The sequence below is a fragment of the Streptomyces corchorusii genome, from assembly GCF_001514055.1.
GTDB classification, from domain to species: domain Bacteria; phylum Actinomycetota; class Actinomycetes; order Streptomycetales; family Streptomycetaceae; genus Streptomyces; species Streptomyces olivaceoviridis.
In genome coordinates this window covers 43,365-100,339 of sequence record NZ_KQ948362.1, presented here as the reverse complement: position 1 = coordinate 100,339, position 56,975 = coordinate 43,365, and the positions used below count along the sequence as shown (strand labels likewise).

The 56,975-nt window shown below is 71.0% G+C and carries 46 protein-coding genes and 7 pseudogenes (1 of these 53 only partly in view); 30 read left to right on the top strand and 23 right to left on the bottom strand.

Going from position 1 to position 56,975, the window contains the following annotated elements; all coding sequences use genetic code 11:
• Positions 1 to 789 carry the 5' portion of a hypothetical protein gene (locus AQJ11_RS29125; protein ID WP_059265136.1) on the bottom strand. Its footprint begins 135 nt before the window's first position, so only the first 789 of its 924 coding nucleotides appear in the window; its start codon is at positions 787 to 789; its stop codon lies off the left edge, out of view.
• Entirely contained in the window at positions 786 to 1,223 is a 438-nt protein-coding gene (locus AQJ11_RS29120) for an ATP synthase subunit B family protein (RefSeq protein WP_244218388.1), read from the bottom strand. Before AQJ11_RS29120 ends, AQJ11_RS29125 begins: the two co-directional genes overlap by 4 nt.
• Before the next feature lie 167 nt (positions 1,224 to 1,390).
• Between AQJ11_RS29120 and AQJ11_RS29115 the strand changes: the two genes are divergently transcribed.
• The 3 genes from AQJ11_RS29115 (at position 1,391) to AQJ11_RS29110 (ending at position 3,934) form a co-directional block, all read left to right on the top strand.
• On the top strand, positions 1,391 to 2,266 hold the full coding sequence (locus tag AQJ11_RS29115; protein WP_058084399.1) for a CBS domain-containing protein: 876 nt from the start codon (positions 1,391 to 1,393) through the stop codon (positions 2,264 to 2,266).
• A gap of 238 nt (positions 2,267 to 2,504) precedes the next feature.
• The gene (locus tag AQJ11_RS46510) at positions 2,505 to 3,035 is read left to right on the top strand and encodes a universal stress protein (RefSeq protein ID WP_244218387.1); all 531 of its coding nucleotides are present in this window, start codon (positions 2,505 to 2,507) and stop codon (positions 3,033 to 3,035) included.
• Positions 3,032 to 3,934 carry a universal stress protein gene (locus AQJ11_RS29110; protein ID WP_208616639.1) on the top strand — a complete coding sequence of 301 codons (903 nt, stop codon included), beginning with the start codon at positions 3,032 to 3,034 and terminating at the stop codon, positions 3,932 to 3,934. The genes AQJ11_RS46510 and AQJ11_RS29110 overlap by 4 nt, the downstream gene beginning before the upstream one ends.
• A gap of 159 nt (positions 3,935 to 4,093) precedes the next feature.
• Here AQJ11_RS29110 and AQJ11_RS29105 read toward each other — a convergent pair whose 3' ends face one another.
• The 4 genes from AQJ11_RS29105 to ppdK form a co-directional block, all read right to left on the bottom strand.
• A complete protein-coding gene (locus AQJ11_RS29105; protein WP_203349196.1) occupies positions 4,094 to 5,269 on the bottom strand; it encodes a site-2 protease family protein in 1,176 nt (391 codons plus the stop codon).
• Between the two features lie 98 nt (positions 5,270 to 5,367).
• A complete protein-coding gene (locus AQJ11_RS29100) occupies positions 5,368 to 5,922 on the bottom strand; it encodes an Rv1733c family protein (protein ID WP_058084396.1) in 555 nt (184 codons plus the stop codon).
• A 259-nt stretch (positions 5,923 to 6,181) separates the two neighbouring features.
• Complete coding sequence (locus AQJ11_RS29095; RefSeq protein WP_014677344.1) at positions 6,182 to 6,640, bottom strand: pyridoxamine 5'-phosphate oxidase family protein; 459 nt, start codon at positions 6,638 to 6,640, stop codon at positions 6,182 to 6,184.
• 60 nt (positions 6,641 to 6,700) lie between these two features.
• Entirely contained in the window at positions 6,701 to 9,388 is a 2,688-nt protein-coding gene (gene ppdK, locus AQJ11_RS29090; protein ID WP_059265135.1) for a pyruvate, phosphate dikinase, read from the bottom strand.
• 212 nt (positions 9,389 to 9,600) lie between these two features.
• On the opposite strand from ppdK, the gene AQJ11_RS29085 reads away from it, so the two are divergent.
• Together AQJ11_RS29085 and AQJ11_RS52475 are read left to right on the top strand one after the other, a co-directional pair.
• Entirely contained in the window at positions 9,601 to 11,319 is a 1,719-nt protein-coding gene (locus AQJ11_RS29085) for a sensor histidine kinase (protein WP_059265134.1), read from the top strand.
• A gap of 119 nt (positions 11,320 to 11,438) precedes the next feature.
• On the top strand, positions 11,439 to 11,789 hold the full coding sequence (locus tag AQJ11_RS52475; RefSeq protein ID WP_341846296.1) for a CBS domain-containing protein: 351 nt from the start codon (positions 11,439 to 11,441) through the stop codon (positions 11,787 to 11,789).
• A gap of 109 nt (positions 11,790 to 11,898) precedes the next feature.
• Here AQJ11_RS52475 and AQJ11_RS52165 read toward each other — a convergent pair whose 3' ends face one another.
• The 5 genes from AQJ11_RS52165 to AQJ11_RS29060 all read right to left on the bottom strand — a co-directional run bounded on the left by AQJ11_RS52165 (position 11,899) and on the right by AQJ11_RS29060 (position 19,178).
• The gene (locus AQJ11_RS52165) at positions 11,899 to 12,024 is read right to left on the bottom strand and encodes a hypothetical protein (protein ID WP_279616956.1); all 126 of its coding nucleotides are present in this window, start codon (positions 12,022 to 12,024) and stop codon (positions 11,899 to 11,901) included.
• Positions 12,025 to 12,420: 396 nt separating this feature from the next.
• Complete coding sequence (locus AQJ11_RS29075; protein WP_059265132.1) at positions 12,421 to 13,068, bottom strand: CBS domain-containing protein; 648 nt, start codon at positions 13,066 to 13,068, stop codon at positions 12,421 to 12,423.
• A gap of 39 nt (positions 13,069 to 13,107) precedes the next feature.
• Positions 13,108 to 13,566 (bottom strand): Crp/Fnr family transcriptional regulator, encoded by a 459-nt coding sequence (locus AQJ11_RS29070; protein ID WP_015493459.1) that lies wholly within the window; start codon positions 13,564 to 13,566, stop codon positions 13,108 to 13,110.
• 457 nt (positions 13,567 to 14,023) lie between these two features.
• On the bottom strand, positions 14,024 to 16,711 hold the full coding sequence (locus AQJ11_RS29065) for a bifunctional acetate--CoA ligase family protein/GNAT family N-acetyltransferase (RefSeq protein WP_208616638.1): 2,688 nt from the start codon (positions 16,709 to 16,711) through the stop codon (positions 14,024 to 14,026).
• Positions 16,712 to 16,847: 136 nt separating this feature from the next.
• A complete protein-coding gene (locus AQJ11_RS29060; protein ID WP_059265130.1) occupies positions 16,848 to 19,178 on the bottom strand; it encodes a heavy metal translocating P-type ATPase in 2,331 nt (776 codons plus the stop codon).
• 314 nt (positions 19,179 to 19,492) lie between these two features.
• Here AQJ11_RS29060 and AQJ11_RS29055 point away from each other — a divergent pair, with 314 nt between their 5' ends.
• Positions 19,493 to 19,780, top strand: coding sequence for an SHOCT domain-containing protein (locus AQJ11_RS29055; protein WP_059265129.1), 288 nt, complete (start codon positions 19,493 to 19,495; stop codon positions 19,778 to 19,780).
• A 475-nt stretch (positions 19,781 to 20,255) separates the two neighbouring features.
• Here AQJ11_RS29055 and AQJ11_RS50435 read toward each other — a convergent pair.
• Positions 20,256 to 20,570: pseudogene (locus tag AQJ11_RS50435) on the bottom strand (transposase); the annotation flags it as partial.
• Between the two features lie 561 nt (positions 20,571 to 21,131).
• Between AQJ11_RS50435 and AQJ11_RS29050 the strand changes: the two are divergent.
• The 3 genes and pseudogenes from AQJ11_RS29050 to AQJ11_RS51335 form a co-directional block, all read left to right on the top strand.
• Positions 21,132 to 21,887, top strand: a complete 756-nt coding sequence (locus AQJ11_RS29050; RefSeq protein WP_244218386.1) for a hypothetical protein — start codon at positions 21,132 to 21,134, stop codon at positions 21,885 to 21,887.
• A gap of 141 nt (positions 21,888 to 22,028) precedes the next feature.
• Positions 22,029 to 22,252, top strand: a pseudogene (locus tag AQJ11_RS51340) (helix-turn-helix domain-containing protein); the annotation flags it as partial.
• A pseudogene (locus tag AQJ11_RS51335) lies at positions 22,246 to 22,374 on the top strand (transposase family protein); the annotation flags it as partial. The pseudogenes AQJ11_RS51340 and AQJ11_RS51335, both read left to right, overlap by 7 nt.
• Before the next feature lie 237 nt (positions 22,375 to 22,611).
• Here the strand turns inward: AQJ11_RS51335 and AQJ11_RS29045 are convergent.
• Positions 22,612 to 23,346 carry a hypothetical protein gene (locus AQJ11_RS29045; RefSeq protein ID WP_059265127.1) on the bottom strand — a complete coding sequence of 245 codons (735 nt, stop codon included), beginning with the start codon at positions 23,344 to 23,346 and terminating at the stop codon, positions 22,612 to 22,614.
• A gap of 151 nt (positions 23,347 to 23,497) precedes the next feature.
• Between AQJ11_RS29045 and AQJ11_RS51330 the strand changes: the two are divergent.
• Positions 23,498 to 23,626 (top strand): annotated as a pseudogene (locus AQJ11_RS51330) (neutral zinc metalloprotease); the annotation flags it as partial.
• A 265-nt stretch (positions 23,627 to 23,891) separates the two neighbouring features.
• Here AQJ11_RS51330 and AQJ11_RS29035 read toward each other — a convergent pair.
• Positions 23,892 to 24,350, bottom strand: coding sequence for a S8/S53 family peptidase (locus AQJ11_RS29035; protein ID WP_059265126.1), 459 nt, complete (start codon positions 24,348 to 24,350; stop codon positions 23,892 to 23,894).
• 960 nt (positions 24,351 to 25,310) lie between these two features.
• Here AQJ11_RS29035 and AQJ11_RS29030 point away from each other — a divergent pair.
• The 3 genes from AQJ11_RS29030 (at position 25,311) to AQJ11_RS49980 (ending at position 27,185) form a co-directional block, all read left to right on the top strand.
• Complete coding sequence (locus AQJ11_RS29030; protein WP_058084385.1) at positions 25,311 to 25,862, top strand: hypothetical protein; 552 nt, start codon at positions 25,311 to 25,313, stop codon at positions 25,860 to 25,862.
• Between the two features lie 264 nt (positions 25,863 to 26,126).
• Positions 26,127 to 26,600, top strand: a complete 474-nt coding sequence (locus AQJ11_RS29025) for a hypothetical protein (RefSeq protein WP_059265125.1) — start codon at positions 26,127 to 26,129, stop codon at positions 26,598 to 26,600.
• A 408-nt stretch (positions 26,601 to 27,008) separates the two neighbouring features.
• Entirely contained in the window at positions 27,009 to 27,185 is a 177-nt protein-coding gene (locus AQJ11_RS49980; RefSeq protein WP_167360882.1) for a hypothetical protein, read from the top strand.
• A gap of 123 nt (positions 27,186 to 27,308) precedes the next feature.
• On the opposite strand, the gene AQJ11_RS29020 is transcribed toward AQJ11_RS49980, so the two are convergent.
• The 4 genes and pseudogenes from AQJ11_RS29020 to AQJ11_RS50425 form a co-directional block, all read right to left on the bottom strand.
• Entirely contained in the window at positions 27,309 to 28,529 is a 1,221-nt protein-coding gene (locus tag AQJ11_RS29020) for a cytochrome P450 (RefSeq protein WP_059265124.1), read from the bottom strand.
• Between the two features lie 35 nt (positions 28,530 to 28,564).
• The gene (locus AQJ11_RS29015; RefSeq protein ID WP_059265123.1) at positions 28,565 to 29,932 is read right to left on the bottom strand and encodes an NAD(P)/FAD-dependent oxidoreductase; all 1,368 of its coding nucleotides are present in this window, start codon (positions 29,930 to 29,932) and stop codon (positions 28,565 to 28,567) included.
• A complete protein-coding gene (locus AQJ11_RS46475; protein WP_107120899.1) occupies positions 29,929 to 30,156 on the bottom strand; it encodes a ferredoxin in 228 nt (75 codons plus the stop codon). The genes AQJ11_RS29015 and AQJ11_RS46475 overlap by 4 nt, the downstream gene beginning before the upstream one ends.
• A gap of 413 nt (positions 30,157 to 30,569) precedes the next feature.
• Positions 30,570 to 31,000 (bottom strand): annotated as a pseudogene (locus AQJ11_RS50425) (helix-turn-helix domain-containing protein); the annotation flags it as partial.
• On the opposite strand from AQJ11_RS50425, the pseudogene AQJ11_RS52775 reads away from it, so the two are divergent.
• Positions 30,973 to 31,098: pseudogene (locus tag AQJ11_RS52775) on the top strand (IS630 family transposase); the annotation flags it as partial. The pseudogenes AQJ11_RS50425 and AQJ11_RS52775 sit on opposite strands and share 28 nt — an antisense overlap.
• Before the next feature lie 5 nt (positions 31,099 to 31,103).
• Here AQJ11_RS52775 and AQJ11_RS29005 read toward each other — a convergent pair.
• Positions 31,104 to 31,553, bottom strand: coding sequence for a MarR family winged helix-turn-helix transcriptional regulator (locus AQJ11_RS29005; protein ID WP_244218385.1), 450 nt, complete (start codon positions 31,551 to 31,553; stop codon positions 31,104 to 31,106).
• Between the two features lie 43 nt (positions 31,554 to 31,596).
• Here AQJ11_RS29005 and AQJ11_RS29000 point away from each other — a divergent pair, with 43 nt between their 5' ends.
• The 10 genes and pseudogenes from AQJ11_RS29000 to AQJ11_RS46460 form a co-directional block, all read left to right on the top strand.
• Positions 31,597 to 32,160, top strand: a complete 564-nt coding sequence (locus AQJ11_RS29000) for an SDR family NAD(P)-dependent oxidoreductase (protein WP_059265122.1) — start codon at positions 31,597 to 31,599, stop codon at positions 32,158 to 32,160.
• 404 nt (positions 32,161 to 32,564) lie between these two features.
• Positions 32,565 to 33,434 carry an SDR family NAD(P)-dependent oxidoreductase gene (locus AQJ11_RS28995; RefSeq protein WP_063807702.1) on the top strand — a complete coding sequence of 290 codons (870 nt, stop codon included), beginning with the start codon at positions 32,565 to 32,567 and terminating at the stop codon, positions 33,432 to 33,434.
• A 172-nt stretch (positions 33,435 to 33,606) separates the two neighbouring features.
• Positions 33,607 to 35,862 carry an MMPL family transporter gene (locus AQJ11_RS28990; protein WP_059265121.1) on the top strand — a complete coding sequence of 752 codons (2,256 nt, stop codon included), beginning with the start codon at positions 33,607 to 33,609 and terminating at the stop codon, positions 35,860 to 35,862.
• A gap of 189 nt (positions 35,863 to 36,051) precedes the next feature.
• A complete protein-coding gene (locus AQJ11_RS28985; RefSeq protein ID WP_059265120.1) occupies positions 36,052 to 37,350 on the top strand; it encodes a sensor histidine kinase in 1,299 nt (432 codons plus the stop codon).
• Entirely contained in the window at positions 37,347 to 38,024 is a 678-nt protein-coding gene (locus AQJ11_RS28980) for a response regulator (protein WP_058084379.1), read from the top strand. The genes AQJ11_RS28985 and AQJ11_RS28980 overlap by 4 nt, the downstream gene beginning before the upstream one ends.
• 239 nt (positions 38,025 to 38,263) lie before the next feature.
• The gene (locus tag AQJ11_RS28975; RefSeq protein WP_058084378.1) at positions 38,264 to 38,461 is read left to right on the top strand and encodes a ferredoxin; all 198 of its coding nucleotides are present in this window, start codon (positions 38,264 to 38,266) and stop codon (positions 38,459 to 38,461) included.
• Positions 38,458 to 39,663: an NAD(P)/FAD-dependent oxidoreductase gene (locus AQJ11_RS28970; protein WP_208616637.1), complete on the top strand. Its 1,206-nt coding sequence runs from the start codon at positions 38,458 to 38,460 to the stop codon at positions 39,661 to 39,663. The genes AQJ11_RS28975 and AQJ11_RS28970 overlap by 4 nt, the downstream gene beginning before the upstream one ends.
• An 11-nt stretch (positions 39,664 to 39,674) precedes the next feature.
• Entirely contained in the window at positions 39,675 to 40,901 is a 1,227-nt protein-coding gene (locus AQJ11_RS28965; RefSeq protein WP_059265271.1) for a cytochrome P450, read from the top strand.
• A 258-nt stretch (positions 40,902 to 41,159) separates the two neighbouring features.
• Positions 41,160 to 42,434, top strand: coding sequence for a metallophosphoesterase (locus AQJ11_RS28960; RefSeq protein WP_059265119.1), 1,275 nt, complete (start codon positions 41,160 to 41,162; stop codon positions 42,432 to 42,434).
• 847 nt (positions 42,435 to 43,281) lie between these two features.
• A pseudogene (locus AQJ11_RS46460) lies at positions 43,282 to 43,393 on the top strand (IS5/IS1182 family transposase); the annotation flags it as partial.
• Between the two features lie 52 nt (positions 43,394 to 43,445).
• Here AQJ11_RS46460 and AQJ11_RS28955 read toward each other — a convergent pair.
• The gene (locus AQJ11_RS28955; protein WP_079082465.1) at positions 43,446 to 44,144 is read right to left on the bottom strand and encodes a response regulator; all 699 of its coding nucleotides are present in this window, start codon (positions 44,142 to 44,144) and stop codon (positions 43,446 to 43,448) included.
• Positions 44,145 to 44,149: 5 nt separating this feature from the next.
• Entirely contained in the window at positions 44,150 to 45,412 is a 1,263-nt protein-coding gene (locus AQJ11_RS28950) for a sensor histidine kinase (RefSeq protein WP_059265118.1), read from the bottom strand.
• Between the two features lie 257 nt (positions 45,413 to 45,669).
• Here AQJ11_RS28950 and AQJ11_RS28945 point away from each other — a divergent pair, with 257 nt between their 5' ends.
• Together AQJ11_RS28945 and AQJ11_RS51325 are read left to right on the top strand one after the other, a co-directional pair.
• Positions 45,670 to 47,859, top strand: a complete 2,190-nt coding sequence (locus tag AQJ11_RS28945) for an MMPL family transporter (protein ID WP_059265270.1) — start codon at positions 45,670 to 45,672, stop codon at positions 47,857 to 47,859.
• Between the two features lie 372 nt (positions 47,860 to 48,231).
• On the top strand, positions 48,232 to 49,224 hold the full coding sequence (locus AQJ11_RS51325; protein ID WP_244218384.1) for a hypothetical protein: 993 nt from the start codon (positions 48,232 to 48,234) through the stop codon (positions 49,222 to 49,224).
• Between the two features lie 157 nt (positions 49,225 to 49,381).
• Here AQJ11_RS51325 and AQJ11_RS28935 read toward each other — a convergent pair whose 3' ends face one another.
• On the bottom strand, positions 49,382 to 49,741 hold the full coding sequence (locus tag AQJ11_RS28935; protein WP_059265117.1) for a hypothetical protein: 360 nt from the start codon (positions 49,739 to 49,741) through the stop codon (positions 49,382 to 49,384).
• 220 nt (positions 49,742 to 49,961) lie between these two features.
• Between AQJ11_RS28935 and AQJ11_RS28930 the strand changes: the two genes are divergently transcribed.
• The 3 genes from AQJ11_RS28930 (at position 49,962) to AQJ11_RS28920 (ending at position 54,303) form a co-directional block, all read left to right on the top strand.
• Positions 49,962 to 52,778: an AfsR/SARP family transcriptional regulator gene (locus AQJ11_RS28930; RefSeq protein ID WP_107120890.1), complete on the top strand. Its 2,817-nt coding sequence runs from the start codon at positions 49,962 to 49,964 to the stop codon at positions 52,776 to 52,778.
• A gap of 19 nt (positions 52,779 to 52,797) precedes the next feature.
• Entirely contained in the window at positions 52,798 to 53,001 is a 204-nt protein-coding gene (locus AQJ11_RS49340) for a hypothetical protein (RefSeq protein WP_159061700.1), read from the top strand.
• Between the two features lie 891 nt (positions 53,002 to 53,892).
• Positions 53,893 to 54,303, top strand: a complete 411-nt coding sequence (locus AQJ11_RS28920) for a VOC family protein (protein ID WP_059265115.1) — start codon at positions 53,893 to 53,895, stop codon at positions 54,301 to 54,303.
• A gap of 116 nt (positions 54,304 to 54,419) precedes the next feature.
• Here AQJ11_RS28920 and AQJ11_RS52770 read toward each other — a convergent pair whose 3' ends face one another.
• Entirely contained in the window at positions 54,420 to 55,253 is an 834-nt protein-coding gene (locus tag AQJ11_RS52770; RefSeq protein ID WP_398780926.1) for a helicase associated domain-containing protein, read from the bottom strand.
• 1,316 nt (positions 55,254 to 56,569) lie between these two features.
• Here AQJ11_RS52770 and AQJ11_RS49335 point away from each other — a divergent pair.
• A complete protein-coding gene (locus AQJ11_RS49335) occupies positions 56,570 to 56,857 on the top strand; it encodes a hypothetical protein (RefSeq protein ID WP_059265113.1) in 288 nt (95 codons plus the stop codon).
• Positions 56,858 to 56,975 lie beyond the last annotated feature (118 nt).

Here is a 56,975-nt window from a genome sequence, read left to right as displayed (position 1 = left end):
ACGCAGCAGCGCCGCGCCGTCAGCCTGCACCGTCCGCCACCAACGGGCCTCCGCCCGCCACAGCTCACCCGGCTCGTCGACGTCCTTCAGGGCCCAACCCGCCGACGAGGGCAGACGCCCACGGAACTCCTCGTACGTGGTGGCGATCGTCGCCCGCCATCCGAGCAGCCGCGCCGCATCGCGCAGCACCGGCTCCGGAAGAGAGCGGTGATGTACGAACACCTCACGGGCCGCCAGCAGGACAGCGCGTCCCCGGGCCCAGCGGCGCGCGGGCTGTACGGCGACAGCGGTGCGGCGCACGGCGGCCATCCGCATGCCGGTGACCAGGGCCCACGGCGTGTCGCCGCCCGGGTCGCCCCAAGGGGAGGCGGTGAGCGCGGCCCGTGTCTCAGCGGGTGTCCCGGCGCGTTGCAGATTTCGCCAGGCGGTCTCCAGCGCCCCGAGCCGATAGGGAGCCTCGGCGCGGCGGCCGTCCGGTGCGTGCAGCCGGGAGGCAACGTTGGCGATCTCGAACCCGGCGGCGAGCGGGACCAGCAGGCGGGCACCGCCCCGGGGCAGCCAGCCGGCCAGTACCCGCAGGTGCCACAGCAGGGTGGCGGACACCGCCCGCTGGGCCTCGCGCAAGTCCGCGGCCGTCCGTGTGTATCTCGCGTAGGGCGTGGTCGCCAGGCGTCGCAGGGCGTCATCGAGCGTCGGACCACGTGCGATCTCCCGTACCCCGGCGGTGCCCGGATACCGGCCGACGAGGGCCTTCGCCCGTACCGTCGCGGCGACCCACCCGGCACTCATGGCTCTTCCCGCTCCCCGCCCGCCAGGCGCAGGGCATCGGCCACGGCGAGATCCACCAGGCGGGGCATACGCGACACGGCGTGCTCGCGGATCACCGAGGCAGTACGGTCTCCGGCGGCACGGAGGGCGGCCGCCTGTTGCTGCGCCTCCCGCAGGAGGGGTTCCGCAGCCTGCCGGCGAACCTCGCGGGCGCGCTCCCGCGCGGCCTCCACGAGGCGTGCCGCCTCTCGCGCCGCGTTCTGCCGCAGCGCCTCGGCCTCCTGCTCAGCAGTGGCCCGGATCTGCGCCGCCTCCTGCTGAACGTCTGCCAGCCGGGCGAGGGCGGGCTCCAGTTCCGCGGCGCGTTCCGCCGTACGGTCGGCGGGCACGCCGGTGGCGGACGCTCCCGGCGTGCCTACCGGACGGAACCGCTCCAGGAAGTCCCGCAAGCTCATCGGCGGCCTCCTGCCGGTCGGCTGCCCCTCCAGTCTCACCGTTGCCGTTCCGGCCCGCACCGGGTAGGGCCGTCGCGCCGTTCCACCAGGGCCGTTCGGCTCTTGGCACGGGCCGCGAGGGCGAAAGACTGGGACGGTAGGCAACTCGACGGAGTCAGGAGGCCGTCGTGAACGAGCACGAGAACTTCTCCACGGAGGCCGAAGCCCGGCGGAATGCGCCCTCCCGCCCCTGGAGTTCCGGCGAGACGGCACGTCAGGACACGCTGCTGCGCTACCTGGGTGCCGTGGCCACGGCCGCCGCCAAGCACGCGGGTACGGAAGCGCAGGCCCCGACGACTCCGCCGAGCGGTACCCGGCCCGTACCTCCGTCCGCCCCGCTCCCGCCGCGCTCCGCGTCCGAACCGGCACTGCCCCGGGTGCGGGACGTGATGGACGTGCCCGCCGCCTCCCTGCGCGAAGACCTGCCGTACCGCGACATCGCCCGCTCGCTGGCGCGCGAGCACGTCGGCGCACTCCCGGTGGTGGACGCCGAGGACCATGTGGTCGGCGTCGTCTCGGAATCCGACCTGCTGGCGAAGGTCGCTTTCGAGGCGTCCGGTCACCGGCCCGGCCCCATCGGCAGGCTGCGTGAGCGCCGGATCCATGGCAAGGCTCGTGGCGATTCGGCCGCCGACCTGATGACAAGTCCCGCGATCACCGTGCTCCCCGGCGCGACGGTCGCCGAGGCGGGCTGGCTCGCCGCGCTGTCCCGGTTGAAGCGGATGCCTGTCACCGACCGCGATGGCCGCCTGGTGGGCGTTGTGCGCCGTGATGCGCTGCTTCAGTCGCTCATCAGGGACGACGCCGGTATCCGGACGGAGGTCGAGGCAACGGTCGCGGCCTGCTGCCCGCCGGGGGACCGGGAGAACGTGGAGGTCGCCGTGCACGACGGCATCGTGGAGCTGACCGGGCGGATGCCCCCGGCTGCTCTGGCCCGGCTGGTGGCGGAGGTGGAGGAGATCTCCGACGTGGTCGAGGTGAAGAACCTGCTCACCGCCGCCTGACCCCGGCCGGCCGGCTCCGCGCTGGTCCCTGTGGGAGGCGAGGGGTCCTGACCTCCTCTGGCGCCATGATGCGCTCGGCCCCGGCGAGCACGGCGGCGGCCCGGACCGTGACCGCGGGGGGGACATCAAGCTCCCTGCGGTGGGGGCGGCGGGCCTCGAAGGACCGTGTGGCCCCTGATACGGCCGGCGCCGCAGCGCCACGCTGAAAGCGGAACCCTCTCACCCGGAGGCGGAGACCATGTCCGGGACCGTCACCGTCGGCCTCGACGACTCGCCCGAAAGCAGGGCCGCAGCCGAGTGGGCGGTTCGCGAAGCGCTGCTGCGTGCTCCGCCCTCGAAGACCGTGCATGTCCAGGAGCCGACGCCCCGGTACGCCACTCGGACCCCGTTGCTGGACCTCGGGCGTTACCAGCACCGGGCAGAGCAGTTGACACACGAGGCCGCGGAAGGGATCCGGCTGCGCCACCCGGGCACCGAGGTGATCACCGAGCAACTCACGGGAACCGTGGCCGACGTCCTCTGTGAGGCGGCGGGCTACGTCGGACTACTGGTGCCGGGCTCGCGGGCCCTCGGTGGACCGCGAGGGTTCATGGTCGGCTCGGTGGGTCTCGGGATCGTGTCCCTGGTGGCCGTCGGCCGGCGGATCCGCACCGGCTCCCCTCGGTGCTCACATCGGCCATGTCACGCACGCGGCCCTGCACCACATCACCGCCCCCGTCGCGGTCGTCGCGCACAGCTGAGCCGCCGCCCCGAGAAGGAGAACCCATGAAGGCACCAGCCGCACGGGCCTTCGGAGAGCCCGTGGACCTCCCGGTCGTCGTCGGTGTCGACGGCTCCGAGCCGAGCATGAGAGCAGCGGAGTGGGCTGCCGACGAGGCGGCCCTGCGCGGGGCGTCACTCCGCCTGGTGTACGCCTCGCTCTGGGAGCGCTACGAGGGCGTGTCCCTTGCCCACGATCTCGGTAAGCCCTCGGAGGAGGTGATGGCCGAGGACATCGTGGGGACCGCCGAACGGCGCGCCCGTCGCCGGCAGCCAGGCGTGAAGGTCACCACCGAGGTGCTGCCCGAGGAAGCCGGGTACGGCCTGGTCCGGGAGAGCCACAGCGCCCTCGTCATGGTCCTGGGCTGCCGGGGCCGCAGCGGTGTGGCCGAGGTACTGCTCGGCTCCGTGAGCGTCGCGGTGGCCGGCCACGCGCACTGCCCGCTGATCGTCGTGCGCGGCAGCCACGACAACCGCTCCGGTGCGCGAGGCCGCATCGTCCTGGGGGTGGGCGAGAAGCGGGCGGGCTCGGCCGCCGTACGTTTCGCGGTCGAGGAGGCCCTGCTGCGCGGGGTCCCGCTGGAGGCTGTGCGGGCCTGGCGCCGACCGCTGCACGAGCCCCGTGCGCATCCCCTGCTCGTCGGGGAACCGGCCCACTTCCAGGAGCAGCAGGCTGCGGAACTGGTGGAGGAGGCGCTACGGGACACCCCGGCCGGCCTGCGGGTGCAGCGCCGTACGATCGAGGGCTTCGCCCGCGACGCCCTGCTGGCGGTGTCCCGCGAAGCCGACCTGCTGGTCGTCGGCGCCCGGCGCCGCCAAGGTCACTTCGGCCTCCGACTCGGCCGCGTCGCCCACGGGGTCCTCCATCACGCGGCCTGCCCGGTGGCCGTGGTACCGGAGCGCGTCTGAGCCCGGCCCGCGCCGGCGGGGGCAGCGCCACTGTCCGCCGGCACCACGATCGCACGGCGGCCGGGGGAGCCGGCTACGCCGCCCCGGACGCCGCTGCCACGGGCCGGGACTGTCTCGAATGGCTCTCCCGCCGTCCGTCCGGGGCCGAGGTCGTGTCCGTCATGACGCCCCCTTGGTCAGGTGTGGGCCGGTGCTCCGCGGCAGGGGCTGCGCGGGCTCGGCCGGCCAGGCCAGGGCCCGGGTGATGTCGGCGACGGTGAGGATGCCGACGAGGCGTCCCTCGTCCAGGACCACTGCACGGCGGACGGGGCTCGCCTCCAGCCGGGGCAACAGATCGAGCACCGGCTCGTCGGGCGCGGCGATGACGACGTCGCCCAGCGGACGCATCGCCTCGCGTACCGTCGTGCTCGCACGCGCCTGGGCCGGTGTCATCTCCACACGCCGTACGGTGAGCAGACCGGTCACCGAGCCATCCGCCGCCAGTACCGGGAAGGCCGAGTGGCGGTAGTGGCCGAACGGCCCCTGGGCCACGAAGTCGGCGAGTGTCGCCGCGTCCGGAACCGTGACCGGGTTCGGGGTCATGACGCGGCGGACCGGGATTCCGCCCAGCACGCTCCGCATCTCCGCCTGGCGGGCCTCGGCGGTCGCCGCGCTGATGAGGAACCAGCCGATCAGCGCGGGCCACAGGCCGGACAGGTTGTGCCCGAACAGCACGGCCGCGAAGCCGGTCAGCACCATGAACCAGCCCAGCGCCCGGCCCGCCGCAGAGGCGCCGCGGGTGGCCCGCAGCCGGTCGCCCGTGCGATGCCACAGGTACGCCCGCAGCAGCCGTCCTCCGTCGAGCGGGGCGGCGGGCAGCGCGTTGAAGACGCCCAGCAGGATGTTGATCGCGGACAGCCAGGCGACCGCCTCGACCACGAGCCCGGACGCGTGCAAGGCGTCCAGCCCGGCGGCGACGCCCGCCAGGGCGCCACCGGCCAGCAGACTGGTGAGCGGGCCCACGGCGGCGATGCGCAGCTCCGCAGCCGGTGTCGCGGCCTCGCTGTGCAGGCGCGCCGCGCCGCCCAGCATCCACAGGGTGATGCCGTCGACCTGCACGCCGTTGCGTCGGGCGACCACGGCGTGCGCCAGCTCGTGCGCCAGCAGCGAGACGAGGAAGACCACTGCGGCCAGCAGGGCCAGCGCCCAGTACTGCACGGCGGAGTAGCCCGGATGGGAGGCGGGGAATTCACCGCGCGCGAGAGCGACCGTCACCAGGACGACGATGACCAGGACGCTCCAGTTCAGGCCGACCCGCACGCCGGCGATCCGACCGAGGGACAGCGTCTCGTTCATGAACCTCGCCTCCAGCTTGTGTCCCCGGGGCCAAGTGCCCACTCGGCGGGTGCCGGGAGAGCCGGCTCCCGGGGTACGGTTCAGCTCGTCTTCGGGCCTCACTGCGCTCCCAGCAGTTCCCACTCCTGGTCCCAGCGGGCCATGCGACGCCGGTCGAGCCGGGCTCGTGCGAAAGCACCCGCACCGAAGACCGGAGCCGCGACGGCCAGGGCGGCCGCGGCACCGAAGAGAGCGGCCTCGACGTGCCCCTCGGTAGGGCCCGTCGGCTGCGAGAGCGCGAGCCGGCCCTGGTCGTCCTGCCACACGGTCACCGAGGCTCCGGCCTCCAGGCCACTGTCGACCAGTGTCTGCCCACTACGGGGGGTGCCGTCGGGAGCTGCCCAGCGCACGGAGCCCCGGACACGGCCGTCGGTCTGCCGGTCCGTGGTGGCGCCGTGTGGCGCGTCGGTGACCAGCACCGCTCGAACGGCGTGCCTGTGGGCGCGCTGCTCCGCGAACTCGTGCTCGGCGCTCCGGGCCGTCACCAGTCCGGCGACGGCGCCGGCGACGGCGACCATCACCCAGACAGCCAGGACGATCCAGGCCTCGACGACGTCCTCGTGCCGCCGCAGCGGATTGCTCCGCCACCGCCACAGCCGCTTCGTGGTGCTCATGACGGAACACCTCCTCGTCGTGGTGTCTCCTTCGACGGTGGCTCCGGCGCGGTCCTGCCGATAGGGGCCGACGGGGCTCCGCGGAAGGCCGCCCGGACCCCGATCACACGCTGGCAGGGGCCATTGGTCCCTATCGGGCTCTTGAGATGACGGCCGAAAGCCGCCGTAGACGTGGAAGTGACGTGGGTCCGCCCGTCGCGGGCGACGTGCCCGAAACGGCGCGACACCCGTACCGCCCCCGCCGTGTGGGTGACTGCCGTCAGCCGGTCGTCTTCGCCCCGCCGCCCGTCTCGGTGAGGAGCACACCGATGACCAGCTCGGGGCGGATGCGCACCGCCTGGTCCATGGGTTCCATCGGCACCCAGGGCTCCAGCAGGCCACGGACGCGCTCCAGTTCGACCGGGTCGGTGACCAGGTGGGCGTACCCGGTGACGACCACGCTCCAGCCGAGGTGGGTGTCCGGGTCGATGACATCGGCCTCGTACGCGACGACGACACCCGTGCTCTCGGTTTCCCGCGCGTGAGACGTGAGCGCGGCACCCTCGTGGGTGCGGATGACGATGTCCCCGTCGTCCAGGACGTGGTTGACCGGGCGGACGGTGGGGAGAGCCTGCCGGGTGAAGACGATCCTTCCCAGCGACACGCTGCCCAGCAACCGCAGCGCCTCGGCGTGGTCGAGGTCGATGCGCCTATGTGCTCGCATCTCGCGGGCCGGCATGACGCGCCTTCCTTCCGCTGCCGGTCGGGTCCATGCCGATGAGGGATCCGTGCACTCCCGTCACCTGCTCTCACTCGTGTCCACGTCCGCCAGGGCCGCACGGCCCGCCTCAAGACGGGCCACCGGGACCCGGAACGGCGAGCACGAGACGTAGTCCAGACCGACCTCATGGAAGAAGCGGATCGACTCCGGATCGCCACCGTGCTCGCCACAGACGCCGGTCTCCAGGTCCGTGCGGGCCGCACGACCTTCCTCGACGGCGATCCGGATCAGCCGGCCCACCCCCTCCCGGTCGAGCGTCTCGAACGGTGAGGCGGTGAAGACGCCCTTGTCCAAGTAGGCCGAGAAGAACGCGGCCTCCACGTCGTCTCTGGAGAAACCCCACGTGGTCTGGGTGAGGTCGTTGGTGCCGAAGGAGAAGAACTCTGCCTCCTCGGCGATGCGGCCGGCGGTGAGCGCCGCACGGGGCAGTTCGATCATCGTGCCGACAGGACAGTGGACGGGGGTGGCGGTCTCCTCACCCACCTCGGCCAGCACCCGGGCCACCTCCTCGCGGGCGAGTCGCAGTTCCTCGACGGCGCCGACCAGCGGCACCATGATCTCCGCTCGCGGAGAGCCACCCGCTCGGGTGCGCTCGACGACCGCCTCGGCGATCGCCCGGACCTGCATCGCGACCAGGCCGGGAACCACCAGGCCGAGCCGCACGCCACGCAGGCCCAGCATCGGGTTCTCCTCGTGCATCCGGTTCACCGCGGCGAGCAACTCCGCGTCACGTACGTCCGGTTGCCGACCCACGGCCTCGACGGCCGCGATACGGACGGCCAGGTCGGTGCGGTCGGGCAGGAACTCGTGCAGGGGTGGGTCGAGCAGCCGGACGGTGACCGGGAAGCCGTCCATCGCCTCCAGGATGCCCGTGAAGTCACGTCGCTGGAGCGGCAGCAGAGCCGCCAGCGCGCGGTCGCGGTCGGCATCGGTACGGGCGAGGATCATCTCCTCGACCAGCTTGCGCCGCTCGCCGAGGAACATGTGCTCGGTGCGGCACAGCCCGATCCCCTGTGCCCCGAATGCCCGGGCCCGGGCAGCGTCTTCGGGGGTGTCGGCGTTGGCCCGCACCTCCAAGCGCCGGACCGAGTCGGCGTGGTCCAGCGCCCGGGCCACCGCGCAGACCAGGCTGTCGGCCTGCTCACCGCTCTCCAGGTAGCGCATGGTCGCCGACGGAGCCGACGGTACCGCCCCGAGGTACACGTCACCGGTGGAGCCGTCCACCGAGATGACGGTGCCCTCCTCGACGACCGTGCCGTCACGGGCGGTGAAACGCCGGGCCTGTGCGTCGACGGTGATGTCCTGCGCCCCGCACACGCATACCTTGCCCATGCCCCGGGCGACGACGGCCGCGTGGCTGGTCTTGCCACCGCGGCCGGTCAGCACCGCCTGTGCGGCCACCATCCCGGGCAGGTCGCCGGGTGTCGTCTCCTCGCGGACGAGCACGACCCGCTCGTCGGCCGCGGCCCGCCGTACGGCCTCCGCGGAGTCGAAGACGGCCGCGCCCACCGCGGCGCCCGGCGAGGCCGGCACGCCGCGGGCAAGGGTGTCACCTGTGGCGGTGGTGTCGAAGCGCGGGAACATCAGCCGGACCAGCCCGTCACCGCTCACCCGCGCCAGGCCCTCGTCCGGGCTGATGAGACCTTCCTGCACCAGTTCGGTGGCGATGGCGAAGGCGGCCTCGGCGGTGCGCTTGCCCACCCGGGTCTGCAGCATCCACAGCGTTCCGCGTTCGATGGTGAACTCGATGTCGCACAGGTCGCGGTAATGCCGCTCCAGGGTTTGCGCATGGTCGCGCAGCTGTCGGTGGGAGCGGGGGTCCAGCCGTTCCAGCTCGGCCAGCGGCACGGCGTCCCGCACGCCCGACACGACGTCCTCGCCCTGCGCGTTCGGCAGGTAGTCGCCGTACAGGCCGGGGCGCCCGGTGGCCGGGTCGCGGGTGAAGGCGACGCCGCTGCCCGAGTCGGGGCCGAGGTTGCCGAACACCATGCGCTGCACGGTGACGGCCGTGCCGAGGTCGTCCGGGATGTGCTCGCGCCGCCGGTACAGCACGGCGCGTTCGGCGTTCCAGGACCGGAACACGGCGAGGATCGCCTGCCGGAGCTGCTCGGCGGGGGACTGGGGGAAGTCGCGGCCGGTCTCGTCCCGGATCAGGCTCTTGTACGTCCCCACCAGCCATGCGAGGTCGCTCGCGTCGAGATGGAGATCGTCGGGGGCCTTGCAGGCGTCCTTCAGCAGGGTCATGGCCTCGTCGAACAGGGCCGGATCGACTCCCATCACCGTGCTGCCGTACATCTGGACGAGCCGGCGGTAGGAGTCCCAGGCGAAGCGCTCGTTGCCGGACACCTTGGCCAGGCGGAGCACGGAGTCGTCGTTGAGGCCGATGTCGAGAACCGTCTCCATCATTCCGGGCATCGAGAAGCGCGCCCCGGAGCGGACGGAGACCAGCAGCGGGTCGTCCCCCTGCCCCAGCAGCCGCCCGGCACCCGTCTCCAGCGCCGAAAGGTGCCGGGAGACCTCCGCCGACATCCCCTCCGGTTCCTCGCCGGTGGCCAGGAACGCACGGCAGGCTTCGGTGGAGACGATGAACCCCGGCGGTACCGGCAGCCCCAGCCGGGCCATCTCGGCCAGGTTCGCGCCCTTGCCGCCGAGCAGGCCGGCCAGGTCACGGCCACCGTCCTGGAAGTCGTACACATAGCGGGCCATGACGCCACTCCTCGGCTCTGTGCTCTCGCTCCCTCCCAGCCTGGGAGGGAGCGGCGCGCCGGGGCAGGTGCCCTCCGTCCCACGCGGTGGGCCGACCGGCCCTGAGAGCCGAGAGGGCGGCCGGGTTCGCCGGCGGTAGACCGTCTCCGGCCGTCGGTCCCGCCTTGGTGCGTCCACCGGCAGAGGCTGGTTGACTGGCATGGAGGAGCGTCATGGCAAGCGCAGAAGAGCCTCGGGTACGACTGCCCCAGCTCAAACTCGACGAGCTGCTGGAGGAGCTGCGGGCCCGGATCGACGCGGCTCGCGGCATCCGGGACCGGGTGCACAGCCTGCTGGAGGCGGTGCTGACCGTAGGCCGCGAACTCGACCTTGAGCAGGCACTGCACTCCATCGTGGAGGCCGCCGCCGCGCTGGTCGACGCCGAATACGCGGCCCTCGGCGTCATCGGACCGGACGGCAGCTCCCTCTCGGCCTTCCTCACCGTCGGGGTGACCGAGGAGCAGATCGCCGAGATCGGTCCCTTCCCCGAGGGGCACGGCATCCTCGGGGAGGTGATCCGGCACCCTGAGCCCCTCCGGCTGGAGAAGATCTCCCAGCACCCGGCCTCGTACGGCTTCCCGGCCCACCACCCTCCGATGAACACCTTCCTGGGCGTTCCCATCCGGGTCCGTGACCAGGTCTTCGGCAACCTGTACCTGACCGAGAAGCGGGGCGGGGGGCAGTTCGACGAGGAGGACGAGTCGGTGCTGTCCACGCTGGCCGTGGCGGCCGGGGTGGCGATCGACAACGCCCGGCTGTACGAGGAGTCCCGGCTGCGCGAGCGCTGGCTGCGCGCGAACGCCGAGATCACCTACAGCCTGATGTCCGGCAGCGCACGCGCCGAGGTCCTGAAACTGATCGCCGAACGGGCGCGCGAGATCATGGGGTCGGCCCTGGCGGCTGTGGCGCTGCCCATGGAGGCCACCGAGTCCCTCGCCGTGGAGATCGCCGTCGGTATGGACGCGCAGGCACACCGGGGGCTGGTGCTGCCCCTGTCCTCGACTCTCATGGGCCTTGCCTTCTCCGCTGCCGCACCGGTCACCAGCGACGACGTGTGCCAGGACGAGCGGATCTCCCCGGAGCCGCCGCGCTTCCACGGGCTCGGGCCCGCCGTGGCCGTCCCCATCGGCACCGGGGAAGGCGGCGTGCGCGGTGTGGTGCTGGTGGCCCGCGAGGCCGGCGCGCCGGTGTTCTCGGGCCAGGAGACCGAGAAGCTACAGGGCTTCGCCGCGCAGGCCGCGATCGCGATGGAACTGGCCGAGCGCCGCAAGGACGCCGAGCAGATCGCGGTGCTCCAGGACCGTGACCGGATCGCCCGGGACCTGCACGACCTGGCCATCCAGCGGCTCTTCGCGACGGGCATGACGCTGCAGAGCGCGGGCCGTTTCATCGAGCATCCCGAGGCCGCCGAGCGGGTGCTGCGGGCCGTGGACGACCTGGACGAGACCATCAAGATCATCAGGTCGGCCATCTTCGGGCTGCGGTCCCGCGAGGGTGCCGCCGGTGCGGGGCTGCGGGCCCGGATCGTGCGCCTGGTCGACGGGGAAACCCCCGTACTGGGATTCCCGCCCAGTGTGCGCATGGAGGGCCTCGTCGACACGGATGTGCCGTACGAGATCGCCGACCACATCGTGGCAGTCCTGTCCGAGGCTCTCACCAACATCGCCCGCCATGCCCGCGCCGAACGGGCCCAGATCGTCGTGACGACCGATGGCCGGGAGGTGTCCCTCACGGTCTCGGACAACGGTGTGGGCATTCCGCCCGACGGCCGACGCAGCGGGCTGCGCAACATGGCCGAGCGTGCCGAACAGCTGGGCGGGCACTTGGACGTCTCCAGCGCCGACGGGGGCGGTGCCACACTGTGCTGGCGGGTACCCCTGCCCGGCACGTAGGACAACGGGCACCTCTCTCGCGGCGGGCTGGGGGCGGGCCGGGCCGGTGTCGGCGGACCTCATGACCACGGACCCAGTCGGCCATGTGCCGTGATCGCTCGGTGACCGCCGGTGATCCGATGGCCACTCCGGCTGTCGGTGTGACGCCCGAGGCGACCTGCGCCCGCGCCGCGCGCGTCATGGCTCGCAGAGGAGTCGAGCGCCTGCCGGTGATCGGTCCTGACGGCGCTCTGCACGGCATCGTCAGCCGGTCCGACCTGCTGAAGGTCTTCCCGCGGGACGACCAGGACATCGCCGAGGACGTCCGGTACGAGGCCGTCGCACTGCTCTTCGGCACACGTTGGACGCGGACTGGCGCTCAGCGGTCCGCCCCGCCGTTCCGGACCACCACCCGGATCTGCCGGACCCGTGACGGTCGGCCCCTGCCTGACGGAGGCCGGCCGCATGCCGACGGAGGAACGGACCGCTGACACGGACACCCCCCACGACCGTGACATGGGTGAGGCTGTGGCGCTGGCGGCACAACCCGCTCAAAGCGACACCGGGACGGGTCGAGACCTGGATCGTGCTCGCCCACGGTCACACCACCGACGAGGCGGCGAAGACCCCGCCCGGCGGCAGCGGAGACGACGACGGCCGGGTGTGGGCCGCAGTGCGCTGGACGGACGCGGACGGCAGGGCGCGCATCGGCCAGGCGAAGGTCATCCCGGGCTCCCCGCGGGCAGCGGGCTCACCGTGTGGACCGACTGCACCGGCCGGATCGTCTCCCCGCCCCCAGCGCGACGGGCGCGACGCCGCGCAGGCGGTGATGACCGTCGCCCTCGCGGCTCCGCCGGCCGGTGCGACGGTCTGGGCCGGCGGCCGGCGGAGCCGTATGCGGCTCCTGCGGCGGCGCCCGGCCGAGTGCGACAGGAGTGGGAGCAGGCCGGACCCGAGCGGCGGAACCGGAGCGGGGGCAGAGGCTGATCAGCAACGGCTGGCAGGGGGAGGCAAGGCAGTGGCAGTCACAGGGCAACGGCCGGGACCCCGCGGCCGATCGAGCTGGGCGGTCGGACGCGTCGACGGCGTCGGCGAACACCGAACAGGTGCGCGCTGAAGGCGTCACCCGGCGGCGGTGAGCCGGCAGTCCACGCCCACGACGCCTTCCACGCCTTGGACGAGGCGCGCGGCAAGGGGTATCCGTGCGGCGTCCTCGACGCGTCCCGTCAGGGTCGCGACGCCGTCGCTGACGACGATGTGCACGGGCTCGACCGGGGCGGGGAAGAGGACGTCGACGATGTCGCGGCGGATCTCGTCCGCCAGGTCGTTGTCGGGTCGCAGGAACACCTTCAGCAGGTCCCCGCGGCTGACCACGCCTTCGAGGACGCCCTCGGCATTGACCACGGGCAGTCGTTTGACCTGGCGCAAGGCCATGATCCGTGCCGCCTCGGCGAGCGTGGCGTCCCCGTGGACGGTGACGGCCGGGGTGCTCATCAGCTCCTCGGCGGACATCGCCCCGGCCTTGTCGAGGTCGGTCAGGTGGCGCATCGGGGTGAACCGGTCCGGGTTGCTGTCCCGGAGCGCTTCCTTCGGTAGCAGGTCGGCCTCGGAGACCACCCCGATCACCCGGCCGTCGCCCTCCAGCACGGGCAGGGCGCTGACCTTCCACTCCTCCATGCGTTCGACGATGTCCTTGAACCGGGCCTTGCGGCTCACCGCGACGACGGCCCGCGTCATCACATCACTCACCCGGTGCGGGCTGCTCTCCATGCCTTCCTCCCGAAGCCGTTCGCCGGAGCGGGCGGGCGGTCACAACAGGTCACCGCTGCCGTAGGGGGCGTACAGGTCGAGCAGCCGGACCCGGGTGGCGTGCAGTCGCTGGGCGACCACACGTCCCACCCACCCCGCTACGGCCCGTCCGAACGCGGGATCCGCGGCGCACATCCCCCGCACGGCCTCGGCGTCGAACTCCCAGGCACGCACCGGGGTCATCGCCTCGGCGCCCAGGTGCCAGAGGTACGGCGGGAAGTGCCAGGACCAGCCGACCAGCTCACCGTGACCGAGCGACTCGACGACGGCCGGCCGGCGACCGGGCACGTGCAGGTCGAGGGCGACGGTGCCGGTGCGGACGATCCAGAAACGGCCGGCGTGCCGGCCTTCCTCGAACAGGCGGGTGCCGGCCTCGAAGGAGACCTCACGCGCGAGGCTCATCAGCCGTTCGCGGTGCACGGGCTCAAGCGCTGTACTCATGGTGGTTGCGGAGGTCATCGCACCGGCTCCCTTCCTGGGCCGTCGTTCCCAGCGTGCGCGCCCTCGGCGGCCGGTACCACAGGCCGCCCGGACCCGGCCGTAGGCCCTTCGGCTCATACCGCGCGGGGCATCGCCGGGCCAGTGCCCGTGCACGCCGAAGCGAGCTGGTGCCGCAGACCCGAATGGGCCGCCCTGGACCCCTGTCCCTATCCGGCGCGGCTGATCCGGCTGTGGGACCACACGGACCTGACCGTCGTCCCGCAGGCCGCGTGTACCCGACCGGGGAACGCCGGCCACATCGCGAGGCCGTCGAGGTGGCCTGGGAGGTGAACCGGCTGCCTGGTCACCTGGTGGCGTACGCCGTCGAAGCCGCCGACAGCCTGTCCAGGACTTGTCACAACCGGCGCGGCCAGTCGCCCGCCACCTCCTTACGCGGCCGGTCCGGCGGGCTGTCCGCGCCTCGGTCGTGGCCCGGTCAGCGCAGTCGGCGCAGGTACGGGTCGTGGGGCCTGCGCGGGACCACCCGTACGCGAGTGTCGAGGGCGGTGACGCCGTGTGCCCCGGCCAGCACGGGGTTGAGGTCGGCCTCCGCCAGCTGGGGAAGGTCCGCAGCCATCCGGGAGAGGCGGTGCAGGAGTTGCTCCAGGGCGCCGAGGTCGGCGGGAGGGCTGCCGGCATAGCCGAACAGCAGGGGAGAGCAGCGTGGGGAGGTGAGCAGGTCGTGCACGTCCAGGTCGGTCAGCGGCGCGAGCCGGGCGGCGTGGTCGGCGAGCAGTTCGGTCGCCGTACCGCCGAGGCCGAACACGACGAGGGGTCCGAAGACCTCGTCCTGGACGACTCCGGCGAACAGTTCGGTGCCGCGCTCTGCGAGCGGCTGGACGACGACTCCGGTCATCCGGTCGCCGAACCGGGTGACCAGATCGCGGTGGGCGCCCCTGACCTGTGCGGCGTTCTGGAGGTCCAGGTGGAGGGCGTGGTGCTCGCTCTTGTGTACCAGACCCGGCCAGTAGGCCTTCATGACCACGCGTCCGTCCGGCCCGGCGAGCCGTTCGGCCGCCGCGACCGCCTCGTTCTCGTCCCGGGCCCATGCCCAAGGGATCTGCCGGATGCCGTAGCAGCCCAGGAGCACGGCCGTGGTCCGAGGGTCGAGCCAGCCGCCCTCTGGCCGGGCCTCCAGGTAGGCGTTGGCCAAGTCCCTCGCCCGCATGGTCTCCACGTCCGGCAACTCCGGTACGGCCCCCTGGGGTCGGGCGAGCCAGTCGGCGCGGGCTGCGGCGTGGGCCAGGGCGCGGGCCGCGTCCTCGGCGTCGGAGTACGCGGGCACGGTGGACCTGCCGGCGGTGGGCAGCAGCCCGACGCGGGCCGCCTGCGCGGGGAGCACCGCGACGACGGGGCGGGCGAGCGGGCCGGGGGCCGAGGTCAGGGCGCGTACCAGGTCTTCTCCGGTGGCCGTGGCGACCGCCGTGGGGACCAGGCTCACGAGGACGGAGTCGACAGCGCCGTGCCGGGCCAGAAGACCTATGCAGGCCTGCAGTCGCTCCTCGCCGACGGCCGCGGTGACGTCCACGGGGTTGGTCGCGGTGGCGCCGTCGGGCAGCAGGGTGCGGAGCTCGTCCACCACGTCGGCGGCGAGTGGCGGGATCACGAGTCCCGCGTCCACGCACGCGTCGGCGGCCAGGACGCCGGCCCCGCCCGCGTTGCTGACGACGGCGACCTTCGTACCGCGGGGCAGCGGCTGGGCGTGCAAGAGGGCGGCGGTGTCGAGGAGTTCGCCGATGGTGCGGGTGGCGGTGATGCCTGCCTGGGTGAACAGGGCCTGCCGGGTCATGGTCGGAGTCGCCGCCGCCGCGGTGTGCGAGGCCGCGGCCCGCCGTCCGGCCTCCGACCGGCCCGCGTCCACGGTCAGCACCGGCATCGCTCGGGCGACCCGGCGGGCGGTGCGCGAGAAGGCGCGGGGGTTGCCGAAGGACTCCAGGTGCAGCAGCGCCAGGTCGGTGTGCCCGTCGCTCTCCCACCACTGGAGCATGTCGTTGCCGCTGACGTCGTACTTGTCGCCGAGCGAGACGAAGGTCGACACGCCGATGCCGAGCCGGGCCAGCCCGTCCAGCAGCGCGATGCCGACTCCGCCGGACTGCACCGCGACCCCGGCGGTGCCTGGTCCGGGATGCCGTGCGGCGAAGGTGGCGTCCAGGTGGACGTCTCCCTCGGTGTTGGCCAGGCCCAGGCAGTTCGGGCCGACCAGCCGCATGCCGTGGCGTCGGCACGCGTCCATCAGTGCGCTGCTCTCGTGTGTGTCGAGGCCCGCGGACACCACGAGCAGGGCGCGCACGCCGGCCCTCCCGCACTCTTCGGCCACCTCGGCAACGGCTGCCGCCGGTACGGCGATCACGGCCAGGTCCGGCACCTGCGGCAGCTCGGCGACGGACCGGCAGGCGTGCACCCCGGCAATCGCGGCGGCCTCCGGATGCACGACGGACAGCCGCCCGGCGTAGGAACCGTTCCGGATGTTCCGCAGGATGGCGCGCCCGACCGACCCAGACCTGCGGCCCGCGCCGATCACCGCGACCGCCCGGGGCCGCAGCAGCGGTTCCAGGCTGATGATGCCGGCGACCCGGCCGCGGGCCTCGACCGCGCTCAAGTAGGTCTCGTCCTCGGTGAGTTCGACCGTGCAGTGCACCTCAGGTCCGTTGAAGTGGCGCGTGACGCGCAGCCCCAGGTCGTGGAAGACCTTCAGCACGTCGTGATTCTCGGCCAGGGCGTCGGCGCTGAACGCGGTGACGCCCGCCGTACGCGCGGCGTCCGCGAGGTGTTCCAGCAGGAGGGTGCCCACACCACGGTTGTGCCAGCCGTCGGCCACGGCCACCGAGATCTCCGCCGTGCTGCCGCCCGGCAGCACCTCGTACTCGGCCAGCCCCACCAGCCGCCCTTCATACTCGGCGGCCAGCACGCGGTATCCGGGGCGGTCGCCCTCGGCCACCCGCTCGGCGGCCTGCCGGGCGGAGGCCGGGCTGACGGAGAAGAACCGCATCCGCAGGTTCTGTGGTGACATCGCCTCGTACAGCCGCTGCACCTCCGCACGATCGGCCGGCCCCGCCTGCCGTATGCGGACCGTGGTTCCGTCGGCCAGCAGGGCATGCACCGGGGCTTCCTGGATGCCGGTCATCACGAACTCTCCCTCCGGAGGACCCCGCGTTCAGCGTCCGGCGGCGGGGGCCCGGTGGCACAGGGGCTGACCGGGCACCGCACGGGCCGAACGGCCCTCCGGGGCGCAGCGCTCCGACACGCACCTCTGGCGGATCTCACTGGGCCAGCGAGAAGTAGCTCTCCTCCTCCTGCGTGAAGTGCAGGCGGAGGACGGTGTGCAGCCCGTACAGGCAGGAACGCAGGTCGTCGAGCTGGCCTGGGGACAGGCCGCCTTCGGCGCGGGCCAGTTGCAGATGGGTGGCGATGCGGCGGGCGAGGCGTTCGATCTCGGTGTGGGCCCGGCTCATGGTGGCCGTGACCTCCGGGCCGCCGAGAGCGGGGGCGAGGGCGGGGTAGAGCTCGTGCTCCTCGGCGTACTCGTGAGGCAGGAGCCGATCGGTGAGCAGCTGGTGCGCCTCCTCGACGGCCGCAAGAGCCTGCGGGCCGGGGCCGTCGGAGAGGCGGTCAGCCGCGCTGTGCACCGCCTCGAGCACATCCTGAAGGTCGTTGTGTTCCGAGGCGAAGCGTTGGATGAGCGCCTCGGCGGCGGGGGCCAGCGCCGGCTGTGCGGCCTGGTCCGTGCGCAGCGCGCGCAGGGCGTTCAGGATGACCGCCACGTCGATGGCCTCCTGGAGGAGGGCGCCGCCGGCGGGTGGTAGCAGGCCGACGGCGGCTGCGGCCATCGCGGCCAGGGACATCGCCATCCCGCCCAGGGCACTCTGCACGGCGATTCGCCGGGCCCGTACGGCGATGAACACGGCGTCGGCGAGCCGGTCCACGCGATCGGTGGTCAGCACGATGTCAGCGGCTTCCGAGGAGGCGGTGGAGCCGCGGGCACCCATCGCCACACCGACGTCCGCGGCGGCCAGCGCGGGGGCGTCGTTCACACCGTCGCCCACCATGACGGTGACCGCGCGTTCGCGTTCGGCCCGTACGACGGCGACCTTGCCGACCGGGTCGAGCCCTGCGCGGACGTCGTCCAGACCGAGGACGGCGCCCACCTCGGCCGCCGGCTCCGCACGGTCGCCCGTCAGCATCATCAGCCGCTCGATGCCCGCGGCCCGTAGGTGGCGAAGGGCGCGCGGGGCATCGGGGCGGAGGGGATCCCGGAGCAGCACCGCACCTACCTGACATCCGTCCACGGTCAGCCAGGCGACGGCCGCGCCGTCGAGAAGCGCCCGGTTGTCCGCCGCCCTCGCCCAGGCCGGGCGGGCGCCGGACGCGTCGACGCGGCCGACGGACACCCGGTGTCCGTCCACGGTGCCTGAGGCACCCCGGCCGGGCTTCTCCGTGACATCGGACGGCACCGCCAGGACCAGCTTCCGCTCCTGCGCGGTGGCGACGATCGCCTCGGCCAGGACATGCGGGGAGTACTGGTCCAGCGACGCGGCCAGCCTCAGCACCTCCGCAGGCTGCCACCCCGGTGCGGCGAACACGTCCAGGACGCGAGGGCGGCCGCGGGTGAGGGTGCCGGTCTTGTCGAGCAGCAGGGTGCGGGCCCGGCCCAGGTTCTCCAGGGCGCCACCGTCACGCATGACGACTCCCAGGCGTGAGGCGCGGGAGATCCCGGAGACGATGGCCACCGGTGCGGCCAGCAGGAGCGGACAAGGGGTGGCGACCACCAGCACCGCGACCGCCCGGACCGCCGAGCCACTCAGCAGCCAGGCCAGTCCCGCCACCGCCAGGGCGAGCGGAAGGAACCAGACCGCGTAGCGGTCGGCCAGCCGGACCACGGGCGCCGACTCGGCCCCGGCCTGCCTGGCCAGACGCACGATTCCGGCGTAGGTACTGTCCTGCTCGCCCGCCGTGGCCCGCAGTTCGAAGGCGCCGCCGGCGTTGACCACCCCGCTGCGGACCGTGTCACCCGCCGCCCGTTCGACGTGCAGGGACTCGCCGGTGAGCACGGACTCGTCGAGGCTGGCCACGACGCCCTCCACCCGCCCGTCGACAGGGACAACCTCGCCAGGACCCACGACGAGCAGGTCACCCACGGCGACATCGGCCAGCGGAACCGTGGTGACGCCGACCGCTGTCCGGAGGCGTGCCGAGCAAGGCGCGTGCTCCAGCAGCGCACGCAGATCGTGCGAGGCCCGCCGCTGGGCGGCCGCCTCCAGGGTCCGCCCGGTGGCCAGCATCAGCGCGATCAGCGCACCGGCCAGGTACTCATGGACGGCGAGGGTGCCACCGAGAGCGAGAACCGCGATCAGGTCGACGCCCGCATGGCCGTGACGAAGTGCGGCGAGTACCCAGCCCACCGCTGGTAGAACCGCGGCCCATGTACCCAGACCCCACAGGAGGTCGGCGAGACCCTCGTCACCGGCGAGCCAGGCAGCACCCCCTGCGGTCAAGGCCGCCGCCGTGACAGCCAGGAAGGCGGGCTCCAGCCGTGCCGAGGCAACGGCCACGGTCAGAGAGCGCAGCCGTGTGATGAAGGGGGAGCGGTTCATGGCCACCTCTGTCCGTCCGGCATTGCTGCCTGAGGCCTGGTCCCCGTCCATCACATCCCGGCGCGCCGGCCCTGCGGCAGGGGACGAACGGCTCTGCCACCAGGGCCACACCAACCCTGTTCGCGCCATCGTGGTCGTCCGCTGTGACACGCCCTGAGCACACTCGAACGCGATGAGGGCCCATTGGTCCCTCGCGTTGTCCTTACCGGCTCATGACGTGCTCGGCGACGCGACCGAACGTAAGGAGCGGGCACTTCGAAAACAGCAGGCACCGGAATCATTTTTCCCGGCGTCCCGAAGGGGATGAGACACCGATGTTCTGGTACGTCCACGACGTCGGCGGATGGGGCTGGTTCGCCATGTCAGCCGGCATGATCTTCCTTTGGGCAGCGATCATCGCCTTGGGCGTCCTTCTGTATCGCGCCTTGGCGAGGTCAGGAGGGAGCGGCGACCGTACCGACAACCCGCCGCTCGAACCCACCCCTGAGCAGATCCTTGCGGAACGCTTCGCCCGAGGCGATATAGACGAGGACGAGTACCACCGCCGCCTGGCCGTCCTGGTGAAGACCACCGGCGACGTTCCCCGCCCCGGCCGGCACTGATCGGGATGAGGGATCCGTGGACGAGAGGCCTTCCGTGGGCGCCATGATGAACGGTGTGCCGTACTCGATCGGCGGGGACAGGACTGAAGGTTGACAGCCATCCCCCGGGGCATTGCGATCAGGTATTCAGCCCTCGATGTGATACCGGCTGTGAGATACGACCGCCTGGCGGATCTTGGCGGTGAAATCGGCGGTACGGGCGATGCGGTCGACTCCACCAGCCTTGCTGCGGCGCAGGACGCCCTTGAAACTCTGCTCGATCGAGAGTGCCCGTCATGCGGGACATGAGGTCGTCACTCAGGTGATCGAGATCGATGTCCAGAAGGTCCCTTGGCGTGGGCTGCCGTAGCCGTATGAGGGTGTACGCCGACATTGCGGCGAGTGGGTGGAGCCAGTTCTCCACAGAGTCGCCCAGCAGCGGCCGGTCTTCCGCGTACTGAGCCAGGAAGGTCCGGTCTCGTGCGGTAGCAGTCGGGTCGTAGCCGCGGTCGGCGTAGAGCGTCACGGCTTTGCGACGCGATCGGCCGACCCGGCCGCGGACGGGCCAGACGGCGTCCAGCAGGGGCAGGAGCTGGGTGACGTCATTGCGGCTACCGCCGGTCAGGATGACGGCGAGCGGGGTGCCGTGTCCGTCGGTGATCAGTGTGCAGCACATAGAGGATCCCGCACCACACCTGCCGGTCCGGCAACGGCTTCCGGCCCGGATACCGAACCGGCATTCCCGCCTCGGCAGCAGCGGTTCGATCCGCTCCCACAGCTCATCCGACACGATCCACGGTGATGCCCCCATGCACCTGCAGCGGCCCAAGGTATCTGCTCGACGAACGTCCGCCGCACGCAGGAGGCTTTCGGGCAGGTGAACCGCCGCACCCTCAGACGGAGAACCACGCTGCTGCCGCCGCTCGGCACGTCAGCGGGAAACCGCAGGTAGGAGCCATGAACACGATTCGACTTCGCGACGGTGACGTCTAACGACAGCACCCCCACGTCCGCCACCGCCGGGAACGACAGATCCTTCAGCCGAACCTCAAGGTCATCCACGGGCCCGAACTGTCGGCCCAACCACCCGAACGGACAGCCATTTTCAGGCAACCTCGCAGACCTGGCTCACCGGCCCACAGTCACTCCCCGTGGCCGGACCACGGAACATGAGCCAGAACCCGAGTTTGAGCAGCGTTTGTGCACCAGTTTGGGAGGCGCTGAAACCGGGACATGCGAGGGCCGACCGGGGGACCGGCAGGTCCGGACGGCCCTCGGCGGTTCGCTACGCCCGGAGAGACACTGAAGGCAAGAGGCCCCGTGTCTGCCCAGGTCGGGCGGATGCGAAGGGAAGGTCCAGAGGGTGAGGATCATGAGCAGCAGGAACAGGCGCACCGCCGCCGCACTGGCTGCCCTCGCGATGGCGGGCACGCTGGCCACCGGATGCGTGGCAGGCAACAGCAACACATTCAGTGGGACATCCCTCAGCCGGGCCACCGCGCGGTCGAGCCCCTCCGGCAGCGATTGCTGGGGTCCGACATCGGGCGACGACTGGGACAACTGGGACTCATGGGGGCCCGGCATGGGCTCGGGCATGATGGGCAACGACTGCTCGTGGGGCCCCGGCATGATGGGCGGGCACTACTGGCAGCGCGGCGACGGGACCCCGGTGAAGACCCTCGACCAGGCGCGTCGGCACGCCGACGCCTTCGCTCACCGGCTTGGCCTGCGCGTCGGCGAGGTCATGCAGTTCTCGAAGAACTTCTACGCCGAACTGGAGACACCTTCCGGGAAGCCGGCCACCGAGATCCTCGTCGACCCGGCCGACGGTGACACCGGGATCGAGTACGGCCCGGCGATGATGTGGAACACCGACTACGGCATGCACCCTCGCGGTCAGACAGGGACCCGGCTCTCCCCCGACGAGGCCCAGCGCCGCGCCCAGCGGTGGCTGCGTGATCGGGGCAGTGGCCTGACCGCCGACGAACCCGATGCGTTCCCGGGCTACTACACGCTCCACACCATGCGCTCCGGGAAGATCAACGGCATGCTCTCGGTCAATGCCTCTACAGGCGCCGTGTGGTATCACACCTGGCACGGCACCTACGTCGCCACCAGCGAGCACTGACAGATGCCGGGTCTCAGGCCGGACGCCCGTTCCTCCACCGATGAGCGATGATCTTCGTCAGAAGACCAGCGCGGCACCTACTGAGGTTTTCGGGTTGTCGTCGGGTGGTGACGGTTCATGATCCCTGTGATATGCCGGGGTGTGCGTTATCCGGAGGGTGGGGCCTGACCGCTGCGCGTCGGTCATTTCGGGAGAAGATCCGGTTCCGGGCCGGTGAGAGGTTCGCGGCGGGCGAGAAGGCCGCGGTGATCGCGAAGGACCTGCGGGTGAGTGTCCGGTCAGTGGAACGCTGGCGCCGTGCCTGGCGCGAGGGCGGCATGGAGGCCTTGCGTTCTGCGGGCCCAGCCAATTCTCCGACCGTCACCTGCTGTTCGGTGTCGACCGTTCCACGGTCACCCGTGCGATCGGAGAGGTGCGCACGCTCCTGGCGGAGCGGGGGTGCGCGGTCCCCGACCGTCCCGGTCTGCGTCTGCGGACGCTGACGGATGGGCTCCGACCGCACGGCCAACATCTGAAGACGGCTGTGAGCAAGGCAAACACACCTCACCCGCTATCACGCACCAACTCGTAAGAATGCGAGGTGGAGGTTCTCCGGGACGCCTTGTCAGGCTGGGGGTAGGGGCTCTCCTGCTCTCGTGCAACTACCGCCAAGTGGGAATATCCCTCTACGCACTCGTCAGCGCACCGCCACTTCCCGCAAGGAAGGGCGGTGCCCAGCCAGTGGTCAGTCGTCTTGGGAGATCGACTGGTTCCCTCCCTGGCCGTCATTGCGGCGGTCCCACAGGGCGCCGGCTGCCTGCGCCGCGAGCACGGCCAGCGCGCCGACCTCGATGCCCTTGCTCATGATGCCCTCCGCGGGGCTAGAGAACGACAGTGTCATCAGCGACGGTAGAACTACCGCCCCGACGAACACGATGAAAACCTGACGATTCACCGTGACCGGATGGTAGTCGATTTCCGCGTCCGCGATGTCACAGACGGCCGCGGCGAGATCGTCAGGCAGGACGTCACCGCCGGGTGCGGTGGCCATGGTCGCGCACGCGGTTTGCGCGGCGTCCAGCGCTTGGTCCCGCTGTTCCCGGGTGAGGTCTCGCCAGGTGTCCAGGTCGTCCAGTAGACGGTTCAAGGCTGCGGTGTCGACGGTCAGGTTGATGCCGTCGAGGGCGCGAATTCGTTCCTGTGTGAGTCGGCCCAGGGCGAGGGACGCCCGGGTGAGCTGGTCGCACCAGCTCCAGTCGGCCGTGGCGAGGGTCCGGGAGAGCTGTTCCGCGCTGATAAGCAACTGGTCGCGTATGCGGTCTGCCCCGAGAGCGAGAGCTGCATTGATGGTGGCTGCGTTGTCGGCGAGGACTTGGTTGGCGGAGTCGATCGCGGGTCGCGGGGAGTCCCGGCCGGCCAGGGCCGCTGCGGCTCGGCCGGCAGCGTCAAGCGGCACAAGGGAGACGTCGGAGGAGCGCATGCATCGACACAGCGCTCAGAGCATGCCAGCCGAGTAGCGGACAGACGTCTGACCAGGCAGAACGGGATTGGTTATCGCCTGTCAACGCACCAGGGGCCTACGCCCGGCGACCCAATACGTTGAAGTCTGCTCGCCGCTCCGGCAGGGCGACCATGCCCAGAAGACCTTCGACCTGTCCTCGCTGGCGGGCCAGACGGTCACCGTGAAGTTCAACAGCGTGGAGGACTCCTCTCTGCAGACCGGCTTCGTGGTGGACGACACCGCCCTGACGACCAGCTGACCCGCATGAGCTGAGCACTCGATCCCACACGCGGAAACGGTCCGCGTGCTGGAGACGCCGTTACCGACCAGGGGGCACGACCGATTTTGCTGGAGTCGGTAGTCGGGCCCGGAACAATGCCAGGTGCTTCTCCGACTCGCTCTCCAGCACCGTTGTCGCCGACTTCCGACCCGGTCGCGGAGGACCAGAAGCGCCTCTAACAGGCGGCGGCGATCCTGGCCCTCCGGTGCTGCAGACTGCCAACCGGCTCAGTCCATCGGACTGTTCAGCCGGTGAAGGGGGCGGTGCCGTTGGGGACGCCGAGCCCGGTCGGGCCGTCGTAGCCGGTGGTGCCGGTGCACAGGCAGGAGCCGCCGCAGCTGCCGTTGGAGCCGCTGGTGACGTCGTACAGCGCCGAGGTGTGCGCGTACGGGAACCACGCCGGGGAGGAGACGGAGGACGGGGCGCCACCCAGCGCGTAGGTCGCCGCGATCAGCGGGGCGGAGGCGCTGGTGCCGCCGAAGACCATCCAGCCGGTGGCCGATCGGTAGCTGTCGTAGACCGCGACGCCGGTGTTCGGGTCGGCGACCGCGGACACGTCCGCCACCGTGCGGTTGGCGCAGCCGGTGTCCTTCTGCCAGCTGGGCTTGGCGTCGTACGTGGCGCAGCCGGAGCCGGCGCCGCTCCACACCGTGTCGGTCCAGCCGCGCGTGTTCGAGGAGGTGGTCAGGGACGTACCGCCCACCGCTGTCACATACTTGCTCGCGGCCGGCACGCACCGCGCCGGTCCCAGGTCGCCCCTGTGGAGCCCGCGCTCAGTCAGCTGGCGAAACTGTCGGCGGCCGAGACCCACCGCCTGGAACGCACGATCGTCGCCGCTACGAACGCAAGGCTGAGCACTTCCTCGCCTTCGTCGGTCTGGCGGCACTTCTGATCGGCTACCGCCGCCTGGCCGGGACCATGAGGGTCTGAGTTGTCCCTGCTGGGGATCGAAGCAGATCAGCCCCATCGAGTCGGCGAGGGCTGCCGCATGGGCGGACGCCTCCTCTGCCCTGTCCCACCGCAACGCGAAGTAGATGACTGGGCCGCCGGCCCCACCGATCAACGGTCCCGCAGCCCAGGGGAACGTTTCCTCCACATCCTCGGTGATGTCACGCCACCGCTCCAAAAGGGCTTCGACGTAGGCCGCGATGCGTTCGGACGGAGATTCCTCGTCCTCACCGCAGAACCACGGATCCGGACAACTGCCGGACGACTGTCCACAGCCCACCTGCAGGCGAGCGGCACCGCGCATGCACCTGGCCGGACGGTTCGGCCGCCGTCCCGGCTCGTCCGTCTGCGCATGGCGCCGGAGGCCCGGTATGACCGAGGTGTTCTGCGATCTCCTGTCGGGCTGTGAGGCCCGCCGGCGGGCTCCGGCGCGGCGCCGCCTAACACGGCTCAGTTCATCGCGTCCGCAGCGACGCGCCGTCATTACGGGAGTGAGGAGGCGTCAGAATGTCACCTGGAAAGCCTAATAATGTGTCAATCTGCTTTTTCTTTAGCTGATGTGATCCTCTGTCAGTTCATTGCGAAGGGCCCAAGAATGCCCTGTTCGGAGCTGTATCCCCGATCTTCCGATATGCCTGTCATTCCGGTTATGGGTAAGTTCATTCACGAGCCGGCCGAGGGGCCGGCGTCTCTCTGTGCGACAGGAGATCGTGAGATGAAGGTTCGTTCGACCGTGGTCACCGCCGTTGTGTCGGCTGCCGCCGCTGTGGCCGCGACCGGCATCACCTACGCCTCGGCCGCCTCCGCTTCGGTGCCCCAGCAGGCCCCGGCCGCCGTTGCCGCCGTAACCGGCGGCAACGGCAACGGCAACAGCAACAGCAAGGGCAACGAGGGCAACAACGGCAAGGACAACGAGGGCCGGGGCGACAAGGGCCGGGGCAACAACGACAGGGACGAGGACAACGAGGGGCGGGGCGAGGACGAGGGCCGTATCCAGATCAACGAGCGGTCGTACTCCACGCGTCCGGGTGACTGCATCACGGTGGTCAGCGGTCTGGGCGCGAAGACCCTGAACGTCCGTAACGAAAGCCGCAAGGCCGTCGAGGTCTTCCGCGGGGCCGTCTGTGACAACGGCGCTCCCATCGCCACCGTCGGCCCGCACAGCTCCAGCTACGGCGTGGAGCCGGGCTGCACCGAGGGCATCGACATCGAGGACGGTGTGGTGGCCAGCTTCCGGGTCATCAAGCGTCACCACGACGAGTACTAGACCGCGGCCGACCGCTCACTGATGGAGCCCCGGCCCGCCGGAATCGGGCCGGGGTCCCATTTTGGCCCATGTGCGTGGCGGTCACGCCCCCTACAGCCTGCCGGTTCCGGATGCCGGGCGAGCGGCAGCCGGTGTCCGCGCGGCCACCCCTCGCCTTCCCTGGCCGTCCCACCTGCGGCTTTGTGACCGCCGGTGTGCTCTCAGTCCGCCACCCCCGGCTGTCTGCCCCGCGCTTTCCCGGCTCGCAAACGGGTGAGGAGTGACATGAGCATCCGCCTGGTGGAAGACGTGAGCGACGACACCTACGTCCTGGGCGGCCTCGCCGTCACGTTGACTCCGGCGCTGCCCTGGCTGGGGCACCAGGCATGCTGGGAGATGAACGGCCACCTCAAGGAGCCCGTCGACCTGACCCGGGTCACCTGCAACGTGATCACGAAATACGGGCCGGTGAAGATGCTAGAGAGAAACTACAGACTGCCCAACCTGCTCGAAACCCTGGGCGCAAGGCTCTCGGGCGACCTCAGGCCGGCTGCCGGACCGTGGCAGCAGACATGGAACCTCCAGCTCCCCGAAGCGATTCCGGTGGCCGAGCTCCGCATCCTGCTGCGCGCTCGCACGGACAGCGGACAGAACTTCCTCGCCCTGGACATCGCCCTGAACTTCAGTCACAGGTTCCGCCCCACCCCGGCGGGTAGCAGAGCAAGCTCACGCGTGCTTCAGGGCTCACACCGGCGCTGACCGAGATCAAGCGGATCGGCTGGCCTTGCCATCTCCCCGGTCCACTCCGCTTCGGCCAGCAGCATTCCCAGGGCCATGATCCGGTCGGAGGCTCGCCGGGCCTGGTACGCCTGGGCCCGGCACATGTCGTCGCAGTACGGCCACCTGGCCGACGCGCTTCTCGGCAGCCGGGCCCCGCAGGAGGCACAGAGCCGAATGCGGGCCCCGCCTTCAGGGTCGCTCGCCTGGCCCTCTCACGCAGGCCCCGTGCTGTCGGAACTCCGATCCGGTGACCTCAGCGGTCCGAATGCCACCCGAACGGCCTACACGCTCTCGCGTCGAACGAGCGCCGTCCCCCCGTTCGGACCAGCCTTGACGAGAAGGCACCGCCACCGCGTTCCCGTGACCTGTGCTCCACCGGGAGGCGTCATGGTCGTGATTGCTCTGCTCCTGCCGGTGCTGGCCGCCGCCCACCCCGGCAGCCGGGATGCGCTCGTCGGGGGACCGTCTGCCGTCCTGCCCCACGCCCGCGTCCTGCTCCAGGCCGCGGCGGCCCTTACGATCCCGCGCACACCGACGCCGAAACGCAGCTGCGCGAGGCGCTGATCAACGCCGGCGAGGTGGACATCGCCCGGATACCGGCGGCGACGGACTGAAGGCCCCCGGCGCCGCCCGGCCAGCAGCGGAGCAGGCCATGGCGCGACCTTGCCGCTGGTCTCGGCTGCCGTGTCAATCACCACCTTGCTCGACGTCCAGATGGATCGGCCCCCGGAGAATGGGGCTGGGCCGGTACGGCGGGGGATCGGCGACCAGCCTGGGGCGGTGGAGTCGGCGTACCAGCTCGGTCAGCGCGATCTGGGTTTCCCGCCGGGCCAGCGCGGCGCCGAAGCACGAGTGGATGCCGCTGCCGAACCCCAGGTGCTGGTTGTCACGCCGATCCGGATCGAAGCGGTCGGGGTCGGGGAAGCGCTTCGGATCGCGGCTGCCCGAGGCCAGCATGAGCATGATCTGCGAGCCTTTGGGGATGACGGTGTCGGCTACGGTGATGTCGCTGTACGCCGCCCGCCAGGGAATGATGTGCACGGAGGGCTCATAGCGCAGCAACTCCTCGACCAGCGGCGCGACGAGGTCGGGTTCGTGGCGCAGCCGCTCAAGCACCTGCGGGTGGCGCAGCAGCGTCAGCATGCCGTTGGCGATGAGGTTGACGACGGTCTCATGGCCGGCGATGAGCAGCAGCTTGGCCGTGGCGACGATTTCTTCGTCGGTCATCCGGCCGTCGGGCCCGTCATCGTTGGCCAGCCGGGCCAGCAGACCGTCGCCCGACCGGCCGTGGCGCTGTTCCACCAGCCCGCCGAGGCTCCGGCGCAAGTCCTTGCGGGCCTGTACGCCCTTGTGCAGCTTCTCCCTCGGGTCGGTCTCGGGGTCGTAGTCGACCGAGTTCATGATGTCGTTCACCCAGACGTGGAACCGCGGTTCCTCCTCGCGTGGAACGCCGAGCAAGTGGCAGGTCACGGTTACAGGGAACCGGCAGGCGAAATCGTCGACGACATCGATCCGCTCCTTGCCCGCGAAATCGTCGATCAGGCCGTTCACGGTGGCGGTCAGGTCGCTTTCCATGCCGACCACCAACCCGGGGGAGTGCGGGGGGCCGAAGTGGCGCATCGCCATACGCCGCAGGCGATCGTGCTCGGGCGGGTCCCTCTTGATGAACGCAGTCGTGACGCCTTCCTCCAGTGGGGGCATCGGACGCGACAGATTGCGCACATCGGAGCTCAGGTGCGGGTCATGTAGGACGTCTGTGATCTCGCGATAGGTGCTGATGACGTAGCTGCCGTCCTCCTGCAGAGCCACCGGGGTCTCGCGCAACTCGGCATACAGCGGGTACGGGTCGGTCCGGGCGGAGTAGTCGAAGATCCGTCGCAGTGCGCCGGGAGTCTCGGTCGTGGTCATCCGGCCCTCCTTCTGCCGACGCTGGTGTACGGCCGTTATACGGCGCTCGCCCGGGCCCGGCCGGTGACGACGGCGGTGGCGCCCTGAGCGAGCAGGCTGGGGCCGGGCAGGCCGACGGGTACCGGTTCTGCGTCGGTCGGCTGGTCCGGCGTGGGGCAGCGTGGCGGGAAAGGTGCGGCCGTCTCTATCAACCGTCGGTAGTGGTGCAGCCACTTGGCGTTGTCGAAGCTCACGGCAGCCGTGACGCGGCCCCGATAGCCGTATGCGGCGACGAAACGGTGGTCGTCCACCGATCCCTGGCTGACGACCACCTCGTCGGCGAACGTCGGCACGCCGACGGACTTGATGTTGACGCCGAACTGGATCGACCAGAACACCGGGATCGACAGATACGGCCAACGATCCGCCTCGGCGCTGAGCATGTTGTGTGCCGCGACCTCGGCCTGCTCGACGGCGTTGGCCCAGTGCTCCAGTGAGATGAGCCGGTCTTCGTAGAGGGGATGCGGGCAACGTGCCACGTCTCCCGCGGCGAAGACGTCGTCGGTGGCTCGGCCACTGATGTCGAGGGCGCGGCAGCCTGTGTCGCAGGCGATTCCCCACACGCCCACCGCCAGTCCCGACTCCCGCAGCCACTCGGTGTTGCGGATGCTCCCGAGTGCCACGACCGCCACATCTGCGTCGACCGTACTGCCGTCGTCGAAGTGAGCACGGCGAAACCGCCCCTGAGCGTCGCCCTCAAGTCGGGTGACCTTGGCACGGCAACGCAGGTCGACGCCGTGAGCGCGCTGCAAGTCCGCCGCAACCTCACCGATCACGGTACCCAGCGCCCCGGCCAGCGGGGCTGCTGCGAGTTCGGCGACCGTCACCGGCAGTTCCCGCTCCCGGCAGACGGAGGCGATCTCGGAGCCGGTGAATCCTCCCCCGATGATCAGAACGCGGGAAGGCCCGGCGGCGAGGGCTCGCTGCAAGCTTTCGGCATGCTCGCGCGTACGCACGACGAGCACCCTGTCCAGAGCCGCCTCGGACTCGATGTACCACGGCCGGGCCCGTACCCCGGTAGCGATCAGCGCCCGGTCTAAGGGAACCTCGCATCCGTCGGCGAGTCGTACGTGGTTCGACGCGAGGTCCAGCCCGCCGGCGGGCACGCCCAGCAGCCACTCCGCGTCGATGCCACGACGGCGTGGCAAAGTGGTGTTCCCGGCCGGCACCCACCCGGTCAGTACCTGCTTGGACAGGGGAGGCCGGTCGTAGGGCTCGCCCAGCTCGTCACCGATCATGGTCAACGATCCTGCGAAACCCTCGGCGCGCAGAGCCTCCGCAGCCCGCAGTCCGGCCAGTGACGCCCCGACCACCACGATGCGGCCATCGCGCTTGAACGCCCGCAGGGTGTCGGCACTGGTCACGGCGCCGACGCCTCCACCGGGGCGTCCTGTCCCTGGAGCCAGTCGACCAGAATCGCTTGGACCGGGCAGGCTGCCGCGGCGCGCAACACAAGGTCGCGCTGGGTGTCGTCGGGGTTCGGGTCGTACATCAGTGCTTCCTCACCGTGCATCCGGAACGCCTCCGGAGCCAGGAACGCGCACTGCGCATACCCTTCACATCGGGAAAGATCAACAACAACTCTCATCCCGACCTCCACAGGGAGTACGAACTCCAGACGCTCAAACCGATGCCGCTCAGGCCCGCGACAAGCCTCGGAAGGGCTATTCGATCGCTGCCTGCCCCTGCGATGTGCGAGGTGCGCCGCGCCCGTCGGTCTGCACGGGATTTTGATCACCGCGGTAAGGCGATCGGTCTTCGAAAATATGTACAGAGCTCATGCTATGGCCCAAAACCCTGGCCGTGCGCACATCCCACGCGAGAAGGGCGGCCTGCCGGCTGGTGCCGTAACCACGGACGTCGGGTCCCGGCGACATATGGCTGGTCGGCGCGTCATGCCCGTGCGCGCGAGGCGTCCCGGCGAGGCGAAACGACCGTGGACGGTCTGCCAGGGGCCGAACCGCTCGTTAGCACTGAGTGCACACCTGCTTGGCGATGCGTCTACTCTGCGATGCGCTGGGCTCGGAGCCGGTACTCCTTGGGCGGGACGCCGTAGTCGCAAGGCCTGGGTGAAGTCGGCAGCGCGGGGGAAGCCCGAGCGGGCAGCCATGGCGTGGATAGGTGTAGTGCCAAGAGCCGGGTCGGCGAGGTCGCGGCAGACGTGCTCCAGGCGCCGATGGCGTATGCAGGTGGCGACCGTTTCCCCTTCATGCTGGAAGAGACGATGCAGGTAGCTGGTGGAGATGTGGTGCGCGGCAGCGATGGTGTGAGGGGTCAGGTGCGGGTCGTTTCAGGTGGCTCCGGACGAAGGCGCGGATGCGCAGGACAAGGGTTCGGCGGCGGGTTTCCGGTGTGAGCAGCTTCTCGGCTTCAAGGGCGTGGGCCAACATGCCAGACAGCAGATCGAGCACCCGACGACCTCGACCGGGTCCTCCGCCGACAGTTACGCAGGATCCCGCTCCGGCCACACCTGATCGACGGCTGCCTCACCGCCACCGGCCTGACCCTCGCACCACCGGCCCCACCATGAAAACCTCAGTAGACGGCTGTACCGACGCGAGCGACCAACTGGTCCAAGGCGGCCAGTTGCCGTCGGTCGAGAGAGCCGAAGAGCTGCTGGAGCATCTCCGCTCCCGCCTGCTCGGCGGATGCCAGGACTGCCCGCCCCTTGTCCGTGACGGACACGGTCTTGCGTCGCCGGTCGTGCGAGTCGCCGGTACGCGTGACCAGGTCGAGCCGCTCCAGGCCCTCCACGATCTGGGTGACCGAGCGCGGTGCCTGCTCAAGGGCTTTGGCGAGCTCGGCCTGGTGCAGCGGACCGCGGCCGGCCAGTACCTGGAGGACCTTCGCACGGGACAGGGAAAGTCCCGTGGCTGTGGTCATGTGTCGGTCGACGCGTTCTCGAACGCTGTGGGCCAGAGCGAGGAACGACAGTCCCACCTCTTCCGGTCCTGCGCTGGAGGTCGTCACTTCCTGCTCGTTCATGGTGCCGGGTATCCTCCCACAATATAATCGTGAGGTCCCACGCATGCGCCGCCCCGTAGCCCTGATCAGCGGATCCACCTCCGGACCGGGCCGTAGCGCAGCCCTCTCACCCGCCGGCCGCGACTGCCACATCGGCGTGGTGGCCCGTTCCCGCGGCGAGGCCGAAGCCCCCGTGGCCGAACCGGAGACCGTGGCCGACGACGTCCAGGTCGATGTCTTCCAGTCGACCTCGCACTCCTGTCCCGGACGCGCCGCGTCGCAGCGGAGGTCGATCGACCGTTACCCGCAGCTCGACGTCCTGGCCGGCAATGCCGCTCTCCACGCCTTCAGTCAGCGCGTCACCGCGGAGGGCTTCGTCGAGACGACCGCGGTCAACTACCTGAGCCCGTTCGCGCTGCCCCAGGCCCTCACCGGCCTGCTCACGGCCACGGGGCGCGACGCCGCCCGGCCGGCGCGGATCAGCAACGTCGCCGCCGGCGGGGGCTACTTCTCCGTGTGCGACGCCGGGCTGCCGCGATGCCCGGAACCCGGTCGCGCCCCCGCCGTCCAGGCAGAGTTGTGGGAAGCGGCCGAGGCACTCCTCACCGATGGTGCCGTGGCGCCGTAGCCATGACCGAGATACTCCCGCCCGGCACCTGCCGGTTCGGGGGGGAGGTCGGTTCGTGGGTGAGTGGCCGTCTGCGCGTCCTCCGGCTGCCGTTGCCGGCCGGTTCCGTCTGAGTCGGTGTACTGGCCGACGCGCCCCGTCGGACGTGGAGGCGCCCGCGACCTCGGCCGCCTTGGCGCTGTGGTGGTTGATCGGGCGCACATAGCCGCCGGTCGGGTCCGCCAGGGAGAACCGCCGGCTGGTCCCGCTGGCGTCGTCCCGTTGCCGGACGGATTCCGGCGACCCTTCGCGGCAGTCCTGCTCTGTTCACGGCCCTTCCGGCGGTGATCACTTCGTGCCGGCCCATGGTGTCGGGTAGGCTCCGGCCAAGAAGTGATGAGGTACCTCACAAATGGAGGGAAGTCATGGACCGCCCCGTTGCCGTGATCACCGGAGCCACCTCCGGTCTGGGTCGCGTCGCCGCCCTCGACCTGGCCGACCGCGGCTACCGCGTCGGTGTGGTGGCCCGCTCCCGCATCAAGGCCGACGCCCTCGTGGCCGAGCTGACGGCGGTGGCCGGTGATATGCAGGTCGACGTCTTCCACGCGGACCTGGGCCTGGTCTCGCAGGCCCACCGGGTCGGCGAGGAGATCGCCGCGTACTACCCGCGGGTGGACGTGCTGGTCAACAACGCCGGACTGCACGCGTTCTCCCAGCGCATCACCACCGAGGGCTTCGCGGAGATGACCGCGGTCAACTACCTGGGTCCGTTCGTCCTGACCCAGGCGCTGACCAGCAGGCTCCTGGCGTCCGCACCGTCGCGGATCGTCAACGTCGCCTCCGAGGCGTCCCGGCAGGCCAAGGCGATCGCGCCGGCCGAGGACCTGCGCCACGTCGCCCCCTACACCCGCCGGGAGTCGATGTCCCTGTACGGGCGGACCAAGCTGATGACCATCATGTGGACGCAGGAACTCGCCCGGCACCTGGATCCCGCCAAGACCACCGTCAACTGCTGCGACCCCGGCTTCAACGCCACCGGCCTGGGCCGGGACCTGCCCGGTTCCAGGATCCTCCAGGGCGTCCTGAACACGCTGCACGTCGGTGACCCGCGCAAGGGCGCCGGCATCATCGTCCGGCTGGCCACCGACCCCGCCTTCGCGCACACCAGCGGCGGTTACTTCTCCGTGCGGGACGCCAAGCCGCTGGAGTGCCCCGAGCCCGGCCGGGATCCCCGCATACAGAAGGAACTGTGGGACGAGACCGTGACGCTGCTGGCCGCGCACGCGGCCGACTGACGCCCGGTGGCTCCTCCTCGGGGATGACGTCGGCCGGTACCGGGGTACCGGCTGAGGCGCGAATTCCGCCTCAAGTAGCTCAAGCCGGGCGCATCCACTTTCTACGTTGTGAGTCCGGAGCCGGACAGGCCCGCTTCACACATCCTCATTTCTCCTGGTGGGAGTAATTTTCGTGGCCACCTTCCTCTATCGGCTCGGCCGATTCGCCTTCCGGCGGCGCAGACTGGTGCTGCTGGCCTGGCTCGCGCTGCTGGTCGCCGCGGGCATCGGCGTCGGCAGCGTCTCCGGCAGCACGACGGACGACTTCACCCTTCCCGGCACCCAGTCGCAGCGTGCCATCGACCTGCTGGAGAAGGAGTTCCCGCAGGCCGCCGCCTCGGGTGCCACCGCCCGCGTGGTCATCGAGGCGGCGGACGGCGAGAGGCTGACGGCGGCCGCGCACAAGCCGCGGGCGGAGGCCCTGGTCGACGACTTGCGCAGGGCGCCGCAGGTGGCGAATGTCGTGGATCCCTTCTCCAGTGGTCTGGTGTCGGCTTCGGGCACCATCGCCTATGCCCAGGTCACCTACGCCGTACCGCAGGCGGAGATGTCCACCGCCGCCTCCGACGCGCTGCGCGAGGTCGTGCGGCAGGGGGCCGAGGCGGGCCTGACCGTCAGCCTGGGCGGCAACGCGGTCGTGAACGACAGGGAGAGCAACGCCGGGGAACTCATCGGTCTGCTGGTCGCCGCGTTCGTGCTGGTGATCACCTTCGGTTCGCTGGTCGCGGCCGGGCTGCCGCTGCTGTCCGCGATCGTCGGCGTCGGGATCGCGCTGATCGGCGTCACCATCGCCTCGTCCTTCGTCGACATGGCCTCCAACGCGCGGACCCTGGCGCTGATGCTGGGTCTGGCGGTGGCCGTCGACTACGCGTTGTTCATCGTCTCCCGCTACCGCGGTGAGCTGCGCGAGGGGCACAAGCCGGAGGAGGCCGCGGGACGGGCCCTGGGGACGGCGGGTTCGGCGGTGGTGTTCGCCGGACTGACGGTGATCATCGCGCTGGTGGGTCTGTCCGTCATCGGCATCGCGATGCTGACGACCATGGGTCTGGCCGCGGCCTTCGCCATCACCATCGCGGTCCTGGTCGCCCTGACCCTGCTGCCGGCCCTGCTGGGCTTCACCGGCACCCGCGTGGCGGGCAGCCGTCTCTCCACACCTCGCATGCGGGCCATCCAGCGCGGCCGCCGCACCTCGATGGGAGTGCGCTGGGGCCGCTTCGTCGCCCGCCACCCGGGGAAGATGCTGCTGGCCTCCGTCGTCGGCCTCGGTGTGCTGGCCCTCCCGGCGCTGTCGCTGCGCCTGACCCTGCCCGACGACAGCATGGCCGCCCCCGGCAGCACCCAGCGGGTGGCCTACGACACGCTCAGCAAGGGCTTCGGGCCCGGCTTCAGCGGCCCGCTGACCGTCGTGGTCGACGCGCGGGGCAGCGACGACGCGAAGGCCGCGGCCACGGACACCACCGCCATGCTGGACGGCCTCGGCGACATCGCCACCGTACGGCCCCCGGTCTTCAACCAGGCCGGTGACGTGGCCCTGATCACCGTGGTGCCGGGCAGCTCACCCACCAGCCGGGCGACGGTGGACCTGGTGGCCGAGATACGTGAGCGCAGCGGCACGGTGGAGAAGGACAGCGGCGCGCAGGTGATGGTGACCGGCACGACCGCGGTCAACATCGACGTCTCCGCCAAGCTCGGCGAGGCGATGGTGCCCTACCTGGCCATCGTCGTCGGCCTGGCCCTGATCCTGCTGCTGGTGGTGTTCCGCTCGGTGCTCGTCCCGCTGAAGGCCGCCCTCGGCTTCCTGCTCAGCGTGGTCGCCACCCTCGGCGTGCTGGTGGCCGTGTTCCAGTGGGGCTGGCTGAAGGATCTCTTCGGGGTCGACGAGACCGCGCCCATCGTCAGCCTGCTGCCGATCCTGCTGATCGGTGTCGTCTTCGGGCTCGCCATGGACTACGAGGTGTTCCTCGTCTCCGGGATGCGCGAGGCGTACGTCCATGGCGCCTCGCCCACCGAAGCGGTCGTCACCGGCTTCCGGCACGGGGCCCGCGTCGTCACCGCCGCGGCCGTCATCATGATCTCGGTGTTCGCCGGATTCCTCCTCGACGATGTCGCCCTGGTCAAGTCCATCGGCATGGGCCTGGCCGCCGCGGTCCTCTTCGACGCCTTCGTGGTCCGCATGACCATCGTCCCGGCCGTCATGACCCTGCTCCAGGACCGGGCCTGGTGGCTGCCCGCCTGGCTGGACCGCGTCCTGCCCGAGGTGGATATCGAGGGCGAGAAGCTGCGGCGCGTCCTCGACGCACGCGACCGAGGCGGCCATGTGCCCACCCCCGCCGGCCAGGGACTTCCCCCTATCGGCCAGGAACCGGCCGCGCCGGCCCCGCTCGGCTAGGCGGACCTCGACCCCGCCCGTCGGTCCTTCCCCCGAGGGCCGGTGGGCGGTCCCCGGACCCCGGCAGCGGAGGTCGCCGCCCTGCCCTCCCGGCCGGACCGGCCGTCCGGGACCCTCACACCCCTGCCCGCAGGTCACACCCCCGAAGTCCGTTGGGCGGCCTGCCCCGGAGCGCGAAGGCCATCTGTCATGACCGACCCGACCACCCCGGCGTCCGCACACCGGACTGCCGCGCACGCCTCCCGGCTGCCGCGGTCGCTGACCAGCGACCCGGACCAGCGTGTCACGGTGTCGATCATCAGCGGGCTGGCCGCGTGGCGGATGCTTGACCGGCACCACCCGCATGTGCGGCGGTGGGCCGTGCCCGCGTTCTGCGCCGTGTTGGGTCTGCCCTCGCTGCTGAACCCGGCAAATCGCGCCCATCTGCCGGGCGAGATCGTCCTCACGCTCGCCTACACCGTGCCCCTGCTGTGGCGCGAGCACCGCCCCGGCCCGGTCTTCGCCCTGACGACCATCGCCTCGCTGCTGGCCCTGCCCCTGCACGTCCTCAACGGCGCCGATGCCGCACGGATCGTCGCGCTCTACAACGTCGGCCGCTACGGCACCCCGCGTCAGCTGGCCGCCGCCTGCACCGTCACGGCGGCCCAACTCATCGTGTGGGCCTGGACGTTCTGGGACAGCGGCTACCTGCGGCACGCCAAACGGCCCGAGATGATCACCGTCCTCGCCATGCTGGCTGTCACCGCCTGCGCGGGACTCGCCCTGACCGGCCGCCTGGCCAAGGCCTACATCGTGGCCCTGGAGACCGAGCGGGACCAGCAGACCCGTCTGGCGGCCGCGCAGGAACGCACCCGGGTCTCGCGGGAGATGCACGACATCCTCGGCCACACCCTCGCCGTGATCGTCGGCCTGGCCGACGGGGCCGCAGCCCTTGCCAAGACCCGCCCCGAACGCTCCGCCGACACCCTGCACCTCATCGCCGACAGCGGTCGCGAAGCCCTGGCGGAGCTGCGCCACCTGCTCACCGTCGTCGATGACCGTGCTCCCGACACGGCGGACGCCCCCCTCGCCCCGCAGCCGACCCTGGGGGACCTCCCCGCGCTGCTGAACCGTGTGCGGGCCGCCGGCCCCGCCGCCACGCTGCGCACCGACGGCGACCTGACCACGCTCGGCAAGGGAGTGCAGCTCACCGCTTACCGCATCGTCCAGGAGGCCCTCACGAACACCCTCAAGCACGCGGCCGTCGACACCCGCGTCACGGTGGATGTCGGCACCGACGGCGGCACCGTGCACGTCACCGCCGAGGACTCCGGCCCGGCACGCCGCGCCACCGCCGAACACCCCGGTGGACAGGGCCTGGTCGGCATGCGTCAGCGCGCCGCCCTGTACCGGGGTCATGTCACCGCCGGCCCCACTGCCTCGGGGGGCTGGCGCGTCCACGCCACCCTCAACGCCTCCACCGGCGCAAGGGAGAAGCACAGCACATGACCACCGTCCTCATCGTCGACGACCAGGCCCTGCAACGGCTGGGCTTTCGCATGCTGCTCGAAGCCCAGCCCGACATGACCGTCGTCGGCGAAGCCGCCCACGGACACGACGCCGTCCGCATGACCGCCGAACTCCGCCCCGACGTCGTCCTGATGGACGTCCGCATGCCCGGCCTCAACGGCATCGAGGCCACCCGCCGCATCGTCGACTCCGGTGGCCGCTCCCGGGTCCTGGTCCTGACCACCTTCGACCTCGACGAGTACGCCTACGAAGCCCTGCGCGCGGGCGCCGCGGGGTTCTTCCTCAAGGACGCCAGACCCGAGGAACTCGTCGTCGGCATCCGGTCCGTGGCCGCCGGCGACTGCGTCATCTCACCCAGTCTGACCCGCAGACTGATCGACGCCTTCACCAGCACGCACTCCCGGCAGCACCCGCCCGCCCCCCGGCTCACGCGCGATCAACAGCGCCGGCTCGCCGAGCTGACCGAACGGGAACGGGAGGTCCTCACCGCGGTGGCCACCGGATGGTCCAACGTCGAGATCGCCGCCGAACTCCATCTGGCCGAATCCACCGTCAAGTCGCACGTCAGCCGCGTTCTGGCCAAGCTCGGCGTCCGCGACCGCGTGCAGGCGGTCATCTTCGCCTACGACGTCGGCCTGGCCCGCCCCGACTGATCCCGCGCACCGCGGCCCGCCCGGTATGCCGGTCGCGCACCGTACCCGTGGTCATCGTCTTCACCCCTCCCTCACCAATTGATGAGGTACCACACTATATGCTGTAGTTCATGAGGTGCCTCACTAATTGGGGTGCCGCCCCCTCCGACACCCCCCGTGCCGGTGCCCCGTGCCCCCCCACTCCCGAGCGGCTCCGGCGCCGCAGCCGTAGCTCCAGCCGAAAGCGAGGAACCTTGCACATGAAGGTCCACATCGACGAACACAAGTGCGTGGCCAGCGGACAGTGCGTACTCGTCGCCCCGGACGTGTTCGATCAGCGTGACGAGGACGGCGTCGCCGTCCTGCTCGACGACTCGCCGACGCCCGACAAGGCCGGGCAGATCCAGGAAGCGGTCGTCATCTGCCCGGGCGCGGCCATCCGCCTGGACCGGGCATGAGGCGAGTGGTGGTGGTCGGCGCCTCGGCCGCCGGGCTGGCCACCGCAGCCGCCCTCCGGCAGCAGGGCTTCGGCGGCCTGATCACCATGATCGGCGATGAGCCGCATCTGCCGTACGACCGGCCGCCGTTGTCCAAACAGTTCCTGACCGGACAGTGGGACGCCGAACGCCTCCTGTTACGTCCGGAGTCGGACCTCAAGGCCATGAACCTGGACCTCAGGCTCGGTGTGTCCGCGACCGCCGTCGACCGGACGGCTCGCACCGTCACCCTGGCCCACGGCGGCACAGTGCCCTACGACGCCCTGGTCATCGCCACCGGCGTACGACCACGCCTCTTACCGGACGGGCACGGCAGAGGGGGCGTGCATGTGCTGCGCACCCGGGAGGACGCCCTCGCGCTGCGCGACCGCCTCGGCAACGGCCGCCGCCTGGTGATCATCGGGGGCGGGTTCCTCGGCACCGAAGTGGCCGCCGCCGCACGGCAGCGGGGCGCCGATGTCACCGTCGTGGAGTCCGGGGCCGAGCCGCTGGCGCGGATCATCGGCCGTGCGGCGGGCCGCTTCATCACCGGCATCCACCGCGACCGCGGCGTGCGGATCCTCACCGGCCTCAAGGCGGAGACCTTCGACACCGCCGACGGTGCCGTGACCGGCGTCCGGCTGGACGACGGTCGTATCCTGCCGGCCGACGACGTGCTCGTCGCCGCCGGCTCCGTGCCCAACACCGACTGGCTGCGCGGCAGCGGACTCGACATCGACGACGGCCTGCTCTGCGACGCCCACGGCCGCTGCGCACCCGGCATCCACGCGGCGGGCGATGTCGCCCGCTGGTTCAACCCGCTCTTCGGCCGCGCGATTCGGGTGGAGCACCGTACGAGCGCGTCCGAACAGGGCATCGCCGTCGCCCGCGACCTTCTCACCCCCGCCACCCCGCAGCCCGCCGCGCCCGTGCCCTACTTCTGGACCGACCAGTACGAGGTGAAGGTGCAGTCTCACGGATACCTGCCCGGGCACGAGGAGAGCGCGATCCTCGACGGCGACCTGGCCGAGGGGCGGGCCCTGATCGGCTACCGCCGAGGACGCCACCTGACCGGGGTGCTCGCCATCGGCATGCCCGTCAAGGACGTCCGGCCCTGGCGCGCCGCCGTGGCCCGCCGCACCGAATGGGCTGCCGCGACATCCGCACCGACACCCGCACGATGAACGGAGAATCCATGACCCCCCACGACCACGCGGGTCTCCTGCCCCGCTTTCCTCAGGCGCGGGCGTCCGAGTGCCCGTTCGACCCGCCGCAGGACTACCAGGACTGGCGGCGGCGCGACGGGCTCCAGCGCGCCACGCTGTGGAACGGCTCCACCGCCTGGGTGGTGACCCGCTACGAGGACATCCGTGCCGTCCTGAGCGACCCGCGCGTCAGCGCCGATGCCCGCAACCCCGGTATGCCCCGCCTCTCGCCCGCCGGCGAGGACAGGACGGACCAGGAGCCCCCCTTCGTCCGCCTGGACGATCCCGAGCACGCCCGCCAACGCCGCATGCTCACCGGGGACTTCACCGCCAAACAGGCCGCTGCCCTGCGCCCCCAGGTGCAGCGACTCGTCGACGAAGCCCTCGACGAGATGGTCCGCAAGGGGCCGCCGGCGGATCTCCTGACCGACTTCGCCCTGCCCGTACCCTCCCGGGTGATCGCCGTACTGCTCGGCGTCCCCTACGACGACCACCCCTTCTTCCAGTCCTGCAGCAACAAGCTGCTGGACATGTCGCTGCCCGCCGAGGAAGTACGCGCCACCAGCCAGGCGTTCGGCACCTACCTCTACACGCTGGTCGAGAGCAAAGCCGCCGAGCCGGGTGACGACCTGCTCAGCCGCCTGCTCGCCGAGCGGGTCGAAACCGGCGAGCTGACCCGGCAGCAACTGGTCTCCATGGCCCTGCTCATGCTGATCGCCGGGCACGAGACAACCGCCAACACCATCGCCCTGGGCACGCTCGCCCTGCTGCGCCACCCCGAGCAACTCGCCCTCCTGCGCGACACCGAGGACCCGGCTGTCATAGCCCGGGCCATCGAGGAACTGCTGCGCTACCTGTCGGTCGTCGAGAACGTCGTCGTCCGGGTCGCCGTCGACGACTTCACAGTCGCGGGAGAACAGATCCGGGCCGGCGACGGCCTCATCATCAGTCTCCCGGCGGGCAACCGCGACACCACGCTCCTGCCCGACCGGCCGAACGCCCTCGACATCACCCACAACGCCCGCGGCCACCTGGCCTTCGGCTTCGGGGTCCACCAGTGCCTGGGGCAGAACCTCGCCCGGACAGAACTGCAGGTGGCCATCCCCTCGCTGCTGCGCCGCCTGCCCTCCCTGGCCCTCGCCGTCCCCTTCGAGGAGGTCTCCTTCCGGCAGCAGATGTCCGTCTACGGCGTCACCCGGCTGCCCGTCACCTGGTGAATCCACTCGCCGGCACGTCCGCGGTCTGACCAACCCGCACCCGTTCGACGAGGCAGTTCATCGAACGGGTGCGGGTACCGGACGGAGACGGACCCAGGCGGGGTCCGTCCCGCCCCCGCGGACACCTGCGCAGGTGCACCCATGCTCGCGCCAACCCACACCCCCTCTTCGGAGCAACCGCGTCCCCATGCCCAGGTACCCCCGCCCCACCCGCCGCCCAGGCGCCCGCGCCGCGGCCCGCACTCCGGCGACAGCGATATGAGCGGCCTCCCACAGGAAGCGGCCGTCGCCGGCACGAGCATCGTGGTCGCGGCCGTCGTGCACCGCTACCTCTACGTGCGGCTCGTCAAGAACACCACGGCCTCACCCCGGCTGCGCCGCTGCGGGCGGCTCACCGCTGGGGCGCTGACCGTCCTGGTCCCCGCCGGTGTCCTGGCCGCCCAGTACGCCGACCCCACCCGTATCGCCTGGTTCGTCCGGCCGGTGTTCACCTGGGTCGCTTGTGCCGTCTACCTCCTGCTCGTCCTCGCCGTCCTTGAAGTTCCGATGCGCCTGGCAGCACGTTCGTCAACCCGGTCCCCCCACGCGCCCGCCGCCGACCCCGCACCGCGAGCCGCGGACACGCGCCGGCCCCGGCCCGGCCCGGCGACGCACCAGGCGGAACCCGCCGAGGCCGCCGCACCGCCCGACGCACCGACGATGGCCGATCGGCGCCTCGTGCTCGCCCGCTCGGTCGCCCTGCTGGCCGCGGCGACCGCCACCGCCACGACCGGCTACGGCTTCCACCGCGGCCTGGGACCACCCGACATCAAAACCGTGCCCATCACCCTGCGCCGACTCCACCCGTCCCTCGACGGCATGCGCATCACCATGGCCGGCGACCTCCACCTGGGCCCCTTCTTCGGCCGCGCCCACACCACCCGCAACGTCCGATTGATCAACAGCACGTCTCCCGACCTCGTCGCGATCGTGGGAGATCTCTCCGACGGCAGGGCCGAGGACCTCGCCGGTCATGCGGAGCCACTGGCACGCCTGCGCTCCACACACGGCACGTTCTTCGTCACCGGCAACCATGACTACCGCTACGACGCCGACGCCTGGATCGACACCCTCACCGGTTTCGGTGTCAGGACCCTGCGCAACACCCGCACCCTGATCACCCACCGCGGCGGAGCCCTCGACCTCGCCGGCGTCACCGACATCGAAGGCGAACGAGCCCACGACGCCCCGGACTACGGCAAAGCCCTCGCCGACCGGGATCGCTCACACCCGACCATCCTCCTCGCCCACCAGCCCGTCCAGGTGCACGAGGCGGCCCGGCACGGCGTGGATCTCCAGCTCTCCGGGCACACCCACGGCGGAGGCTTCTTCCCCGGAAACCTGCTCGTCCCCCTGACCCAGCCGGTCACGGCGGGCCTGGCCACCTTCGGCACCACCCAGCTCTACGTCTCACGCGGAGTCGGAGCCTCGCTCCCGCCGATCCGGGTCGGAGCCCCACCGGACATCACGGTGATCGAACTGCGCAGCGCCTGATCCGTCCAGCGGTCCTGCGGCGCTCTCAGGAGGCATTCGCCCCGGCGTGCGTGCCCGTGTGTGTTCCTGCTGTTCACCCTCTTCATGAATGGTTCACTCCGTGCCGCCGCAATACCAGGATCTTGCGTGGAAAGACCGTCGGAAGCATCTGTCCGCCCTATGACTGCCCAGGATGCGGAAGTCTCGTCCCGGATCTTCGTGGCCGGTTTCCGTCAGGCTTTTCAGCATCTGATCCCGGAGCAGTTCCTGGACGCCATGGATGTACGAGCGCTCCCGGTGAGACGGCGAGAGATCCCACAGTCGACCGATGCCTCCGGGGAGACGCACCTCATGGCTGAAAGCCCGGCTGGAGAGGCGCTGGACCATGCCAGTTCCGGCCCGTGTTTTCGGGGACCCGGGAGACGTCAGATCTCGACGGCGCCGGTCTGGAGGAGATGCCGGCGATCATCGACGGCGAACTGGAGTAGCCGGGGAGCCCGGGCAGCATCGGGATGCTCCTGGTGAAAGGTGCTGGTCATGCCGCGAATGCCGAACGTCGAGCTGTACGCGGCGATCCGGAGTGACCACCGTGGCGGCATGTCGATGCGGGAGCTTGAGGGCGTTTCCGAGACCGATGTGCCAGGCTTGAGCCGCCGGCCAGCCCGGCCGACAGGCATCGTGCGGATCGGTCCTGATCCTCGGCACTGGGACGCCCGCACCATGCGGATCTCCCTTCCCCCGCCCGAGCGGGCATGGGTACGAGTGTCGATGGCTGGGGCGAGATCCCTTCTGAAATGGCGGCCAAGCCGCTCCGGCGCTGTCGGACTCCTACGGTGCTGTGGATGGGAGAGACCTGATCACCGGCGGACACGGCACCCCGCTCGCCGTCGTCCTGACCGGCGGCAACCGTGGGCGACGTCACCCAGCTCCTACCGCTGCTGGACGCCGTTCCGCCCGTCCGCGGCCGGGTCGCCCGGCCCCGCCCGGACAGTCGCATCCGATCAACTGACTTACCGGTCGAAGAGACACGCGCTAACCCTTCCGTCCGGTCTGGTCGCCGCCCCCCGAACGGGCGGTGACCAGGCCGGACTCGTACGCCGCGATGACCGCCTGGGCGCGGTCGCGCACGTCGAGCTTGCCGAAGAGGTTGGTGATGTGGTTCTTCACCGTGGAGTGGCTGATGTCCATGGTCCGGGAGATCGCGGCGTTGTCCAGGCCGGTGGCCATCAGCCGCCACACCTCCACCTCGCGGGGCGTGAGCTCCCCCGCCAGGACGTCGGGCGGTGGCGGGGCGCCGAGCGGCGCCCGGACGTAGGCGGAGATCAGCCGGGTCAGCAGGCGCGGGGCGACCACCGCCTCCCCGGTGTGGACGGTGCGGATCGCCGCGGCGAGGTCCTCCGGCGAGACGTCCTTGGGCAGGAACCCGTACGCGCCGGCGCGCAGCGCGGCCACCACGTACTCGTCCATGTCGAAGGTGCTCAGCGCCAGGACCCGGCATCCGGGCAGCGTGCGGGCCAGTTCCTCGGTCGCGCCGACCCCGTCCAGGACGGGCATCCGGATGTCCATCACTACGACGTCGGGGCTCAGCCGCTGGGCGAGCGCGACGGCCTGCGCGCCGTCCTCCGCCTCGCCCACCACTTGGAAGGCGGGGTCCGGCGAGAGGATCAGCGACAGGCCGCGCCGGACCAGCGGCTGGTCGTCCGCGATGAGGACCCGGATCCCGGGCGTCACGGCCGTCACCGGTACACCGCCTCCCCGTGCAGCCCGCCGCCGACGCGCTCGGTGGGCTCCCCGCTCTGGACGGCCGCCTCGGCCGTCTCCTCCGCCGCCAGCGGCAGCTCGGCCACCACGGCGAAGCCGCCCTCCGGCCGCGGCCCCGCGTCCAGGGTGCCGCCGTGCAGGGCGACCCGCTCGCGCATGCCGATCAGGCCGTACCCGCTCCGCACCGGTTCGTGCCTCGCGCCCTGGGACGGCACGCCCCGGCCGTCGTCGCGCACCTCGACGGTGATCCCGTCCGCGCGGTAGGCCAGCACGACGGACGCGCTGGCCGGACCCGCGTACTTGCGCGCGTTGGTCAGGCCCTCCTGGACGATCCGGAACACCGTCAGGCCGACGGTCGGCGGCAGCGGCCGCCGCGGCCCGTGCACGCTGAACGCGGTCGGCAGCCCGGCCTGGCGGGACTCGTCCACCAACCGGCCGAGGTCGTCGGCCCCGGGCTGGGGCGAGGCCGGGGCGGCGTCCGGTTCGTCACCCGCCCGCAGGACGTCCAGCAGCTGGCGCATCTCGCGCAGGGCCAGCCGCCCGGAGGACTCCAGGGTGACCAGGGCCTCCCGCACCACCTCCGGATTGGCCAGGTTGGCGCGGGCGCCGCCGGCCATCAGCTGCATGGTGGTGATGTGGTGGGCCACGATGTCGTGCAACTCCCGGGCGATGCGGCGGCGCTCCTCGGCCACCGCGCGGTCGGCCAGCAGCCTGCGGTTGGCGTCCACCTGGCGCTGCCAGCGGGCGGCCGTGAGGCCGCTGCCGGCCACGAGCGCGGTGGAGGCGACGGCCGCGAAGCCCGCCTCCGCGGAGGGCACCGGGAAGTCGCTCTGGCTCAGCATCGTCACCAGCGCCGTAGCCGCGGCGGCGCCTGCGGTGACCGGCCAGGCACGGTTCCGGGCGACCGAGTACACCGCCACCATCAGGACGGCGCCGAAGTGGGTGCCCATCGGGGTCGACAGGTCGATCGCGGACTGGAGCACCAGGACCGCGGCGAGCGCCTGCACCGGGTGGCGGCGCCGGGCGAGCAGCGGCACGCCCGACAGCACGAGCAGGACGAAGCCCGGCACGCCGACGCCTCGGGTGCCCGCCGCCGCGCTGACGACCAGGTGGGCGAGCAGGTCCAGCGAGCCGGTTCCGACGGCCATCAGCGCGTCCGCCTGGGTCCACGGCAGACCGTCCGTGCGTTTCCGCGGCACCTCGTCCACGGCCGCGCCGGGGTGTTGACGCCCGTCCATCCTCGTCCTCCCGGTCGGCCAGCGTTGATGCCTCATTCTGGCATCGGCCCGCCCGGCGCCGGATGGTCCCTCCGGCCGAGGTAGGGCGGGCGGACTAGGAGCACGGTCCCGGTTCCGGCCCGCCGGGGGACCGGGGGCCCCGGTCCGGATCGTCCGCTGTCCGGACGTCCCGCACCCCGTTCGCCTGATGGTCTGTGAGCCTGCCGGGAACACCCGGCGACAAGGCCGACGTTCGCGTCCATCAGCCGGAGGGCACCGTGATCCGCGCACTGACCGGATTCTCCACCAGACACGCCTGGAAGGTCATCGCCCTGTGGGCGGTCCTGGGACTGGCGCTGGGCGCACTGAGCCCGATGCTGCTCGGCCGGGTCACCCAGTCCCAGACCGGTGACTTCCTGCCGAAGAGCTACGACTCGGCCGCCGCCCTGCGGATCGCCGAGGAGGAGTTCGGGGTGAAGCCCGACGCCACCACGGTCACGGTGCTGGTCGCCCGGAGCGACGGCAAGGCGCTCACCGACGGCGACCAGCGGCGGATCGAGGCCGAGGCGGCGGAGCTCGGCAAGCGCCGAGTCACCATGCCGAGGGGGGAGGACGAGCCGGCGTTCCTCAAGCCCGACCGCTCGCAGACCCCCCGGATCGCCCCGGCCATGACGGCGCCCGACCGGAGCTTCGAGCTGCTCTCCGTCGAACTGACCGGCAGCGCCGTGGACGAGGGCGTCCAGGAGGTCTACCGGACCTTCCGGGACTCCGCCCGCGCGAAGTTCGACGCCGCCGGGATGCGCACCGGGTTCACCGGCGGACTGGCCGAGGCCACCGACAGCGCGGACGACAACCGGGTCGCCGCGCTGATCGGCAGCAGCCTGGTCACCGTGCTGATCGTCCTGCTCAACGTGCTGGTGTTCCGCAGCGTGCTCGCGGCCGTGCTGCCCCTGCTCGCCGTCACCCTGATCGGCAGCGTGGCCGCCGGAGCCGTGGCCGGCGCCGCAATGCTCACCGGCCTGCGACTGGACGTCTCCACCCCGGGCCTGATCTCCGTGGTGCTGCTCGGCATCGGCGTCGACTACCTGCTGTTCCTGCTCTTCCGGTTCCGCGAACACCTGCGCGCCCGGCCCGGCCAGCCCGCCCGCGAGGCGGCCGCCGAGGTGTCCGGCCGGGTCGGCACCGCGATCACCTCGGCCGCGCTGACCATCGTGGCCGCCTTCGCCACCCTGGGCGTGGCGAGCTTCGGGCAGTTCCGCTCGCTCGGCCCGGCGATCGCCGTCGCCGTCCTGATCATGCTGCTGGGCAGTCTCACCCTGATGCCGGCCCTGCTCGCCGCCTGCGGCCGCAAGATGTTCTGGCCCTCCCGCAGCCTGGACCGGGAGCCGCAGGCGGGCGCCGCCGCCCGCTACGGCGCCTTCGTCGCCCGTCGTCCGATGGTCCTGCTGCTCGGCTCCGTCGCGCTGCTCGGCGCCCTCGCCGCCGGGATGACCGGGATACGGATGGACTACGGCCAGGGCGGCGACTCCGGGACGGCGGCCGCGGCCACCGCCAAGGAGATCGCACGCGCCCTGCCGGCCGGCGTGTCCGACCCGACCACCGTCTACGTCACCGCCACAGACGGCGGCACCCTCGACCCCGCCCGGCTCGACGGCCTCTCCCGCGCCCTCGCCAAGACCGAGGGCGTCGGCCAGGTCGGCGGCACCGTCCTGAACAAGAACCACCACGCCGCCCGGATCGACCTCTTCCTCACCGCCGACCCGCAGAGCGCACGGGCCCGCGATCTGGCCTCCGGCCCCGTCCGCGCCGCCGTAGCCGCCCACACGCCCGTCGGGACGAGCGCCCATGTCGGCGGTACGGCGGCGATCTTCGCCGACATCTCCGTAGCCGTGGACCACGACCTGACGATCGTCTTCCCGGTCGCCGCCGCCCTGATCGCCCTGATCCTGCTGCTGCTCCTGCGCAGCCTGCTCGCCCCAGCGGTCCTCATGCTCTCCGTCGGGCTCGGCTTCGCCGCCACCCTCGGCGCCTCCACCCTGCTGTTCCAGCACGTGCTGGACGAGCCCGGCGTCAGCTTCACCCTTCCGCTGGTGCTGTTCCTGTTCGTCGTCGCGCTGGGCACCGACTACAACATCCTCATCACCGACCGGATCCGCGAGGAGATGCACCACCCCGGCCCACCCCGCGCCGCCGTGGCCCGCGCCGTCCGCCACACCACGCCCGCCGTCGCCACCGCCGGGCTGGTCCTGGCCGGCTCCTTCGCCAGCCTCGCCACCACCCCCGGCAGCGCTCAGATCGCCTTCGCGCTGACGCTCGGCATCCTCCTTTCCGCCGTCGTCCTCTCGCTCGCCCTGGTCCCGGCCCTGGCCACCCTCCTGGGCCGCGCCCTCTGGTGGCCCCTCCGCCCCACCAGCCACCAGCCCCCCACCGCCTCCACCCCGCCCCCGGCTCGCGTCCTCATCCCCTGACCGCGCCTCACTCCTTGACCGGCCCTCCACCTGCCCCCGGACGCCCGGCCCCACCCCGAGACGCTGTTGGCCCATCCGGGTCTGGTGGCTTCGCCCCGTCGCCGTGCGGCGGGGCGAAGTGCTGCCAAGGGGCTCGTGCGGGTTCGGGCGCGGGTCTGCCGGTGAGCCAGGCGCCGATGCGGACGAGGTTGACCGCGGCACCGGTGAGCTGGTGCTGGAAGCGCGCCTTCCGCAGCCCGCGGCAGCGCGATCGCCGCAGCCCTGGTGGTGACCGTCGTCAACCGGCTGCCGGCCCACCGGTGCAGCATGGCCGTTGTCGGCGTGCTCGCGGCGTGGGCCGTAGCAGGCGCGGTGGGAAGCGGTCCGCGCGCAGTGCCTGTGCTACTGCTCGCATCTGCCGGTGCCATCGCAGAGCGCAGCATCACCGGCACCTTCCGGCGCAAGTTCAACCGACTGTCGGGCCCCATCTACGTGCAGCGGCTCGGGGTCGACCGGTGCGCGGCGGATGACCGCGCGGAAGTCGTCGAAGCGCTGCGCCAGGTCGTCGTCCGGCTCCACCGGTTACGAGGCCGGGTGCTGCCGCAGCCACACCGCCGTGTGCTGGCCTACGGCGATCTCAAGCTCGAAAACGTCCTCTTCCCCGACGGGCCCGACCAGCCACCGGTCTTCATCGACCCGGGGCTGCTGCTCGCCCGGACGGCGGTCGGCGTCGCGAAGCTGATCAGCCGGACCATGCTCACCCTGGCCGCGTCCCGCCCCGGCCCGCAGACCGGCAAACACGTGGTGCACGGAATCGGCGTCTTCACCGCAGGCCGGATGAAGGGCCTGTCCGTGCAGGACCGCCGCGACTGGCTGCGGGACGTGCTGGTGCTGTGGCTGATGGACAGTGTCAACATCCTCACCACCTACCTGTCGGCACCCACCGAACTGCCCCTGCCCGCCCAGGGGACCGCCCTCGTGGACCGTGGGGTTGATGCCGTTATGACGATCATCATGCGCAGGTACGGCTTCACGTGGACCGCCCCGGACGGCACCCCGCGCGCCTACGCTTGGGCCACCGGCATCGAGAGAGTCGACGTGAAGCCCGGCCAGCTGCCGACCTCGCCCCGCAGAACCCCGCGACGCTGCACGGACAGGGCAGGTCACGCTCAACGCGGCCGGGCGGGATGTGCTCGCTCGCGACGTTCCTCGAAGCGGCGCAGCCCTCGTAGGCCGCGCCGCCAGCCTCGCGGGACCTCGGCCGCGCATGGCAGGTCTCGCGGCAAGGGGCCCGGCACCGCTGAAACGCTCCCAAGCGTCGGCTCCGCCCGGGTGTCTCCCGGAAGCGTCCCGCTCACTACCTCGCTGGCATGGGCTGAACGGTGAAGGCCGCTGCCGCGCTGGGATCCGGCAGTGCCCCTTGTCCGGCGCATGACGGTGCGCTTCGGGGCTTCGGAGCAAGGGCCCGCACCGGCGGCCGCGCGGATCGGCCCGCGCGTTCGCCGGTGCTGGCCGGTTCGGTGCGGTGTGGTTGGTGGGTGATTCAGCAGTGTGTGGATGCGCCGTTGCCGACGAGGTAGTCGTCGAACACCCAGCCGAAGCCGTGGACCCAGGTCCAGGTATTGCCGTAGTCGTTCACCACGTAGCAGTCGTACTGGATGGGAACGCCGTCACTGATGGTGCCGACTGTGGTGCAGGCGCCGTAGGGACCGGTGTGGACTGCGGCGGGAGCGGCGGAGGCTCGTACGGCTCCGGTGCGGCCGTCCTTGACGGAGTGTGACCAGCCGCTGCAGGTGACTGCGGCGCCCGCCTCGGTCGCGCTTGCGGTGGTCGCTGTAATGCCGCTCACCGTAAGGGTGGCGGCGAGCGCGATGGCGGTTGCCAGGGCTCGGTGTTTACGCATGTCGGACTCCTGTCGTAAGTGGGTCTGGTTTTCACCGCTCACAGCGGCGGTGGTTCTGACTGTGGTGGGTGTCTGCGAAAGCGTCCCGGTGTCAATTGCTCTGAGGACAACGGGATTTCGTGTGCCCCAATGTGTCGGGGCGGCCTTCGGGAAACCTTCGGGAAGTCTGGAATCGGGCTGTACCCGGTGGTCAGCGGCGGGTAAGCAGAGTGACGTGACCATGAAGGGCGTGGATGTGGCGGTGCGCTTCGGGGTCCTGGGCGCCATCGCGGTGTGGCGAGGTGGGGTCCCGGTGGATGTGGGCCATGCGCGGCAGCGTTGGGTGTTGGGGGCGTTGATCGCCGACGCTGAGGGTGTGGTGCCGGCGGATGTCCTGGTGGATCGGGTGTGGGGCGCGGATGCATCAGGTCGGGGCCGGGAAGCGCTGTACGGGTATGTGTCCCGGCTGCGGCAGGTGCTGTCCGGGGTCGGGGCGGACGTCGTCCGGGACCAGGGCGGCTATCGGCTGAAGGTGCCGGCCGGGGCGGTGGATGTCCACCGGTTCCGAGACCTGGTCGACCAAGCCCGCGGGATGCGCGACGACGAGCAAGCGGCCTCGTTATGGGAAGAGGCCCTGGGATTGTGGCGCGGGGAGGCGTACGCCGGGGTGGACACCCCGTGGTTCAACACCCAGCGCGACTTCCTCGCACGGGAGCGGCTGGCCGCGCAGCTGGACCTGGCCGACATCCGGCTGCGTCTGGGACAGCACGACCGGGTACTGGCCGAACTGTTCGCCCGGGCTGAGGCCCATCCGCTGGATGAGCGGACGGCTGGTCAGCTCATGCTGGCGCTCTACCGCGGCGGCCGATCTGCGGACGCCCTGAGGCGTTACCAGGAGATCCGGCGGCGACTGGCGGAAGAGCTGGGCACCGACCCCGGCCTGGCGCTGCGGCAGCTCCACCAGCAGGTCCTCACCGCCGACCCGGCACTCGACATTGCCCCGGCCAGGGCTGCTGTGGCCACCGAGGCGAGGGTTTCCCGGCCGGTGCCGCGACAGCTTCCGGCACTGCCGGCGGCCTTCGTCGGCCGCAGCCGTGAACTCGCCCACTTTGACGGGCTGCTGAAGGATCCGGTCGGTGACGAGCCCGTACTGGTGATCTCGGCGATCGGCGGTGGCGGTGGGATGGGCAAGACCTGGCTGGCGCTGCGCTGGGCCCATGAGAATCTCGACCGGTTTCCCGACGGGCAGCTCTATGCCCCTCTGTGCGGTTTCGATCCGTCCACCGGGCCGATGCCGCCCGACATGGTGTTACGCGGCTTCCTCGACGCGCTCGGCACGGCGCCCGAGAACATGCCGGCCGACCCGGAGGCCCGAACCGGGCTGTTTCGGTCCCTGGTGGCCGATCGGCGCATGCTGATCGTGCTGGACAACGCCCGCGACGCCGACCAGGTCCGCCCGCTGCTGCCCGGCAGTGCCACGTGCACGGTTGTCGTCACCAGCCGCAGCCACCTCGGCGGCCTGGCCGCGACGCACGGCTGCCAATGCTTGGCCCTTGACACGCTCCGTGATGAAGAGGCCCATCAGATCCTGTCCCGCGCCATTGGCCACGACCGGGTGGCTGCCGAACCCAAGGCGGTTACCGCCCTGCTTCGGCGGTGTGCGGGACTACCCCTGGCCCTGACCATCGTAGCGGCCCGCGCCGCTGCCCGGCCCGATTTTCCCCTTGCCGTGCTGGCCGGGGAACTCGAAGACGCCACCGCCAGCCTCGACGCACTGAACGCCGGGGACTTGGCCACTGACCTCCGAACAGTTTTCGATACGTCCTACCAGGCCCTGGACAAGCAGGCCGCACAGGTCTTCTCCCTACTGGGGCTTGCACCAGGACCTGACATCAGCCTGAACGCCGCCGTCAGCCTCACCGCCCTTCCCGCCCACCGCACCCGGGTAATCCTTCGAACCCTGGAGATGGCCCATCTCGTCCAGCAGCAGAGCCCGGACCGCTTCCGAATGCACGACCTGGTCCGGCTGTACGCCACCGAGCGAGGCCACGACCAGCCCGCCGAGGTCCGCGACAGCGCGCTGCGCCGGGTCGTTGACTACTACGTCAACACCGCCCTTGCCTGTGACCGCTTGCTGGCGCCGGACCGTACGCCGATCGCGGAAGGTCAGGACGACGAGAGCGCTGCTCCTTTTCTCCCCCGGGATACGGGAGCAGCGATGTCATGGTTCGAGGTCGAACATCTGTGTCTTCTCGCGGTGCACAACTTCGCTCTGGAGCAGGGCTTGTACAACCGGGCCTGGCAGCTTGCCTGGGCTCTGGATACCTTCCACTGGCGGCGAGGCCGCCTGCCCGACTGCGTCGCCACCCTGCAGGCCACGCTGCCGACCATGGAGACGCTGGGCGAACCAGCCTCCTTGGCCCTCGCCCACCGGCTTCTGGGACGTGCCTTCGTTCCCCTCGACGAGCATGCGCGTGCGCTGGAACACCTGGGACAAGCCGTGGCCTTATTCGAAGAAGCGGGTGACACCGCAGGTCAGGCGCAGACCCATCTGAACTTGGCGCTGGCCTGGGAACATCAGGGCGATGACGCACGGGCGCTGGCACACGCCGTCCAGAATCTGCGCATTCGCAAGACGCTACAGAGCCCTCCGCGGGAAGCAGAAGCTCTCAACGCGGTCGGCTGGTTCCACGCTCGCCTCGGACGCTATCGGCAAGCAAGAGACTACTGTGAGCAAGCATTGGCTCTGTGCCGCCAGCACAGCTTTCTGGAAACCGAGGCGTTCACTCTGGACAGCCTCGCCTACACAGCCCACCACAGTGGCCAGCACACCCTGGCCATAGACCACTACAACCAGGCCCTCACCCTGCGCCGCCGACTCGGAGACCGCTACGAGGAAGCCAACGCGCTCGTATGTCTGGGCCAGGTCTACAGTGCCCTGAATCGATCTGCCGATGCCCGTCGTGCCTGGAGCCAAGCCCTGGATCTCTACCATGACCAACATCGCACCGTCGAAGCCCGACAAGTCCAGCAGTACTTGGCGGCACATGGCGCGTGATCGGCTTCGGTGGCCGACCATGGCGGACAGGGCGCGGTCGATCATGGAGAGTTACGACGGCGGCGTCACGCTGCGCCGGATGATGTACCGGCTGGTCTTCGAGGGGTGCTACGCCGATCGTCGTGTACCGGCCTCCTTATCGGAGGCCGGTGAGGCAGTGTGCACCGCCACGGCCGGGACGAGCTTCTCGGCACTGCCGACAGCGACCACGACCTGGTCGTGATCCTCGAAGGCGCCGGCGTCGCCGACCCCGAGGCCATCTTGAACGACCCGCAGTGGGCGGAGTGGCGCGGCGGCCACGGCCACGAGTTCCACGCCGCCCCACCACCGGTCAGCCGATCAGCTTGTGCAGCACCGGAACGCTGGCTCCAGCGTCCATCAGGCCCGTCGCAACGGCCGTGGGCACGGACTTGTCATGGAGGAACATGAGCCCGCCCATGATGAGGCCGATGGGGGGGGTCCCGAGTTCGGGTGGCTCCTACGTGGCGGAGGAACAGGGACGGCGGACACCTGTGGTGGTGTCGTCCGCGGGGTGTGCGCCTCGCGGTCGGCGGTCCTGCTGCTCTCTGCCTGGGAGCGTCCCTGTGGGGTCTCGGCCCTGGCCCAGGGTGGCGTGTCCAGAGTAGTCGCGATCGGTGTGGGCGTTCCTTCGGTGGTCTGGCGGGTGGTCATCGGCACTACCTCCGAGTCGGGTTCGGCTTGGCGGGCGGGACAGCGACAGGTCTCGGGTGCTTGCGTCTCCTTCTGCCGGGAACGGCTTCTTCACCCCCTGGTGTGGAAAGCCGCAGCCCGGACAGCAGCGACCGGGAAGAATGTTGTGCAAGCTCCGAGCACGTCGAAGGCCCGGACCACGTGGTCCGGGCCTTCACTTGTGTTCTAGGTGGTCGAATGCTCTGGTACTCCAGTCGCACTTCGTGATCTGACGGCCTGCCGGGTGTCAACCTCAGGACACGCCCTTACTGGGTCCACGGTCGTAGGACTCCGACCGAAGGGCATGGGTCCCGCGACCGATGCCGCAAGAACGCTTCGTGCCTACGCTGACCGAAACGGTCCACCAAGGAAGGTGCCGTGACCATGGGCCCGTCGCCGAGCGCGCCACTACGAAGGGAAACCCATGCCCGCAAACGGTCAGAGCCACATCCGTGTCGCCCGGCCATCGCGCGACCTCGTGGCGGCGGAGAGCTTCTGGATCCGGGGCCTCGGTCTGAGTGTGCTGTACCGAGCCGAGGGCGGCGATGCGCCGGGTGAGCACGACCTGCTGATGGTCGGCTGGCCCGACGCCTCCTGGCACCTCGAACTCGTCCACGAGGCGGTTGGGCCCGTCGAGCCGCGGCCCACCACGGAGGATCTGCTCGTGATCTACCTCGACGAGCAGGTACCCGAGGAGCTTGTGACCCGCCTTGAGGCACACGGCGGCAAGCGCGTGCTGTCCCCCAACCCGTACTGGAACAAGTGGGGCGTCACCGTCGAGGACCCGGACGGCTACCGGCTCGTGCTCTGCACGCGCGCGTGGTCCAACGCCTGAGCCCGGGCTGTCGGGTTGCGGGACCCAGTCGAGGGCAGTGAGTCGTCGCTTGTAGTGATGCCAGCGGGCACGTGCTTGGTGGCATCGTCGCCAGGTGGACCACTGAAGGTGGAAGGTCATGCCGGGGGGCGAAGGCAGCAGGCAGGTCCCGCAGCAGGTTGGTGAACAGCTGGAACAGGCGGCGGGCCTCCAGGCGCTCGATGTACCCCTGGCGTTCCTCGGTGCGCACCGCACTCAGCGCGACGTCCAGGAACGCCCCGTCCGCCAGTGCCGCTCGCCCGGTGCGGCCAGGGCCCACCGGGGGCGTTCCGCTGCCGCCAGGATGGCCTTCGCGTCCAGCGCCGGAGCCGGGCCCGGGTCCTCCACCGGAGCCTTCTGCGGGGCGGGGGAGGCGGGTTGCTGGAGGTGGGCGACCAATATGCCTCCAGGTGGAGCCGGACGAGATGGAAGGCACGCTGCCACTCCACCGGCCAGCTCGGGCACCACGACGGGTCGATGTCCTCCAACTGCTCGCGCCGCTCGTCCGACAGCGCTCCGGCCGACGACTGCACCGGCAGGCCCTCGGCACGCCGCTGTTCGATCTCGGCGGCCTTCCGGGCGGTGGCCCGCGCGTTCTTCAGCCAGATGCCCACTTTGTAGCCCTGGTAGGTGGCGTCCTTCGGAGCCAGCAGGTGCCCGTTCACCTCGGCCCACTCGTGCGCCGCCGCGAGACCTTCCTCCCACGCCACGTCGAAGTGCGACCACACCATGCCCAGCTTCTCCAGCCGTTCGACGCGCTCCTCATCCATGTCGCCGCGGGCGTAGAACCGGCGGTTGTCGGCGATCCACTGCCCGAGCGGGAAGTTCGCGAGCGAGGCCGGCCACCCCTCGGCCTCCACCGCCTGGTCCTGGCCGCCGGGCACCCGGTACGTGAACGGGACCTTGAGGTCGCCGTGCTCGCGGACGTAGATGACAGCGGCCTCGATGCTCGTGCTCGGGGTTGAGGACCCGCAGGTTGATGAACGCGGTCAGCTGCGCCGGGTCGCGCGGCGTGGAGAACTTCAGCAGCTTCCGCGCGGACGCCGACGGGCCGCCGTCCCCGTTCCCCTCGCCTCGGCTCTCCTGGCCCTGCGCCCCCTGCTGGACGGGCTTGTAGGCGCTGGGGGCCTGCTGCTCGGCGAAGCCGTTCTACCACCCGGGCGTCGTGCGCTCTGAGCGCCTCCAGCAGCTTCGCCAGCCCGCCGAACGCCCGGCTGGTGAGCATGTTGTCCGCCGTCTCGCCCGGCCCCAGCAGGACCGGCACGACCAGGCTGGCCAGCGGCTGGTCACGGCGATCATCGTACGGCGGGGCTCGGCGCGGCCAGACCTTCGCCCTGTCTTCGGGGTTCTGCGGGTGGCGGCTGTCTACCGTCAGGGTGTGCGGGCGACGGCTCCGGAGAGGAACCACTGCACCAGGGCGGCGGGAGGTCTGCCCCTCCCACAGGGCGCGCATTATGACCTCGGCCGGGGCGATCGGGTCGCCGGCTGGGGAGGGGATCGTGGCGCTGAACTTGTGCCGGGCGTTCCTGATCTCGCCCAGCATCGTGCTCAGGTGGCCCTGGCGTTGTGGGGCTGGATGACGGCGTGCGCCGCGCACTCCACCGCCTTGTGGCCTCGCGTACGCGCGCACCGGGTCCGGGCCGCGGCCGTAGGCCGCCTGCTCGGTTTCAGACGAGGTCGCGGCCCGGGAGTGGACGACCTCGTCCACGACGTCCAGCAGCTGGGTACCGGTGGCCTGCGTGAGCGGCTGAACGTACTGCGGCGAACCATAGCGGTTCAGCGACGGGGGTATGCGCAGGCGCAGACAGATGGGCCGGGCCTTGGTGTCCTGATGGTGTCCCTGGTAGGAGAGCACGCCGTTGACACCTCTGGAGCGGCACGAGCAGGTGCTCGGGGACGTCCACGAACGGTCCGTCGTGTTCGGGTGCGGCGGCGAGGCCGACGCGGACGGGGAAGCCCGGGCGGGATCCGGTCGGTCATGGTCAAGACGGTGGCGGCGTGGGCCGTGGAACCCGTGAGACCGTCCCACACGCACGAACGTCGCCGACGGAACACCCCCGCGTTCGCGGGAGTGCTCCGGTGTCCCGTCGGGACGGAGAGCGGAGAGTCCTCTCCGCCGCCGGGGGTTGTTCGAGGACTCGGGTGCTGCGCAGCGCAGGGTTCTCAATCCCCGATCATTCGCCTCACTTATTACTGGCATCGAAAAACGGTCTTTGACCCTGATGTGATCTATCCTCACTCTGGAGGCATGGCGGATGTGAGACAGGCGTCGAAGCGCCTCGACGGGGTTGGTCCGAAGACCGCGGACACCTCTGACCGGGCCGGGCTCAGCAGCAGGCACGTGGCATGGATGTCGATCGCGGCCGGCGTGGGCGTCGCCAACATCTCCTACGTGCAGCCGCTGCTGCGACCGCTGGCCACCTCGTCGTGGGAGGTGCCGTACGCAGTGCGTCGCGGCGACACCGGCCGTGCGCTGACGGACAAGCGCCACCGGTGCACCGGTTCTAGCGTTGTGGCATCCCAAGAAACCGGATGAATGCGGTCGAACCGGCGGTGCCCGGTCCGCCTTCCCCCGCACAAGCCGGCCCGGTTCCAGCCGTGGCCTTCACCGAAGGAGCAGACAATGAGTGATCCGAAGAAGGTCCTGACCGATC

Coding starts and splice junctions, on each gene's coding strand:
- AQJ11_RS49335 (WP_059265113.1), top strand. CDS start 56,570: ATGGCGGATGTGAGACAGGCGTCGAAGCGCCTCGACGGGGTTGGTCCG.
- AQJ11_RS46475 (WP_107120899.1), bottom strand. CDS start 30,156: ATGAGAGTTGTTGTTGATCTTTCCCGATGTGAAGGGTATGCGCAGTGC.
- AQJ11_RS29005 (WP_244218385.1), bottom strand. CDS start 31,553: ATGAACGAGCAGGAAGTGACGACCTCCAGCGCAGGACCGGAAGAGGTG.
- ppdK (WP_059265135.1), bottom strand. CDS start 9,388: ATGGCCCGCTATGTGTACGACTTCCAGGACGGTGGCCGTGACCTGGCC.
- AQJ11_RS29085 (WP_059265134.1), top strand. CDS start 9,601: ATGGCAAGCGCAGAAGAGCCTCGGGTACGACTGCCCCAGCTCAAACTC.
- AQJ11_RS29020 (WP_059265124.1), bottom strand. CDS start 28,529: ATGACCACGACCGAGACTCCCGGCGCACTGCGACGGATCTTCGACTAC.
- AQJ11_RS28965 (WP_059265271.1), top strand. CDS start 39,675: ATGACCCCCCACGACCACGCGGGTCTCCTGCCCCGCTTTCCTCAGGCG.
- AQJ11_RS28970 (WP_208616637.1), top strand. CDS start 38,458: ATGAGGCGAGTGGTGGTGGTCGGCGCCTCGGCCGCCGGGCTGGCCACC.
- AQJ11_RS28950 (WP_059265118.1), bottom strand. CDS start 45,412: ATGGACGGGCGTCAACACCCCGGCGCGGCCGTGGACGAGGTGCCGCGG.
- AQJ11_RS49340 (WP_159061700.1), top strand. CDS start 52,798: ATGGCGGACAGGGCGCGGTCGATCATGGAGAGTTACGACGGCGGCGTC.
- AQJ11_RS29100 (WP_058084396.1), bottom strand. CDS start 5,922: ATGAGCACCACGAAGCGGCTGTGGCGGTGGCGGAGCAATCCGCTGCGG.
- AQJ11_RS28975 (WP_058084378.1), top strand. CDS start 38,264: ATGAAGGTCCACATCGACGAACACAAGTGCGTGGCCAGCGGACAGTGC.
- AQJ11_RS29050 (WP_244218386.1), top strand. CDS start 21,132: ATGAGCAGCAGGAACAGGCGCACCGCCGCCGCACTGGCTGCCCTCGCG.
- AQJ11_RS28960 (WP_059265119.1), top strand. CDS start 41,160: ATGAGCGGCCTCCCACAGGAAGCGGCCGTCGCCGGCACGAGCATCGTG.
- AQJ11_RS28935 (WP_059265117.1), bottom strand. CDS start 49,741: ATGCGTAAACACCGAGCCCTGGCAACCGCCATCGCGCTCGCCGCCACC.
- AQJ11_RS29110 (WP_208616639.1), top strand. CDS start 3,032: ATGAAGGCACCAGCCGCACGGGCCTTCGGAGAGCCCGTGGACCTCCCG.
- AQJ11_RS49980 (WP_167360882.1), top strand. CDS start 27,009: ATGGTCGTGATTGCTCTGCTCCTGCCGGTGCTGGCCGCCGCCCACCCC.
- AQJ11_RS52165 (WP_279616956.1), bottom strand. CDS start 12,024: ATGACCTTCGCCTGGCCGATGCGCGCCCTGCCGTCCGCGTCCGTCCAG.
- AQJ11_RS28985 (WP_059265120.1), top strand. CDS start 36,052: ATGACCGACCCGACCACCCCGGCGTCCGCACACCGGACTGCCGCGCAC.
- AQJ11_RS29105 (WP_203349196.1), bottom strand. CDS start 5,269: ATGAACGAGACGCTGTCCCTCGGTCGGATCGCCGGCGTGCGGGTCGGC.
- AQJ11_RS29045 (WP_059265127.1), bottom strand. CDS start 23,346: ATGCGCTCCTCCGACGTCTCCCTTGTGCCGCTTGACGCTGCCGGCCGA.
- AQJ11_RS28920 (WP_059265115.1), top strand. CDS start 53,893: ATGCCCGCAAACGGTCAGAGCCACATCCGTGTCGCCCGGCCATCGCGC.
- AQJ11_RS28995 (WP_063807702.1), top strand. CDS start 32,565: ATGGACCGCCCCGTTGCCGTGATCACCGGAGCCACCTCCGGTCTGGGT.
- AQJ11_RS29030 (WP_058084385.1), top strand. CDS start 25,311: ATGAAGGTTCGTTCGACCGTGGTCACCGCCGTTGTGTCGGCTGCCGCC.
- AQJ11_RS29070 (WP_015493459.1), bottom strand. CDS start 13,566: ATGACCTCCGCAACCACCATGAGTACAGCGCTTGAGCCCGTGCACCGC.
- AQJ11_RS52475 (WP_341846296.1), top strand. CDS start 11,439: ATGGCCACTCCGGCTGTCGGTGTGACGCCCGAGGCGACCTGCGCCCGC.
- AQJ11_RS28980 (WP_058084379.1), top strand. CDS start 37,347: ATGACCACCGTCCTCATCGTCGACGACCAGGCCCTGCAACGGCTGGGC.
- AQJ11_RS29095 (WP_014677344.1), bottom strand. CDS start 6,640: ATGCCGGCCCGCGAGATGCGAGCACATAGGCGCATCGACCTCGACCAC.
- AQJ11_RS46510 (WP_244218387.1), top strand. CDS start 2,505: ATGTCCGGGACCGTCACCGTCGGCCTCGACGACTCGCCCGAAAGCAGG.
- AQJ11_RS29025 (WP_059265125.1), top strand. CDS start 26,127: ATGAGCATCCGCCTGGTGGAAGACGTGAGCGACGACACCTACGTCCTG.
- AQJ11_RS29055 (WP_059265129.1), top strand. CDS start 19,493: ATGTTCTGGTACGTCCACGACGTCGGCGGATGGGGCTGGTTCGCCATG.
- AQJ11_RS29060 (WP_059265130.1), bottom strand. CDS start 19,178: ATGAACCGCTCCCCCTTCATCACACGGCTGCGCTCTCTGACCGTGGCC.
- AQJ11_RS29120 (WP_244218388.1), bottom strand. CDS start 1,223: ATGAGCTTGCGGGACTTCCTGGAGCGGTTCCGTCCGGTAGGCACGCCG.
- AQJ11_RS29075 (WP_059265132.1), bottom strand. CDS start 13,068: ATGGAGAGCAGCCCGCACCGGGTGAGTGATGTGATGACGCGGGCCGTC.
- AQJ11_RS28930 (WP_107120890.1), top strand. CDS start 49,962: ATGAAGGGCGTGGATGTGGCGGTGCGCTTCGGGGTCCTGGGCGCCATC.
- AQJ11_RS29065 (WP_208616638.1), bottom strand. CDS start 16,711: ATGACCGGCATCCAGGAAGCCCCGGTGCATGCCCTGCTGGCCGACGGA.
- AQJ11_RS29000 (WP_059265122.1), top strand. CDS start 31,597: ATGCGCCGCCCCGTAGCCCTGATCAGCGGATCCACCTCCGGACCGGGC.